The following is a 57,671-nucleotide window of genomic DNA, read 5'->3' on the forward strand; positions in this document are numbered from 1 at the left end:
TATCCAATTGAGACCAAATGAGTATATCATCAAAATTAAAGGCAATACCGTTGCCCGCGGCGAACTACTCCTTAATCACTATCTAGCTATGAGCCCAGGTATTGATGACGATTCCATTTCAGGAATCGAAACTACGGAACCTGCATTTGGTTTGCCGGCAATATGGATCGATGAAATGAACAAAGAACGAGCTGAGATGTCTGGGTATACAGTTGTTGATCCACCTTCTGTTGTTGCAACACATCTGACTGAAATTATTAAGAAACATATTCATGAGCTTCTGGGTCGTCAGGAAACGAAGGCACTTATCGAAAATGTAAGGGAATCTTACCCAGCACTTGTTGATGATCTAATTCCTTCGGTATTGTCGGTCGGGGATATACAGAAAGTACTGTCGAAACTGCTACGCGAGAAGATCTCTGTCCGAGATCTTGTCACAATACTAGAAACTCTCGCAGATTATGGAACGTATACGAAAGATCCGGAGATATTAACGGAGTATGTGAGACAGTCATTGTCCCGTCAAATCACTCAGCAGTTTACATCGCAGGGGGATTCTCTGAAAGTTATCACGGTTGGTCCATCTGTCGAGAAGAAAATTGCTGATTCCGTACAACAATCTGATCAAGGAAGTTATTTGGCTCTAGATCCTTCTTCGTCACAAATCATTTATCATCGTGTAACGGAACAGGTAACGAAATTAATCCAATCTGGGCAACAACCCGTCATTTTAACTTCTCCAACAATACGGATGTATGTTAGACAGCTTTTAGAGAGAACCCTACAAGATATTCCTGTCCTTTCTTACAGTGAATTAGAGCCTAGCGTTGAAATCCAAAGCATGGGGGTAGTCAATTTATGAGAGTAAAAAGATATGTTGTTGATTCCATGCCAGACGCTTTGCAAAAAATACGGACGGATTTAGGTAAGGATGCTGTTATCCTTAATACGAAGGAAATTCGCACTGGCGGTTTTCTAGGTATGTTTGGAAAGAAAAAGATCGAAGTCATTGCAGCCATCGATGGAGCAAATGCGAAGCCAACCGCACCTCCGCAAAGGGTAGCTCCTCAGCTTTCACAGCAGCCCAAAGTAAATAATCCGGTGCCTCCTCTTAAAACTAATTCATACCAATCAGACTTTCCAGATGTACCTGACGTATTTGCTGCAACCGCAGTGAAGAGTGAGCCAGTGACGATTAGTGCAGTATCAGAGAAGACGATGAATCCTGCGCAACATCAAGCCTATTCTCCAGCATCTGTTCAGACTTCAGCAAGAGCCTCGGTGAAAGATGAGCAATTGATGGATGAACTCAAACAAATGAAAGAAATGATGAAAAAGCTGACACAAGTTTCTGATGAAGGCAAGCTTCCAGAAGCCTTGCAAAAGCTCGAGCAACGACTGTATGACCAAGAGGTGAATCCAACCCTCGTTCGTCAAATCATGGACGAGGTCATGGCGGATTTTCAACTCGCGGATGAGCCAGTGACTGAAGAGTCAGCTCACCAGTTTGTTCGCTCAAAGCTTGGTCAGATTTTCCAATCAGATCAAAGCAAGCATATATCTGCACAGACACGTGTTGTTCATTTTGTGGGTCCAACAGGTGTTGGTAAAACCACAACGATAGCCAAACTAGCCGCGGAGCAAGTTTTGAAATATCATCGGAAAGTCGGATTTATTACTTCAGACACCTATCGAATTGCTGCGATTGAGCAGTTAAAAACATATGCGACAATATTAAATGTACCACTTGAAGTCGTGTTTTCTCCGCAAGATTTGACGAAAGCTTTTCAAAATTTAGCAGAATGTGACATCATTTTTATGGATACGGCCGGGCGTAATTTCCGAAACGAAATGTATGTATCGGAATTGAATTCATTGCTGAAAACGCAAGGAAATAGTGAAACCATTCTCGTTCTTAGCTTAACGACCAAATATCGTGATTTGCGTGCGATAACAAATAACTTCAGTAAGTTTAAGTTGGATAAAGTTCTATTTACCAAAATGGACGAAACAGATTCCTACGGAGCCATTTTGAATGTTGTTCATGAGTTTTCTCTTAAGCTTTCGTATGTGACAACTGGGCAAAGTGTACCCGATGATATTGCGGAAATGAATGAGTGGCAAATCATTGATTTGTTATTGGAGGAGCCTAGAACATGAAAGATCAAGCAGAAGGGTTGCGGAATCTGGTTCAGACGCAGAGTGATAAAGGCACAAGAACAACCAGGATTATTACCGTAACCAGTGGAAAAGGTGGCGTAGGTAAATCCAATTTTACGCTAAACTTTGCTTTATCATTACAATCTCTAGGTTATAAGGTTCTTGTCTTCGATGCCGATATTGGGTTAGCTAATATCGATGTATTGATGGGAGTATCCTCAACGTACAGTCTATATCACCTTTTAAAAAAGGACAAAACGATCTGGGAAATCATCCAAAAAGGCACCAATGATATAGAATTTATAGCGGGTGGTTCTGGCTTTAATGACTTGCTTCGACTAAGTGAAGAAGAGTTAGATTATTTTGCTGAGCAAGTCATGCAGCTAAACGGCTATGTGGATTTCATTATTTTTGACACAGGAGCTGGCTTATCTAAAGAAACGCTTAAATTTATTCTTGCTGCTGAAGAAGCGATTGTTGTTACTACGCCTGAACCAACATCGATTACCGATGCCTATGCCATTATCAAGATGGTGAATTCTATGGGTCACGATGTGTCCTTTAAGCTAGTCATTAATCGTGTTACGGATGAGCGTGAAGGTAGGCAGACTGCTGACAAAATTTCTTTAGTAGCCAAACAGTTTTTGAATATTCATATACCTACTTTAGGGTTTGTAGATGATGATCCTGTTGTTTCTAAAGCTGTGAAAAGGCAAATTCCTTTCTCGATTGCTTATCCATATTCCACGGCAACCAAAAGTATCAAGACACTCACGGATAACTATATAAAAGGATATCGGGTGATAGAAACACCTTCTACGGGTGTCAAGAGCTTTTTAAATAAAATGTTGAAACTTTTGAAATAGGATTTTTGAAAATCGTGTCGAATAAGCAGATAGAGGAGGGAAGCAGCATGGCAATATATAACATTCTTGTCGTAGATGACTCCGTCTTTATGCGAAAAATAGTAAGTGATTTGATTTCTGAAAATCCTCAATTCAAGATCATCGGTACTGCAAAAAATGGGCAAGAAGCGATTGAACAAGTTAAGCTGCTTCGACCGGATGCTGTGACGATGGATATCGAAATGCCTGTAATGAATGGATTGGATGCGCTTAAACACATCATGGAAGAGCAACCAACCCCAATCATCATGCTAAGCTCTTTAACGCAAGAGGGAGCCGCTGAGACGATTAAAGCTTTGGAGTTGGGAGCAGTTGACTTTATACGAAAGCCATCGGGATCCATCTCTCTGGATTTGTATAAAGTTAAACTATTGCTTCATGAGAAACTGCATATGGCAGTTCGTTCGAAAATGAATGTCACCCAGCCAGTTCATGCACAGTCACCATTAGCAAAGATCAATCCATTGACTCTGAGATCTAAAATAGACAAAGAGAATCTAAAACAGCAGGATTTCATTGTTCCGGTTCCGGTTAGCCAAGCTTCTACGCATTTTAACCATGTAGTTGCCATAGGCACTTCAACTGGTGGTCCACGTGCTTTACATCAGGTTATTTCCAATATTCCTGCAGGGTTCCCAGCTCCAATTTTAATTGTTCAGCATATGCCACCCAATTTTACCAAATCGCTAGCCCAACGTTTGAATGATATTTCTCAAATTAGGGTTGTCGAAGCGGCAGATGGTGAGGTCCTTCAAACAGCTACAGCTTATGTGGCTCCAGGAGGCTGGCATATGGTAATCTACAAAGATCCGAACCGGACGTACAAAATTCGATTAACGAAAGATGAACCTGTTTCTGGTCATCGACCATCGGTTGATGTGATGTTCGAATCCTTACTTGGTATGAGTGAATTAAAGCGACATGTTGTTTTAATGACTGGGATGGGAAGTGATGGGGCCAAAGGCATGCTATCACTGAAACAATCAGGTGCAACAACAACAATTGCCGAAGCCGAAGAAACTTGTGTCGTATATGGGATGCCTAGAGCGGCTGTTGAAAATCAAGCAGCGATGCATGTTTTACCTCAACAGGATATTGCAGTTCGTTTATCTAAATGCGTACTGAATGAAATGAACTGAAGTAAAAATAGGGTACTGGTTGATTCTATTGGAGGTGTGTGGTAGTGGAACTTAGTCAATATTTATCGATGTTTATCGATGAATCAAAAGAGCATTTGCAATCATTGAATGAAAATCTTTTAAATTTAGAAAGTAGTCCCAAAGACGTTAGTATTGTACATAATATTTTTCGTTCGGCTCATACGTTAAAAGGGATGTCTGCAACAATGGGATTCGAGGACATCGCGGCACTTACACATGAAATGGAAAATGTACTTGATCTCGTACGAAATAGTAAAATTGAAATGGATTCCTACATTTTTGATTGTATTTTTAAAAGTCTAGACTCCTTGGAATCCATGGTGGAAGATATTATTCAAGGTGGGACAGGAAAAGCGGATGTTTCTCCAATTGTTGTTGCTCTGAGATCCATCGTGACAGGTGATTACAAAAAAGCACAAACTACTACAACAGCTGTTGCTGTTAAAGAACCGTCCAAGGGCATTGAAGTGGATGAGTTTCAATATTCCATTCTTCAACAGTCTATTGATTCAGGCTTCCTAGTATTCTATGTAGAAGTCAGTGTCAACGAAAACTGTGTTTTGAAAGCAGCGCGTGCTTACATGGTATTCGATGCGATGGAAAGAATGGGCGAGATCATTAAATCAACACCATCTGTACAAGAAATTGAGCAAGAGAAGTTTGATCGCTCGTTCTCACTCTACTTTATTTCAAAGGTAGATCAAGCAACACTAGAGAAAGAGATTTTGAATGTTTCTGAGATTGCTTCTGCCGTTATTATAACTGTAGATATAGAATCACTTGCTGAATTGTCTCGTCCTTCTTCGGAGATAGAATCAGCTCGTCAAGAAATCGCAGCGGCTGTTGTTGCAACTGAAAATACGTCTGATGTAGCTGCACCAAAAACTACCGAGTCCGTTGTAACTGCTGCTAAACCTGCTGCAGGTGGAGCGCCTGTTGCTAGTCGCACAATTCGTGTAGATATTGAGCGTTTAGACACGCTTATGAATTTGTTCAGTGAGCTTCTTATTGACCGTGTTCGACTAGAGCAGCTTGCGAGTGAAGTAAAACGGAATGATTTGACGGAAACCGTTGAGCACATGTCACGCGTTAGCAGCGATTTGCAAAATATCGTTTTGAAGCTCCGTATGGTTCCAGTAGATTCGGTATTCAATAGATTCCCACGTATGATCAGAGATTTGGCGAAGTCGCTGGATAAGAAAGTGGATTTAGTGATTACTGGTGCTGAAACGGAATTAGACCGTACTGTCATTGATGAAATCGGCGATCCGCTTGTCCATTTATTACGTAATGCCGTAGATCACGGAATAGAGTCGATCAGTGAGCGGGTCGCTGTAGGCAAACCTGAGCAAGGTACTATTCAGCTTCGTGCATTCCATAGTGGAAACCACGTTTTCATTGAGATCGAAGAAGATGGTAAAGGTATTTACCGTGAGAAGGTTCTGAAGACTGCTTTGAAGAATGGTCTCGTTACAGCTGAGCAAGCTGCTAAACTAACTGACCATGAAGTTTACAACTTACTGTTCGCATCGGGCTTCAGTACAGCTGAGAAAATTTCTGATATATCAGGGCGCGGTGTAGGATTAGATGTGGTTAAAACCAAGATTCAAATGCTTGGTGGACACGTACAAGTTGATTCCAAACCTGGGTTCGGAAGTAAATTCTCTGTTCAATTACCGCTTACACTCTCAATTATTTCTGCGATGTTAGTGCGTCTGGGCAGTGAGAAATATGCCATTCCGTTGTCTTCCATTGTTGAAACTTCAGCTATTCAGAAGTCGCAGATCCGTAATATTCAAGGAACAAAAATGATTGATTATCGCAAAGCGGTTATTCCATTAGTGTCAGTTAGCTCCTTGTTCCAGGTTCCTGATTTCAATGAGGATTTGGAGGAAGAAACGGAAATTGTAGTTGTCCGTAAAGGTGACAAGCAAGTCGCATTAATGGTAGATGAATTTATTGGTCAGCAAGAAATCGTTTTAAAAACATTAGGCAAGTATTTGACTGGAATTTTCGCAATTTCTGGGGCAACCATTCTTGGGGATGGACAAGTTGCATTGATCATTGATCCTAATGCTTTGATTAAATAAACCATATTCGTTAAGGAGGATTTCATAATGGGAGAAGAAAAAAAGGTAATTGTCTTCGCACTTGGATCGGAAGAGTATGGTGTTGAGGTTGAGAAGGTTAGAACAATTGAAAGAATGCAGCCAATGACACGTGTGCCAAAAGCACCTGAATTTATTAAAGGTGTTATAAATTTACGTGGCGTTGTTATTCCTATTATTGATCTACGTGCTAGATTTGGACTTGAAGAGGTAACAAGCACGGATGCAACTCGTATCATTATCGTTTCTGCTGCTGACTTTGAAGTTGGACTGATTGTAGATTCAGCGAATGATGTTATTGATGTAGATACGGATAACATTAATACACCGCCAGAAGTTGTTGGCGGCATTAAAGCGAAATACTTGGATGGTATCGCGCGTGTTGGCGATAATCGTTTGTTGGTACTACTTAACTTAGAGCAAGTCTTGAATCGCAGTGAAATTCAGCAACTAGAAAGATTCGAGGAATAGCTTGTGGACGTTTTTAGCCGACTTGAGGATTTTCAATTAGATGTGCTTAAAGAAGTAGGAAACATTGGCGCAGGGCATGCAGCAACTGCGCTTTCGACCTTACTTGATAAGCCTATTGATATGCTAGTTCCTAAAGTAAGAATGCTGCCTTTCGAAGAAATTTGCGAGAGTGTTGGTGGTGCTGAGACCGCTGTCTTAGCCATCTTCTTACGAGTTGAAGGGGATGCACCAGGTAATATGTTCTTCATCCTTGACTTGGATGCTGCCAAAAATATGCTTCGGGATTTAGTTGGATTATCTCTTCCTGACCAAGAAGAATATTCAGAGCTTGAATTATCTGCCCTGAATGAAATTGGCAATATCCTTGCTGGGTCTTATTTATCTTCACTCGCTGATTTTACAAATCTAAATATGCAGCCGACGGTTCCAGCGCTGGCGATCGACATGGCTGGTGCAATTTTAAGCTATGGTTTATTGCAATTTGGTCAAATGGGGGATCAAGCTCTTCTCATTGATACTAAATTTTTGGAAGGGGAGAATGAAGTGCAAGGACACTTTTTCTTAATCCCTGATCCGGAATCGTTTGGTAAAATCTTTTCGGCATTAGGGGTAGTCTCTCCATGACGCAAGAAAACTTAATAAAAGTTGGTATGGCTGATTTGAATGTTGCTCATCAAACAGGTGTGTTGAAGACAACAGGATTGGGATCGTGTGTTGGTGTTACTCTTTATGACAGTCGAGCAAAAGTAGCTGGAATGGCACATGTTATGTTGCCTTCTTCTGAAATTGCACGCGAAGGATCTTTGAATATAGCGAAGTATGCAGATACGGCAATCCCTGAGCTTATTTCAAGAATGGAAAAGCTAGGTGCCAACCTTAGCAAACTAGAGGCTAAGCTTGCTGGCGGTGCTCAAATGTTTGCATTTGCAGGAAATAATGATACGATGAGAATCGGACCGAGGAATGTAGAATCTTGTAAAGAAATGTTGAATCGTTACAAGATTCCAATTCTTGCTGAAGATACGGGAGCTAACTATGGTCGTACGATTGAGTTTTTTAGTACGACTGGTATCTTATTGATCCGCAGTGTTCAATTGGGAGTAAAGGAAATTTGATGATGATTGGAACTATTCGAATAAATGTCATCGTAGCTTCGTTAGCTTGTATTTTTACATTTGCATTATCGATTGGCAATAATTTATTCCTATCTTCCTGCCTTAAAAGTGGGTACAGTTTTCTAATTTTATTCATCGTAGCATTTGGTTTTAGATGGGTGCTCGGGATATTAATTGGATCTGTTTCTCCACTTGAGGATTCTTCTCATGAGAACGCCTCATCCGCTGTAGGTCAGAACCTAGATTTGACTACACCTGATGAGGATGAGGTAACTCGAGAAATGCTAAAGTCGAACCACACAAACAATAATAAAGACACACTTTCAAATGAAATGCAATTTTCACCATTGAATCCACCTAAGCTAGTCACCAAGAATAATTTGGACCCTGAACAACTGGCGGGTGCCTTGAGGCGAATGTCTGAAGATTAAGGATGGTGAATCTTAAATCATGATCGATCAAAAGCAAGATCAATTAGCAAATATTGAATTGTGGAAACAGTGGAAGGAACAAGGCATAATGGCTGCGAGACAAGCCTTAATTGAGGGCTATTTGCCTTTAGTCGAGTATGTTTCAGGACGATTAGCTATTGGACTTCCCAAAAGTGTTTCGAAAGATGACTTATCCAGCTTTGGTGTGATGGGATTAATAGATGCCATTGAGAAGTTTGATTATGCGCGAGGTCTACAATTTGAAACGTATGCTTCTTGGAGAATCCGCGGCTCTATTATTGATGGTTTACGGCAAGGGGACTGGGTTCCAAGATCCGTAAGGGAAAAGGCCAAAAAAGTAGAAGAAGCTTATCAAAAGTTGGAGCAGCAGTATCTTCGATCCGTTACAGATGTGGAGATAAGCACTTATTTGCAAATAAGTGAACAAGATTTCCAGCAAATGCTTCAGGACATTTCCATTACTACAATTTGTTCTATTGATGATCCCATTCGTGAAGAAGATTCGGAAACACGTCTTTCCCTCATTGTTGATGAGAAAGCCAAAAATCCTGAATTTCAAGTGAATGAGTTTTATCTTAAAGAATCATTAGCGAAAGCGATTGATCGATTGACAGAAAAAGAGAGAACGGTTGTTTCCCTATTTTATTTCGAAGAATTATCCTTAAGTGAAATTGCTGAGGTTATGTGTTTATCCCCATCACGAATTTCACAGCTGCATTCTAAAGCAATATTAAGACTTAAAGGTGTACTTGGACGATTTAAAAATCAACTTTTTCAAGATAATTAAACTTATTTTGAAAGTATGGAAAGGTGGTATGTCCATGAGTGAAAGGAACATGCCTTTGGATTACTACATTACTATTACGGTGTCAGATGACAAATTATCTGCCCATTTACTAATCAGTAATACGGACGATTCGTTTCAAGTGTCAATGGCCCAATTAGCGGACATGGTTCAAAAAAACCGGATTATTCATGGAGTAAATCAAGTTGTGCTTGCAGAAATTGCTGCAAATCCTATTTCTTTTTATCTTAAAAAGACGTTAATTGCATCGGGAACTAAGCCGGTTGAAGGTCAAAACGGGTATATCAAATTATCATTTGACTTTGATGAAAACGAAAAAAAACCTTTAGAGCTGGAAGACGGCCGGGTCAATTATAAAGAAGTCGTTTCACTTCATAACGTTAGAAAAGGGCAATTAATCGGTCAACGCTTCTTAGCAACAGCAGGGACTCCTGGACGTGCCGTTACAGGGGAGACGCTTTTTACAAAAGCGGGAAAAGAAGCCAGATTTAAAATGGGTAAGAATGTGGTAACGGACGCTGAGCAGAATGGGCTATATGCTACAATTGATGGTATGGTTGTTCGCACGGATCGAGATAAAATTAATGTGTTTCCTGTCTACGAAGTGAATGGGAATCTAGATTATAATGTTGGGAATATTGATTTTATTGGTACAGTTGTCATCAGAGGTAATGTTCTTCCTGGATTCAAAATTCGAGCTGCTGGAGACATTCGTGTGACCGGTGGCGTGGAAGCCGCGGAGCTTGAAGCAGAAGGATCCATCGATATAACAGCGGGTATTGTAGGACAAAACAAAGCTTTCATTAAAGCAGGGAAAAATGTGAAAAGCTCATTTATCCAAGATGCAACAATTGAAGCTGCGGGTGATCTTACCGTTTCTCAAAGTATCATGCATTCAACGATTAGAGCAGGTAAAAGTGTGAATTGTGTAGGGGCAAAAGGCCTTATTGTTGGAGGAACCATACAAGCGGGAGAACGTGTTACGGCACGAACGATTGGTAATTCCATGTCAACGGCAACCGTCATTGAGGTTGGGGTATTGCCAGAACTTCGCAATGAAATGATCCACCTGCGTAACCAACTGAAGTCACTGATGGAAAATATGGAAAAATCCGATAAAGCGCTTTCTTTGTTGGATCAACTCGCAGCCGCGGGACAATTAAGCCCTGACAAGTTGGCTATGCGTATTAAACTCAATAATACCAAGAAGCAAACGGTAGATGAGCAAACCGCTATTAAGGAACGTATGTTAGAAATCGAGAAATCTCTTGAAGATTCTGAGAATGCCAAAGTTCAAGTGGTTTCTACCGTTTACGGTGGTACGAAAATTATGATTGGACGGTATACGAAATTCATTAAAGATGCAACGAACCGCATGACATTCCAGTTATGTGATGGCGATATTACAATGAGTGCAAACGTGTAAGTGAAGGAGGGAGTAAACGATGAGTTTTAAATCCATCGATTTACAGTTCGCTGTACACAAGAATGATGAAGCAGGTATTAAACAAAATCAATTGATGCAGAAACCGCGGCAAGATGGAAATATTTTAGAAAATCAAGCTACACAAACAACGGAACGAGATCGACAACGGACTAGCAGACTCGAAGAGAGTGGGCGTTCAGATATCATGGATCGTCGTGAACAGAAGAAGTCGCATATGACCCCAAAAAAGACAAGTGGGCTCGTGGAAAGTGCTTCAACGGAAATTGAACACCAACCTGGCCATCCTTATAAAGGTCATCATATTGACTTATCCCTCTAACTTGTTATAGAAAAAGGTGAACTCCATGGTTATGCAGCCGGTGTTATATGTCATTCTTCTTGGTCTTGTGTTGATTGTGTATGCAAGATTTATACCGAAGGATCAGGCTACGGCATCATCCCCTAAAGCGACAGTTGTGCAGGAAATCGAAGATACGATTGAGCACTTCGCTGCTGAAATGGATGAACAGAATCAAGCGATGCTTGATCTATTTACAAAAACAAAACAAGATTATGAAGTAGAGCTTGCAAAACTGGCAGGCCGTTTGGAAACGTTGGAAAGACAAAAGCACGAATTATCTCAAGAGTTAACTACGCTTCATGTCACGCAACAAATTTCAAGCTCATCAAATGCATCAACAGATGTACCAAATAAGAATATACAAGATGAGGTTCAAACAAACCTTCCTGAAATGATTAAGGTCGCTGAACCAATTATTGTAGAACCCGTTTATGAAGGCTTAAGTATGAAAAGCAGGTACTCAGAGTTATTTTCATTACATGATCAAGGGAAAAGTGTGGAGGCTATTGCCAAAAAGCTTAGTATGAATAAAGGCGAGGTTAGTTTGATCCTTCAGCTTTCGAGACAGGAGGAACGGACACGTGTTTAAAAATAGAGTTCTCGTTTCTGGTATTGGAATAGGTGTCATTGTCGGGGCCATACTCCTTCAAGTGATGCTTGCTCGCCCAAGCGCTCCTAGTCAATCAGGCATATCATTAGAAGAAATGGACCCACAGAAGTTAAAGGAAGAAACCTCCAAATATTATCAAGTCTTTGAAAAGAATGTGAAGTTATACACACAGGCTGAGTTTGATGCTGCACTCCAGAAAAAAGCTAAAGACGAAGCGGACAAGCAAGCAGCCTCCAAACCGCAAGAGCAACCTAAAGCAACACCGTCAGCGGCTTCTTCGAAGATCGTCATTTATGTACAGCCAAACCTTGATGCATCAACAGTTGCTGATTTGCTTTTTCGAGCAGGTGTCATTGCTGATCGGAAAGCATTCGTTACCGAACTTGATAAACAAGGTGGGAATACCAAAATTCAAGTAGGTTATCATGAGTTTGAGGGTGTTACTAATATCCAAACTGTAGTTACAAACCTTATTACAGTTCAATAGAATCGCTTACAAAAGGATCTTCTTGATAAGATCTTTTTTTTATTTATGTTACATAAACTAACCATTTCTTGGACAGAATGACATTCAGGATAAAAGGTTGCATCGGGTTTTCAGTTGTGGTATATTTATTCACGGTGTTAAAAACTCACGCCCGTCAATTTGCATAATGGTGCTTACTTCGGTAGGTTTTATGCAAAGATGCGAGGGGCGGCGGATACCAAATAAACCACTTAGAGGAGGGATTGGGGATGGCAGTTATCTCCATGAAACAGCTTTTAGAAGCTGGCGTACATTTCGGTCACCAAACACGTCGTTGGAACCCGAAAATGGACAAGTACATCTTTACTGAAAGAAATGGTATTTACATTATCGACCTTCAAAAAACGGTTAAAAAAGTTGAGGAAGCTTACAACTTTGTTAAATCCGTATCCGAAGATAATGGAACAATTCTTTTCGTAGGAACGAAGAAACAAGCACAAGATTCCGTTGCTGAAGAAGCAGAACGTTGTGGCATGTATTTCATCAACCAACGTTGGTTGGGTGGTACATTAACTAACTTCCAAACAATTCAAAAACGTATCGATCGCTTGAAAACTCTTGAAAGATGGGAAGAGGATGGCACTTTCGAAGTTCTTCCTAAGAAAGAAGTTATCATTCTTCGCAAAGAGAAAGAGCGTCTTGAGAAATTCCTAGGCGGAATCAAGAACATGAAAGGTCTGCCAAGTGCACTTTTCATTATCGATCCTCGTAAAGAGCGTATTGCTGTAGCAGAAGCTCGTAAATTGGGTATCCCAATCGTTGGTATCGTTGATACAAACTGCGATCCAGACGAAATTGATTACGTGATTCCAGGTAACGATGATGCGATTCGCGCAGTTAAATTGTTAACAGCGAAAATTGCTGATGCAGTTATCGAAGCACACCAAGGCGAGCAAACAACAGCTTAAATTATAGCAATGTGAAAAGGGTGGTTGGAAGGTGTAACAGCCTGTCACCACCCTTTTTTTAAAGAATAAACTGGTGTTACATATAGAAGACAATAACTATTTCACAGGAGGTTTCTTACATGGCAGTTACAGCAGCTCAAGTAAAAGAATTACGTGAAAAAACAGGTGCAGGGATGTTAGATTGCAAGAAAGCACTTGAAGAAGCAAACGGCGATATCACCAAAGCTGGTGAACTTCTTCGTGAGAAAGGTCTTTCTGCAGCAGCTAACAAAGCTGGACGTATTGCTACAGAAGGCGCTGTAGAATCTTACATCCACGCTGGCGGTAAAGTTGGCGTTCTTGTTGAGATCAACTGTGAAACTGACTTCGTTGGTAAAACAGAGCAATTCAGAACGTTCTGCAGAGACATTGCTATGCACATTGCAGCAGCAAACCCATCTTATGTACGTCGTGAAGAAGTACCAACAGAAGCTTTGGAAAAAGAAAAAGAAATTCTTCGTAACCAAGCTTTGAACGAAGGCAAACCAGAGAAAATCATCGATAAAATGGTTGAAGGCCGTATTGGTAAATACTACGAAGAGTTCTGCTTGATGGAGCAACAATTCGTTAAAGATCCAGATAAAACAATCGACCAATTGCTGAATGAGAAAATCGCTGCTATCGGCGAGAACATCTCCATTCGTCGTTTCGTTCGTTTTGGTCTTGGTGAAGGTCTTGAGAAAAAACAAGAAAACTTTGCGGAAGAAGTTATGTCCCAAGTTAAACTATAATAGGCATTTAAAAAAGTTGGAACACTTGGTGTTCCTTCTTTTTTAGCCCTTAAAGAGATTGGTTATGCATGGAAACGGAGGTCATACAAGTTGGGTCAACCATTTTATAAAAGAATAGTGCTTAAATTGAGCGGCGAAGCTTTAGCCGGACAGCAAGGATATGGCATTGATTCAGAAGTGATCACCTCCATTGCTCAACAAGTGAAAGACGTTGTAGAATTAAATGTTGAGGTTGCCATCGTTGTTGGCGGCGGGAATATTTGGCGCGGAATCGCAGGTAGTGAGAAGGGTATGGATCGTGCAACAGCGGATTACATGGGAATGCTGGCGACTGTCATGAATTCACTTGCTTTGCAAGATGCATTGGAAAACATAGAGGTACCTACAAGAGTTCAGTCTTCCATTACCATGCAACAAGTTGCTGAACCATACATACGTAGGAGAGCTATGCGCCATCTTGAAAAGGGTAGAGTTGTTATTTTCGCCGCGGGTACGGGTAACCCTTACTTCTCGACGGATACGACGGCTGCCTTAAGAGCTGCTGAAATTGAAGCTGAAGTTATTCTTATGGCCAAAAATAAAGTGGATGGCGTCTACTCGGCTGACCCATTCAAAGATCCAACAGCGAAGAAATTCGAAACGTTAACCTATATGGAAGTAATAAGCAACAATCTTGGTGTCATGGACTCCACTGCATCTTCCCTTTGTATGGATAACAACATTCCGTTGGTTGTGTTTAACATCACGGAAAAAGGGAACATCAAACGAGTGGTCCTTGGCGAGAAAATTGGGACTACAGTTAAAGGGAGTGTATAAACCATGCCGCAATCAGTGAAAAAGAACGCAGAAGATCGGATGGACAAGGCAATTGGAGCGTTAAGAAGAGATTTGACTTCCCTTCGTGCGGGACGTGCTACACCATCTCTGTTAGATCGCATTCAAGTGGAATACTACGGGGCTATGACGCCAGTCAATCAGCTTGCTAACTTAACTACACCAGATTCACGTACTTTGCTTATTCAACCATGGGATAAAAGCTCAATGTCTTCGATTGAGAAGGCGATTATGAAGTCTGACCTAGGTTTAACACCATCGAATGACGGGATCGTTATTCGTATTGTTATCCCTGCATTAACAGAAGAGCGTCGTAGCGACTTGGTGAAAATGACGAAGAAGTTTGGCGAAGAAGCCAAAATTGCAATTCGTAATATTCGTCGTGATGCGAATGATGAAATTAAGAAGCTTGAGAAAGCAGGTATTTCTGAAGATGAATCCCGTAAGCACCAAGAGGATATTCAGAAATTCACTGATAAATTCGTAGCTGAAGTTGAGAAAGTTTTAGCTGCTAAAGAAAAAGAAATCATGGAAGTATAAGATAGATATGCCCCCGGGTATTCATTCGCTGGGGGTTTTTCATCTTTCCCTAGTTGGGAGGAACAACTGTGCTCAAGCTATTTAAGATGTGGTTAAACAAGAAGAGTAAGCCTGTGACTGGGGCAACCCCTGAGATAGAGCTGGACAAAGTCCCGGCGCATGTTGCGATTATTATGGATGGAAATGGTCGATGGGCCAAACAAAGAGGTCTGCCGCGAGTAGCAGGACATCATTCAGGCATGAAGAATGTGAAGAAGATTACAATGGCAGCCAACGAGATTGGTGTCAAAGTTCTGACGATGTATGCATTCTCGACGGAAAATTGGAAACGACCGAAAGATGAAGTTGAATTTCTTATGAAGCTTCCACAGGAGTTTTTTCCTTTGGAAATTGAAGAGTTAATTCAGAACAATGTACGTATCCGGATGACCGGTTGGAAAGAGGGATTGCCTGACTATACGCTGAAAGCGATAGAAGGAGCTATCGAACGGACGAAGGATAACACAGGACTTATTCTGAATTTTGCTTTAAATTATGGCGGACGTAAAGAAATCATTGCAGGAGTGCAAGATATGATGCAGGATCTGCAGAACGGAAACTTGAAGCCGGATGAATTAGACGAAGCACTCTTTTCTTCCTACATGTTAACGTCAGACTTGCCAGACCCAGATTTGTTAATTCGAACAAGTGGGGAATTACGATTGAGTAATTTTTTACTATGGCAATTAGCTTATTCGGAATTGTGGTTCACAGAAGCCTATTGGCCAGAATTCACAGAGGACTTATTTATGCAAGCCATTGCTGAGTATCAACGCCGCGGGAGAAGATTCGGTGGTATTTAATACCTGACTGTAAATGGATGGCTAGAGTAAACGTTGTTCATCTAGGGGGATTTAACTTGAAACAAAGGATCATAACCGGCGTAATTGCCGGTCTCGCATTTATTACACTATTAGTGCTTGGCGATCTGTGGTATGCAGGGCTGATTGTACTCGTTTCTATAATTGGGTATCGCGAGTATTTACAAATGAATGGTTACATGCCATATAAACGAACAGCTGCTGTAGGCTTAATAGCACTATTATGTTTGACAATCCCTTGGGGGTTGTTACATATTACTTTTCCAATCTCGTTTACTGCCGTTATTTGGCTTGTCATGTTTCTCTTGCTCTTTATAACGGTAGCTTCAAAAAATAAAATTACGATCGATCAGGTTTCCGTTATTATGCTAGGTGTTGTTTATATTGGGCTTGGCTTTAATTATATGATTGAAGCTCGCTTAGCGGATAATGGATTATTTTGGACGATCATGGTGTTTATATGTATTTGGGCATCAGATGCCGGTGCATATTTTGTAGGATCAAAGCTAGGTAAGCATCCGTTATGGCCTCAAATTAGCCCGAATAAGTCTATTGAAGGCGCGCTAGGCGGTGTCGTCATTGCGATGATCTTTGCTGTTGGGTTTGCTTGGTACGCACCAGATCTCTTAAGTATAGGACGAGCACTTCTACTAGGACTCGTCATAGCTGTAGTTGGACAAGTTGGTGATTTAATTCAATCTGCCTATAAGCGCGTAAAAGGAATTAAAGACACAGGAACTCTGTTACCAGGACATGGCGGTGTGCTCGACCGGATGGATAGTTGGCTTATCGTTTTTCCTTTTATTTATCTGCTCGACTTAATTCCTAACTAATTCTCATCAACGGGGTGGAAAGCATGAAGAAAATTGCCATCTTGGGATCGACAGGATCCATTGGAACTCAAACGTTGGATATTGTACAACACTCACCTGAAAAGTTTCGAGTCGAAGCGATTTCAGCTGGATATAATCGTGATCTAGTTATTGAACAAGCTATTCAATTTCAACCCAAGTTTGTATCGGTGGCCACGAAGGAATTAGCGGACGAGGTTGCAAGTCAACTTCCTTCTCATATCAAAGTCCTTTATGGCGATGAGGGACTATTGGAAGTTGCTGCTTCAACGGATGCAGATTTGTTAGTAAGTGCACTTGTAGGGAGTCAAGGGTTAAGACCTACTTTGGCAGCGATTGAAGCTGGCAAGGATATTGGTCTAGCGAACAAAGAAACGCTTGTAAGTGCAGGTCATATCGTGACGGAAGCAGTCACCCGTAAAGGTGTTGGATTACTTCCTATCGATAGTGAGCATTCGGCTATTTTTCAGTGTTTAAATGGGGAAAAGCGTTCCCAAATCGCACAAATTACCTTAACGGCTTCTGGTGGTTCATTCCGCGATCGCACGCGGGAAGAGCTTGAGGGAGTTACGGTAGAGGATGCGCTTAAGCATCCGAATTGGTCCATGGGGGCTAAAATTACGATAGACTCCGCCACGATGGTAAACAAAGGTCTTGAAGTAATCGAAGCACATTGGCTTTTCGGATTGTCATATGATCATATCAAAGTATTATTACACCCAGAAAGTGTCATTCATTCCTATGTCGAATTTGTTGATCATAGTGTCATTGCACAATTAGGGAATCCGGATATGCGAGTTCCGATTCAGTATGCCTTAACATACCCAGAGCGATATCCAACGCCAACTACACGACTTGATCTTGCTGCGATCGGTAAGCTTCATTTCCGAGAGATGGATTACGTACGTTTCCCGTGCTTACGTATGGCGTTTGAAAGTGGTAAACAAGGTGGAACTACGCCGACAGTTTATAATGCAGCAAATGAGATTGCAGTTGCTCGGTTTCTTAAAGGGGAAATTTCGTTTTTACAAATTGAGGATATTATTAGTACTGTGCTGCAGAAGCATGAATCATTTTCAAATCCTCCAATTGAGCAGATTCACGAACAAGATCAGTGGGCAAGAGCTTTCGCAGCATCAATTCGTTTCTAAGATTATCAAGAGCAAAGGTCAGCTTGCATGGCTCAGCTCTTTTTTTCAATTTCCAACAGCTAGGCTAGGAGTTAAAGTCTATTTATTTCTCTGAGTTCGTATACTGTCCTGAGCGGGCATAGCTTGTATTCAGCAGTTCAATAGTGGTAATCTAAGAACTAGAACAGCTGGTCTTAAGTGGATGCTTAGAAGGTAGGTTTTTAACTGAAAGCGTCTTATCTTATCATTGCTACATTAAGATAGTTTTCTGAAGAAAACCCGAAGGAGGAAATACGACTTGTCGGCCATTGAAGTTGGATTAAAGGTTATTTTGTTGTTTTTCGTTCTTGTTACGATTCATGAATGGGGTCATTTTTACTTTGCAAAACGAGCTGGTATTTTAGTCCGTGAATTTGCAATTGGCTTCGGTCCCAAAATTTTCTCATATAAAAAAGGGGAGACTCGGTACACGTTACGGATTTTACCGATTGGTGGATTTGTTCGTATGGCGGGAGAAGACCCCGAAATTGTCCAAGTAAATCCTGGACAGACGGTTGCTGTTAAATTAAACAAACAAAATCAAGTTACTTTCTTATATCTGGATCAGTTAGATCGTCGTTCGAATGTGATCATTGGCGTCGTGGAACAAATTGATTTAGAAAGAACGCTACGCATTTCACTGGACGTAGACGGTGAGAAAGTTACATACCCGGTTGACCCGCAAGCAATGATGGTAACCAAAGGAACGGAAACACAAATCGCGCCGTACGATCGTCAATTTGGTTCAAAAACAGTAGGGAAACGTGCTATTGCCATCGTCATGGGCCCGGTGATGAATTTTATTTTAGCTATTGTTCTGTTTTTCATTGTTGTGATCATGTCGGGTGTATTCACGAACGTGAAGCTGGATTCAGTACTTGCTGGAAAAGCGGGTGAGAAAGCTGGATTGCAGAAGGGCGACATCATCATGTCCATTGATAAGCAACCCATTGGTGATGATCGTGATAAAATGGTTTCAGCGATTCAGTCATCAGCGGGGAAAACTATGACATGGGTCATCGATCGTGCTGGAAATCCGCTTACACTTCAAGTTACACCTGAAATGGAAGATGGTGCAGGCAAGCTTGGTGTTGTGATTAGCGGTGATCGTAGAAGCGCAACCCTTGGTGAAGTATTCACAGGGACCTATGATTCAGTAGTTGGAACGACAATTGGTATTGTTACAGGTTTGCAAAAGCTTGTTATGCTACAGTTTAAACTTGATGATCTGGGCGGTCCGGTTCGAACTGCACAGGTGTCTGCTCAATTTGCCAAAATGGGACTTAGCTCCTTGATCGCATGGGCAGCCACATTAAGTCTGTATCTCGGGATTTTCAATTTGCTGCCAATCCCCGCTTTAGACGGAAGCCGTCTTCTATTTATGGGATTAGAAGCACTGCGAGGTAAACCGATAGATCCGAACCGAGAAAGTATGGTTCACTTTGTTGGCTTTGCCCTGCTCATGCTGCTTATGGTAGCTGTTACGTACAATGATATTTTACGATTGATTAAGGGGTAGTCCTAAATTGTGGGAGGGTTTATGTCAAACGATAAGCAATTTGTAAAAGAAATTACACCACAAGGAGAAGATTTCTCCCGATGGTACATAGATGTCATCAAGAAGGCAGATTTGATGAGTTATTCACCAGTACGCGGATGTATCGTATTTAAACCAGATGGTTACGAAATCTGGGAAAATATTCAGCGTGAACTGGATAGCAAATTTAAAGAAACGGGACATCGAAACGCATATTTCCCTTTGTTTATCCCAGAAAGCTTTTTCCAAAAGGAAAAAGAGCACGTGGAAGGCTTTAATCCAGAGCTGCCTTGGGTAACTGAAGCTGGTGGAGAGAAGTTAGAAGAGCGTTTGGCTATTCGTCCAACTTCCGAAACGATGATTGGTCATATGTACGCGGAATGGATTAACTCCTATCGCGATCTTCCGCTGCTCATCAATCAATGGGCGAACGTGGTTCGTTGGGAGAAACGGACATTGCCGTTCCTTCGTACGACGGAGTTCCTGTGGCAGGAAGGGCATACTGCGCATGAAGATGAGCAGGATGCCCGCCGGGAAACGATGCAAATGCTCGATGTTTATCGTCAATTTGCTGAAGATTTTCTTGCCATCCCAGTTATCGTTGGTCAAAAGACACCATCTGAGAAATTTGCGGGTGCCATCGATACGTTCTCTATTGAAGCCATGATGAAAGATGGTAAAGCGGTTCAAGCAGGCACATCTCATTACCTTGGCACCAATTTCGCAGTTGCTTTCGATATCAAATTCTTAGACCGTGAGAATCAACACCAATTTGCGCACACGACATCATGGGGAGTCAGTACACGTTTAATCGGCGCTCTCATTATGGTTCACGGGGATGATCGCGGTTTAGTTCTACCACCGAAGGTTGCACCTACACAGGTCATCATGATTCCAATCGGACCTCCGAAAACACGCGAACAAGTGATTGGACGCGTAGACGAATTGTATGCCGAGCTGAAGAAAGCAGGCGTACGTGTTAAAGTGGATGATCGTGCTGATCAAAGTCCTGGTTGGAAATTCAATGAGTATGAGATGCGCGGCGTTCCGATTCGTGTAGAACTTGGACCTCGTGACATGGAAAATGGACAAGTTGTTCTTGTTTCACGCGTAAGCGGAGAGAAGAAAACCGTTCAACAAGCTGATTTTGTGCAAGAGGTTCAAAATTTACTTGCTGAGATTCATCAGCAGATGTATGATAAAGCGAAGCAATTCCGTGACGATCATTACATTGCGGTAGATACGATCGATGAATTTAAGACGTTTTTGGAAACGAAACGCGGATTTGCCTTGGCTGGCTGGTGCGGATCTAATGCTTGCGAATCGCAAGTGAAAGAAGAAACAGGAGCAACAAGTCGTAATATCCCGTTCACACCATCCGAAACCAAATCGACATGTCTTGTTTGCGGCGATGCTGCTAAGCATACGGTTGTCTTTGGTCGAAGCTATTAATTACAATCAAGGGCATATGGAGGTCTATCTCCATTGCCCTTGGTATGTTTATGGGGAGGCTGTTCATGAGTAATTTGGCTGATAAACGGAATCGCTTTGAGCTTTTGATGCAGCAAGCCGAGATTCCAGCCGATGTTGTACGGTCATATTTTGCAGATGGTTACATTGATCAAGTAGAAATTAGTCGAAAAAACCGCGACTGGACCTTCTATTTGGTGAAAAATGACCTTGTACCTCTAAACATTTACCGTTCATTTTGTAAAATGATTCAAGAGAAATTTGCACAAATCGCGAAAATTCGCTTTGTTTGGAAGTATGAACAGGCAGAGCCAGCCGCTCTAGTTGAGGAGTACTGGGGTTTATTTATGGAATGGTTGCAGCGGGAAGTCCCCTCAGTCAATGGCTGGATGTCGAAAGCTAAGTTTGAAATACAAGGGCATGCACTTTCGTTGATCATGTTGGATGCCATTGGTCTTGAGTTAGCGAAGAAAAAAAATATTGATATGTTTATTCGGAACTTTTTTCATAATTTTTTTCAAACGGAATTATCCATCAAGTATGCTATGAGTGATTCGACCGAAATCGTAGCGGAGTATGAGAAATTTGCGAAGCAGCGAGAGCAAGGCGAGAAAACATACACCCAAGAAATCTTGATGTCCATCGACATGGAGGAAGAAGAGTCCTCATTACCAGAGGGTGATCTGAAGCTTGTCATGGGTATTGATATAAAGGAAGTTCCAACTCCACTGAAGGATATCCAAGAAGAAGAGAAGAAAATTGCAGTTCAAGGAACTGTTTTTGGGCTGGATGTCAAAGAGCTTAGAAATGGTAACACTTTATTTACATTCAACATTACAGATTTCAGTGATTCATTAGCTATGAAAGTTTTTGCCAAAACGAAAGATGATGTAAAGATCATGAGTCTTCTTGCCAATGGGACTTGGATTCGAGCGAGAGGGAAAGTAGAGTATGACCGTTTCATGCAAATCCCCGAGCTTGTGATGATTCCGAATGACTTGTACGAAGTCATGGCGCCAAGGGATCGCATGGATGACGCAGCGGAGAAGCGTGTTGAGTTTCATTTGCACACCACGATGAGCACGATGGATGCACTGACCCCAATTGACCAATATGTGAAGATGGCGGCCAAATGGGGACATAAAGCGATCGCTGTTACGGATCATAGCAATATTCAATGTTTTCCTGACGCTGGTAAAGCGGCCAAAAAGCATGGGATTAAAGTGATCTATGGCGTTGAAGCAAACGTCGTCAATGATTCTGTACCTATTGTTATGAATGGGCGAGATCTGGATTTGAAACAAGCGACCTATGTCATTTTCGACGTGGAGACGACAGGGCTTTCTGTAACCAACAATCGTATTATCGAGCTAGCTGGTGTGAAAATGCAGGATGGCAAAGAAATTGATCGGTTCGCTACTTTCATTAATCCGCACGAGAAGATTCCTTATAACATTCAACAGTTAACGAATATCAATGATGATATGGTGAAAGATGCTCCAGATATCGAGGACGAGCTTCCTAAGTTTGTTGAATTTATTGGGGATAGTGTACTTGTTGCGCATAATGCGCGATTCGATATGGGTTTTCTTCAAACGAATTTAAAGCGAATGAACCTTCCAGAAGTGACCAATGCAGTGCTTGATACGCTGGAGCTTGCAAGATTTCTTTTCCCATCCATGAAAAATCATCGATTAAATACGTTGTCTGATAAATTTAAAGTAGGTCTCGATAATCATCACCGAGCGATTGATGACTCGATTGCGCTGGGGTATGTCCTTTATCATTTAATTAATGAGGCTAATGATCGTCAGATTACGAGCCTAGCGAAATTGAATGACTACGTCGGTAAAGATTTATCTAATCAACGTCCATTTCATTGCTGTATTTATGCGTTAAACCCTGTAGGAAAGAAAAATCTATTTAAGCTGATCTCGATGTCTCATACAACTTACCTGCAGCGAGCTGCGACGATTCCCAAAAGTGTGTTAGTTGAGCACAGAGAGGGACTTCTTATCACCTCTGGTTGTGAAAAAGGGGAGTTCTTCGAAGCCGTTCTTAACAAATCAATCGAAGAGGCTGAACAGGTTTCGGAGTTTTATGATATTCTCGAAATTCAACCCGTTAGCTATAACATGCATCTTGTTGAAAAAGGGCTTGTTGGCTCTGTTGAAGATCTCGAGAATGCCGTTCGTCGGATATGTGAAATCGGTTATAAAACGGGTAAACCAGTCATTGCCACGGGCAACGTACATTACCTCAATCCACGGGAAAAAGTATGTCGTGACATTACAATCAATGGGATTACTGGTTTTAGTCCGCTGAAAGCGATGAAGAAGCCGGATGCGCATTTCCGCACAACGAAAGAGATGCTTGAAGAGTTTAAGTTTTTGGGTGAAGAGAAGGCAATTGAGGTGGTAATTCGTAGTACGAATGATCTTGCAGATCGTTTTGAATCCATCGAACTCTTCCCAGACAAGCTATTCACGCCTATTATCGAGGGTGCTGACGAAGAAATCCGCTCGACTTGCTATAATACTGCGAAAAGTATGTATGGCGAAGAGCTCCCAGAAGTCATTATTGCTCGATTGGAGAAAGAGCTTGTTCCTATCATTAAATTCGGATTCTCTGCCAACTATTTGATTTCAGAACGTCTCGTGAAAAAATCGAATGCAGACGGCTATCTCGTAGGTTCTCGGGGATCTGTTGGTTCTTCTGTTGTTGCGATGATGTTGGGTATATCAGAAGTTAATCCATTGCCTCCGCATTATTTATGTCTCTCCTGCAGGCACAGCGAGTGGTTCCTAGACGGAAGCGTACCGAGTGGTTTCGATCTACCCAATAAAGTGTGCCCATCCTGCGGCGGGAATTTAAAAGGTGACGGCCATGACATTCCGTTCGAAACGTTCCTTGGCTTTAAAGGGGACAAGGTTCCCGATATCGATTTGAACTTCTCCGGTGTTTATCAGCCGATTGCTCATAATTTCACAAAGGAGATCTTTGGACCGAAGAATGTATTTCGTGCAGGGACCATCGGTACTGTCGCTGAGAAAACCGCTTTCGGATTCGTCAAGAAGTACGAAGAAGAGCAAGGCCAGAAATGGCGCGGTGCAGAAATTGCTCGGTTGGCGTCAGGCTGTACAGGGGTTAAAAGAAGTACGGGGCAGCATCCAGGCGGTATTGTCGTTGTTCCGGATTACATTGAGGTCGATGATATCACGCCGGTTCAATTTCCAGCCGATGATAAAAATTCGGAATGGATGACAACCCATTTTGACTATCATGCCTTCGATGCGAACTTGCTTAAACTAGATATTCTAGGTCACGACGATCCGACAATGATGAGAATGCTTCAAGATTTGACTGGCATTGATCCAACGACCATTCCAATGAATGATGCGAAAGCCATGAGTATTTTCAATTCGACCGACGCATTAGGGGTAAGACCTGATCAAATTCGTTCCCCGGTTGCAACGTATGGCGTACCCGAGATGGGTACCAAATTCGTTCGTCAAATGCTTCAAGAAACGCAGCCTTCCTCTTTCGCCGATTTATTACAAATTTCAGGCTTGTCCCATGGAACAGGCGTTTGGTTGGGGAATGCACAGGAACTCATCAAAAAAGGAATTTGTAACATTAAGACCGTTATTGGTTGTCGCGATGATATCATGCTCTATTTGATCTACAAAGCGGGTATGGATGCAGGTCTTGCTTTTAAAATTACGGAGAGCGTTCGTAAAGGTAAGGGTCTAACCGACGAATGGAAAGATGAGATGAAACGCTGTAATGTACCTGCTTGGTATATTGAATCCTGCGAACGGATTGAGTATATGTTTCCAAAAGCGCATGCTGCAGCTTACGTTATCTCCGCTGTTCGTACTGCTTACTTCAAGGTGTATCATCCGATTGCTTACTATGCTACTTACTTTAGTGTTCGAGCGGCAGACTTTGATCTTGAACTGTTATGTCAGGGATATGATGCAATTCTTAGACAATTAGTCGAGATTGAAGCGAAAGGGTTCCAGGCGCTGCCTAAAGAGAAAGCGATGGTTTCCATTCTTGAAATGTCATTGGAAATGACGTCTCGCGGTTTTAGTTTCAAGCCAATTGATATTTATCGTTCGGATGCGACGAAGTTTATCATCGATGGCACTTCCTTAATTCCACCTTTTGCTGCTATGTCGGGGATTGGTGAAAGTGCTGCTAAAAATATTGCGGCCGCTAAGGATGAAGGAGATTTCTTATCCATTGAGGATTTCCAGAATCGTTCCAAAGCCTCCAAAACAGTGATCGAATTGTTGAGCAATATGGGGTGCTTCCGAGGATTACCTGAATCCAATCAGCTTTCCTTGTTCTAATGAAAAGTATGGTTCCATAGCAAGTTTTCTAAAGAATACTTTTAAGTAGATGCTTACGAAGCCAGTTTTTCTTCGAAAAAACTTTTAGCTGTCAAGTGAAAATGATTAACAAGTTTACTATTGTAATGCAAAGAATGGTTATGGTATAATTTTTATTGGCAATAATGAGGATATCATCTTGTGATTAAAGAGTGGGGAAACCCACTCTTTACATTTTGATATAGGACTTTTCCAGTTACGACAAGGAAAAGTCAATTTAGGAGGTACACATATCTGTGGCTACACAAGAACAAATCAAATCCATCATTGAGGACATGCTGAAGGATTTTGTTGAACAAAATGGGTTTGAAATCGTTGATATTGAATATGTCAAAGAAGGCAGCAATTGGTTCCTTCGTGTCTATGCTGACAAAGAAGGCGGAATTGATATAGATGATTGCGGCCGCATCAGTGAATACTTAAGTGTTCAATTGGATGAGAAAGATCCGATTTCTGATGCTTATTTCTTGGAAGTTTCTTCACCTGGGGCAGAACGTCCGCTTAAGAAGACACAAGATTTTTATAAAGCCGTGAACAGTCACGTATTTGTTACCACGTATGAACCGATCGACGGTTCTAAGGAATTTGAAGGATTGTTGCAGTCTTATGACGAGGAAGTACTCGTTATTGAGATTGGTAAGAAGAAAATTAGCATACCGGTTGCTAAAGTAGCTAGCGCACGTCTTGCTATCGTATTTTAGTGATTGTTACTTATTGAAGGGGGGGACTCAGTTCAAATGAACACGGATTTTATTGAAGCGCTGTCGGAAATTGAACGAGAGAAGGGTATCTCCAAGGAGCTACTCATTGATGCTATTGAAGCGGCGATGATTTCAAGTTATAAACGTAATTTCAACACAGCACAGAACGTGCGTGTGGATATCAATCGACATACGGGGCTTATTAAGGTATATGCAAGGAAGACCGTTACAGAGGAAGTATTGGATCCAAGATTGGAAATTTCTGTTCATGCTTCGCGTGAAATTAATCCGAATTACCAATTGGAAGATATTGTTGAAATTGAAGTGACGCCTCGTGATTTTGGACGTATTGCAGCACAAACCGCTAAACAGGTTGTAACGCAACGAATCCGCGAAGCCGAGCGTGGCTTAATTTATAATGCTTTTATCGATAAAGAAGAAGATATTGTAACAGGTATCCTGCAGCGTCAAGATCAACGTAATATTTATGTTGATTTAGGCAAAGTAGAAGCTGTTCTTCCACTTACGGAGCTTATGCCAACGGATAAGTTCAAACAGGGAGATCGTATTAAAGCTTATATTACGAAAGTTGAGAACACGACCAAGGGGCCTCAAATCATTTTATCGAGAACACACCCAGGTTTGTTAAAGCGACTATTTGAGCTTGAAGTGCCTGAAATTTTCGATGGTGTTGTTGAGATTCGTTCAGTTGCTCGTGAAGCAGGCTTCCGTTCTAAGATCGCAGTTCATTCTCGTAACCCTGAAGTTGATCCTGTAGGTTCCTGTGTAGGTCCTAAAGGATTGCGTGTTCAAACGATTGTAACTGAGCTGCGCGGCGAGAAAATTGACATCGTTCGCTGGATGGATAGCGTGGAAGAGTACGTAGCGAATGCGCTTAGTCCTTCTAAAGTGCTTGAAGTGCAGATTCATGAAAATGAAAAAATGGCACGTGTCATAGTTCCTGATTATCAGCTTTCTCTGGCTATTGGTATTAAAGGGCAAAATGCACGATTAGCTGCCAAGCTGACAGGCTGGAAAATCGACATCAAGAGCGAAACACAAGCGGAACAAGAATATGGTAGAGTGAAAACTTACTCGGAAGAGATGCATCAGGATTCAATTAGCATCGATTAAGTTGTTGTGAGGAACAAGGGGTGATCGGAATGAAGCAGAGAAAAATCCCTCTGAGAAAATGCGTTGCCTGCCAGGAAATGATGCCGAAGAGGGACTTGATCCGCGTCGTCAAAACGCCTGAGGATGACATTCTCATTGATCTCAAGGGGAAGAAGTCTGGGCGCGGTGCCTACCTGTGCGGTAAAGTTTCTTGTTTTAAATTGGCAAAGAAAAGCAAAGCCCTGGATAGAGCTCTGAAGCATGCCGTAGGCGCAGATATTTATGACCAACTGGAACAAGATTTCATTCGTGTGGAAGATGAATTCCTTTCTTCGAAAGAGGAGGAATCGGAAGATGAATCCTAGATTTTTGTCACAATTGGGATTGGCGATGAGAGCTGGGAAACTCGTAACGGGTGACGAAGGTGTTTTCAAAGCAATTCGCGCGGGTGAGGCCAAGCTTGTTATCATGGCGGAAGACGCTTCAGCTAATACACGTAAGAAATTTCAAGATAAATGCTTATTTTATGGTGTGAAACTCATCGAAATAGGTACGAAGTATGAATTGGGCCGCAGCATTGGGAAAGAAATGCGTGTCACCATAGGTGTATTGGACGGAGGCTTCGCGCAGATGCTGCAGAAGAGTCAAGAAAATCCTGCGGAGGTGAAACATATTGACCAATAAACAAGATAATAAAGACAAGACCCGCGTGTATGAATACGCAAAACAGCTCAATATGAGCAGCAAAGAAATTATTACCATTCTCAAACGATTAAATATACCTGTTAACAACCATATGAGTGTAATGGAGAATGACGCGGTTAGCAGTGTGGAAAAGTTTTTTAGAGATATTAAAGCTAATGCGGCTGCCAAACGAGCAGCTACGGACGGAGGAAATGTGAGTTCATCTACGACGAATCAGAATCCTGCATCGCAGGCTCCAGCACAAGAGAATAAAGGTGCAGTAACACCAGCGGCTAAGCCGCCTGTTACTTCGGAACAATCAAGCAGCCAACCAACAACGGGTGCTGCGACACCAACACAGGGTCAATCTGTACAGAATACATCAAGTCGCCCGCCACAGTCACGTCCAAGTGGTCAAAGCAGCAACTACCAGGGCGGTAATCGCCCTAGCAGCCAAGGTGGACAACGTACGGGCTATCAAGGCTCCAATCCGAATGGCGGACGTCCAAGCGGTCAAGGATCCAGTCAAGGCGGACAACGTACGGGTTACCAAGGTTCCAATCCAGGTGGACAGCGTCCAGCTGGCCAAGGATCCAGCCAAGGCGGACAACGTACGGGTTACCAAGGCTCTAATCCGGGTGGACAACGTCCATCAGGTGGAAGTAGTGGTGGATACAACAGCGGGCGTCCAGCAAGCCAAGGCTACAGCCAAGGTCAAGGACAAGGTGGAGCACCGCGCACGAATAGTAATTATGCAGGTTCCCGTCCTACTCAAGGAGCAGGTGGTCCAGGAGCAGGTAGTGGTCAAAGCGCGAACAGCGGACGTCCTCAATCCAGTCCGAACCGTAGTACTGGCCCTAATCGTCAGTCTAAGCCATTTGAGAACCGCAACAACAACCAAAGCGGAAGACCGGTTGTTCAAGAAGCTAAACCGCAATTCCATGTCGGCGCAACAGCAGCTGAGTTGGATGATGCAGCAGCAAAAGCTGGTATCATCACAACAAAGAAATCCAAACCAACACCAAAACGTTTTGATGATAACAGATCCGGTGGTAATCGTGGTCCTGGTGGCAACAACAGAGGCAACCAACGCGGAAACAACAGAGGTCGTTACCAACAAGATATGGTTAAGAAAGAAAAAGTGGATAACACACCTAAGAAGATCATTGTTCGTGGCAATATGACCGTTGGTGAAACAGCGAAATTGCTTCACAAAGATGCTTCTGAAGTTATTAAGAAGCTTTTGTTCCTTGGGACAATGGCGACGATCAACCAAGAGCTAGATTTGGAAACCATTCAATTGATTGCGACTGAATTTGGCGTTGAAGTTGAAATTAAGATTAAGGTTGAAGAAGATAACTTCGAAACATTCGAAGAAATCGATGACGAGGCTGATTTGCTTGAGCGTCCACCTGTTGTTACCATCATGGGTCACGTCGATCATGGTAAAACAACTTTGCTTGATGCCATTCGTAAAACGAGTGTAACAGAAGGCGAAGCAGGCGGAATCACCCAACATATTGGTGCTTATCAAGTCGAAGTTAACCATAAGAAAATTACCTTCTTGGATACACCAGGTCACGAAGCGTTTACAACCATGCGTGCCCGCGGTGCTCAAGTTACGGATATTACGATTATCGTTGTTGCGGCAGATGACGGTGTTATGCCACAAACCGTAGAAGCGATTAGTCATGCTAAAGCGGCTGGCGTACCGATCATTGTAGCGGTAAACAAGATTGATAAAGAAGGCGCTAATCCAGATCAAATCAAACAAGCTCTTACGGCTTATGAGTTGGTTCCGGAAGAGTGGGGCGGCGATACGATTTTCTGCGAAATTTCCGCAAAACAACGTATTGGTCTCGAGAACCTGCTTGAAATGATCTTGCTTGTAGCAGAAGTACAAGAGTACAAAGCAAACCCTAACAAGCGTGCTAGAGCGACTGTCATTGAAGCTGAATTGGATAAAGGAAGAGGCCCAGTAGCGAGAATCCTTATCCAACATGGTACTTTGAAAGTAGGAGATAGCTTTGTTGCCGGTGTATGTTTCGGTCGTGTTCGTGCGATCGTCAATGACAAAGGTAAACGATTGAAAGAAGCGGGTCCTTCAACGCCAGTTGAGATCACGGGTCTGACAGAAGTTCCGCAAGCAGGGGATCCGTTCTTGGCTTATGAAGATGAGCGTAAAGCGAGAGACATTGCTGACCGTCGTGCGATTGCACTTCGTCAATCCGAGATGACAGCTAATTCCCGCGTTACACTGGAAGATCTCTTTAAGCATATTAAAGATGGTGAAGTGAAGGATCTGAATGTCATTATCAAAGGTGACGTTCAAGGCTCAGTTGAAGCACTGAAATCCTCTCTTGAGAAGATTGAAGTTGAGGGTGTTCGCGTTAAAATTCTTCATAATGGCGTTGGGGCAGTAACAGAATCGGATATTATTCTGGCTTCTGCATCAAATGCAATTATTATTGGATTTAACGTTCGTCCTGAACCTGCTGCGAAAGCAACAGCAGATCAAGAGAAAGTTGATATCCGTCTGCATAACATCATTTACAATGTCATTGAAGAAATCGAGCAAGCCATGAAAGGCATGTTGGATCCGATCTTCAAAGAAGTTGTTCTTGGTCAAGCAGAGGTTCGTAATGTATTCAAAATTACGGGCTCAGGGACAATTGCTGGTTGTTATGTAACTTCAGGTAAAATTGCCCGTAATGCACAAACTCGCTTAGTTCGTAGCGGTATTGTAGTCCACGAAGGCAAAATTGATTCCTTGAAACGATTTAAGGATGATCAAAAAGAAGTTGCACAAGGCTACGAATGTGGTATATCTCTTGAGCGTTATCATGATATTAAAGAGGGCGACATCATCGAAGCCTTTATCATGGAGTCCGTTGAGAGGTGATTATAAATGGCTAGAGTTCGTGTAGGTCGAGTTGGCGAACAGATTAAGAAAGAGTTAAGTCAAATCATACAAGCGGAGCTTAAAGATCCTCGTATCGGTTTCATGACCGTTACAGGTGTTGAAGTGACGAATGATTTATCCCTGGCTCGTGTATATCTAAGCGTAATGGGTACTGAAGAAGAGAAGGCGGCCACACTTAAGGCGCTTTCTGTTGCTTCGGGATACATTCGCTCTGAGTTAGGCAAACGAATTCGTTTGCGCAAGGTTCCAGAGCTGCAGTTTAAATTTGATGCTTCTATTGACTATGGTAGTCACATCGACCAATTGTTATATAAGCTCAATCAGGAAGGAAATACAAACGTATGAATAGCGGAATGATCCATGCCACCGAATACTGTCAGCAGCTGGCAGCAGCAGCTGCATTTATCGAGCAGCATGATGATTTCCTGGTCGTCTCTCACATCCAACCAGATGGAGATGCTGCCAGTTCAACGTATGCAACGGGTTGGATTCTAAGTCAACTTGGGAAGTCATTTACAATGATCAATGAGGGCGCCATGCCCTCTAAATTTTCCTATTTAGAAGGAAGTAAACAGACAATTGATTATAGTGAACAGGCGCCAAGTCGGCTTTACCAAACCATCATAAGTGTAGATTGTGCTGATTTCTCCAGAATGGGTAGGATCAGCACTCTTTTTGATGAGCAGCCCCAGTTACTCAATATTGACCATCATCCAACGAATGATCGTTTCGGTTCATGTCATTTAATCAAGCATGACGCGGCGGCAACCGTTCAAATCCTATTTGATTTGGCAATCCATATGAAGCTGCAGCCCGATGTTACGTTCGGTGAATGCATTTATACAGGCTTGCTGACAGATACAGGCGGCTTCCGATATTCCAATACCACATCTGAGGTTATGAGAATCGGAGCGTCGATGTTGGAGTTAGGTGTCAAGGGAGCAGAAATCGCGGAGCTTGTACTTGAACGAATGACTTACGCTCAAATTGTACTTCTCCAAAAAGCGCTATCAACACTTTCCTTTGCTTATGATCGTAAGCTAGCTTGGCTTGCAGTCTCGCTTACTGACTTAGAGTTAACGGGTGCGTCGAGTGATGATTTAGATGGATTGGTCAATTATCCGCGTAATGTTGAGGGCGTTGAAGTGGGTATGCTGATTAAAGAGAAGGCAGCTGGTGTTATTAAAGTAAGTCTTCGTTCCTCAGGACTTGTCGATGTTGCTGCTATCGCTCAATCACTTGGCGGTGGTGGGCATGTACGAGCATCAGGCTGTACAATCTATGGGACGCTAAACGAAGCTATAGCTAGAATGGTTCAGGAAGTAGGGGACAAGCTGAAATGACGCTAGAAGGCATTCTGCCTGTTTGGAAACCAGCGGGCTTTACATCACATGATGTTGTCGCCAAGGTTAGAAGGATTTTGAGTATTAAAAGAATTGGTCATACGGGAACGCTAGATCCGCAAGTGACAGGGGTTCTGCCACTTTGCATTGGTCGGGCGACACGAATGGTTGAATATATTCAAGAACTGCCCAAGGAATATGAGGCTGTATTACGGATTGGGTTATCGACAGATACGGAAGATATGACTGGAACCGTTCTTGAAGAAGTGTCAGCTGTTTCACTTAAGGAAGGTCAAGTACAAGAAGTACTTGGATCCTTTATCGGTGATATTGAGCAGATTCCACCCATGTTCTCTGCTGTCAAAATAGATGGTAAACGTCTTTATGAATTGGCGAGAGAAGGTAAGGAAGTAGAGCGAAAAGCAAGAACTGCAACGATCTATGAGCTAGAAATCCTCGAACTCAACCTGGATCAGAAGCATCCTGAAATTCGTTTCCGCGCCGTGTGCTCCAAAGGTACCTACATAAGAACGTTGTGTGTGGATATTGGTAAAGCACTTGGCTATCCTGCCGTCATGGTTAGTTTGATACGAACTTCGACGGGAAATATTCGCCAAGAACAATGTGTAACGTTTGAGCAAATTGTTCAAATGAAAGAAGATGGGTCCTTGCAAGAGCATATGATTCCAATGGACATAGCCATCTCGCATATTCCTTCAATTTCCCTTACTGAACAAGAAGCTGTTCATTCATTACAAGGTAAGAAAATACCTCTAGCTGCGAATCGGGTGGCTCATGCAGATGCTTCGCAAACCATATTTCGGGCCTATTCACCTGATGAACGATTTCTTGGTCTGTTCGAATGGAAAAGCACTAGCCACGTCTTGGTCCCGGCCAAAGTTTTCCTTTAATCATAACGTCGCGGGACGGGTTGAAATGGGTAGGTGAACGAACTTATATGCAAATAATACCAATATCATATCCGATGGATCTGGATCAACTTGCTCAGTTTGTAGGGAAACAAGTAGTAGCCATTGGTGACTTTGATGGTGTACATTTAGGTCATCAAGAGGTTATAGGACGAGCTTTACTGACAGCCAAGACACTTGGGCTTAAGTCGGCCATTATGACCTTTAATCCGCATCCTAGAGCTGTAATGGGTCAAGATAAATATATGGATCTATTGACTCCTATGAAGAAAAAGATGGAGATTTTTGAAAGCATGGGTGTAAATCATACGTACATTGTCACATTTGATGCCTCCCTGATGCGATTGTCTCCTGAGCAATTCGTCGATGAAGTCTTAGACAGACTTGGCGTTGACAGTGTCATTTGTGGTTTTGATTTTACCTTTGGATTCCAAGGTAAAGGTACTCCGGATTCACTCTGTGAGTTGAGTCACGGGAAATTCTCTGTTGAAGTGGTGAGACCTTTTCATATGAATGGTGAAAAAGTAAGCAGTACACGTATTCGTGAAGCATTGCAGCTGGGAGATTTGGAAACAGTAACAAGACTACTAGGACGTCCATACAGTGTAAGCGGCGTCGTCGTTGACGGTGCGAAAAGAGGAAGAACGCTTGGTTTTCCTACTGCTAATCTTCAATTGGACGAACCTTATGTTAGCCCTACCAATGGTGTTTATGCCATTAAGGCAACTGTTCGTGGGGAAGCATATCAAGGGGTTATGAATATTGGCGTGAAACCAACTTTTGAGACAGGTGAATTAAAACCATCGTTTGAAGCACATTTATTTGAATTTTCCGAGCAAATATATGGGGAGACCGTTAAGGTTGAGTTAATTTCTTTCCTTCGACCAGAACGTAAATTCTCCTCGTTAGACGATTTAGTTGCTCAAATTAAACGTGATGCAGACGAAGCTAAGCATAAATTGACAATAGAATCGTAATCATACATTTACTTCTACTAGTCAATTGTGATATACTGAGTAACGTTGTCAAATGGACGTGTTCGTTTGGCATGAACCTTAGCTTGGATCGACGTTTTCATCGGCGCTTTCTAGGCTAGCGGGGATACTAATAGAATTTAGGAGATGAATGATTATGGCAATTACGCAAGAGCGCAAAACACAACTGATTCAAACACACAAAGTACACGATACCGACACAGGTTCACCTGAGGTACAAGTAGCAATCCTTACAGAAAACATTGTTAACCTTACAGACCACCTACGTACACACAAGAAAGATCACCATTCCCGTCGTGGTTTGCTTAAAATGGTTGGACAACGTCGTAAGTTGCTAGCATATGTTAAAAACAAAGATGTAAGCCGCTACAGTGCTTTGATTGCAAAGCTTGGTTTGCGTCGTTAAAATCCGACAATGAGAAGCAACCTGTTGCTCCTTTGCTAGGCTTGATAAAGCTCTGGCAGAGAGCAGCAAAAGGTTGCTTTTTCTTGTATTTTTAAAACGGGAAAAGAAGGAAATACTAGTCATAACGCAGAAATAGAGGATAACTCCAAAGATAACCTTTTGTATACATACGGAGTAGATTCGGAATGGTCTCTGGATCTTATGATTTCTGGTTCTGTACATGTTAATCAAACACATATGAATTGAAATTCAACAATTCCTTAGGAGGATATTATGGAGACAAGGGTACAAATGGAACTTGGCGGTAAGCCGTTTATTCTTGAAACAGGCCGACTAGCCAAACAAGCCAATGCAGCAGTAACTGTTCGCTACGGCGACACGGTTGTGCTTAGCACAGTAACGGCTTCCAGCGGACCGAAAGATTTAGATTTCTTTCCGTTAACAGTGAATTACGAAGAAAGATTGTACGCGGTTGGTAAGATCCCAGGTGGGTTTATCAAGCGTGAAGGACGTCCAAGTGAGAAAGCGATTCTTGCGAGCCGTTTAACGGATCGTCCGATTCGTCCTCTTTTCCCAGAAGGCTTCCGTAATGATGTTCAAATTGTGTCTATCGTCATGAGCGTAGACCAGGAATGCCCGCCAGAAATGGCAGCCATGATCGGTACTTCCGCGGCACTTGCGATCTCTGATGTTCCTTTTAACGGGCCTGTCGGTGGCGTGATTGTTGGGCGCGTAGATGGACAATTCGTTATCAACCCAACGGGCGAAGTGGCAGAGAAAAGTGATCTTCACCTTACAGTTGCAGGAACTAAAGATGCGATTATGATGGTTGAAGCGGGTGCGAAAGAAGTTTCAGAGGAAGTTGTCCTTGAAGCAATCATGTTTGGACATGATGAAATTCGCAAAATCGTCGCAACCATTGAAGAATTGGTTGAGCAAGTCGGCAAGCCGAAAATGGAAGTTAAACTTCATACGGTCGATGCTGAAGTGAATAGCGCTGTGCGTGAATTTGCCCAAGCTAGACTAGTTGATGCCATTAAAATTCCTGAGAAACATGCAAGACAAGAAGCCATTGACCTTGTGAATGCAGATGCTGTTGGTCATTTCACTGCCTTGTATGTAGAAACACCAGGTCTTCTAGCTGATGTGAAAGAAACACTTTATGATATCGTGAAAGAAGAAGTACGTCGTTTGATCACGCATGATAAAGTAAGACCAGATGGACGTAAACCGGAAGAAATTCGCCCGATTGATTGCGATATCAACTTGTTGCCGCGCACACACGGTTCTGGCTTGTTTACACGTGGACAAACTCAAGCACTTAGTATTTGTACATTAGGCGCTTTAGGCGATGTTCAAATCTTGGATGGTTTAGATCTTACGGAAACAAAACGTTTTATGCATCACTACAATTTCCCGCCATTCAGTGTTGGGGAAGCAAGACCTTTACGTCCGCCAGGGCGTCGTGAGATTGGACATGGTGCGTTAGGTGAGAGAGCCCTAGAGCCGATCATCCCTAACGAAGTTGAGTTCCCATATACTATTCGCCTTGTTTCTGAAGTTTTGGAATCAAACGGTTCAACTTCTCAAGCAAGTATTTGTGCAAGTACGCTTGCCCTTATGGATGCAGGTGTTCCAATCAAAGCACCAGTTGCAGGTATTGCAATGGGGCTTATCAAAGACGGCGACCACTTCTCCATTCTGTCCGATATTCAAGGGATGGAAGATCACCTTGGTGATATGGATTTCAAAGTTGCCGGTACATCTGAAGGTATCACAGCTTTGCAAATGGATATCAAAATTGATGGCATCGACCGCAGCATTTTGCAAGAATCGTTGCAACAAGCCAAAGAAGGCCGATTGCACATTTTGGGCAAAATGGTATCACGTATTTCCGAGCCTAACAAAGCACTTTCTCAATATGCGCCTAAGATTCTGACAATGAACATCAATCCGGACAAAATCCGTGATGTTATTGGAGCAGGCGGTAAAATCATCAACAAAATTATTGAGGAAACAGGCGTGAAGATCGACATTGAGCAAGACGGCCGCGTATTCATTGCATCATCGAATCAAGAAATGAACGAGAAAGCTCGTTCCATTATTGAAGGTATTGTGCGTGAAGTTATTGTTGGAGAAACTTACCTAGGTACAGTGAAACGCGTTGAGAAGTTTGGCGCATTTGTTGAGATTTTACCTGGAAAAGAAGGTCTCGTTCATATTTCACAAATTTCTACAGAGCGCGTAGCGAAAGTAGAAGATGTAGTGAACGTTGGCGATCAAATTACAGTCAAAGTTACGGAAATCGATCAACAAGGAAGAGTTAATCTTTCACGCAAAGCAACGTTAACTTCACAAGTCTCTGCCCAAAGCTAGAGATTCCCAATTGAAATCTAATTCGTGAAGTCGTTTCATTCATAGTTTTAAGGATAAAGAGTCAGATCTATCTGTCTCTTTTTTGCTTTTTACTGCATGGTAGGACATGCACAGGTTCTACTCTTGTCCCAATCCTCATACAATCAGGAGACGAAGAAAGGGGACCTGTGTATGCTCCACAAAAAATGGATTCTGCTTGGGAGTTTTTTTGCTATGGTTCTAATTAGTGTCAATTCAATTCCAAGTGTAGGAACCTATATAGATAGTGTGAAAAATATCCAACCTCTCCTTGTGGGTGAGAAAGATTGGACTAAGGAAGAAGCACGTCCTGTTTCAGCTTCTGCCACACAGTCAACATTACTTGAAACGATCACGCAAGAAGCACAGAAACGTAGAGTCCCCCCCATTAATGCCAAAGTGGATTCAGTTTGGAAAGCTATCCCTGGTTACAATGGATTAGAAGTGGACATTGAGGAAACGCTGAAGTTAGCTGAGCACCACTTAACGCCAAATAATATTAATTATGTGATGAAGGAAGTAGAACCAACTATTCAATTGGAGGATTTGGGCCCCAATCCTGTATATAAAGGCAATCCGAAGAAGCCGATGGTAGCTTTTATGATTAATGTGGCTTGGGGTAATGAGTTTTTGCCAAGTATGTTAGAAACGTTACACAAAGAAAACGTCCACGCAACCTTCTTCTTCGATGGTTCTTGGTTAAAGAAAAATACAGAGATGGCCAAACGAATTCAAAGTGAAGGGCACGAAATCTCGAACCATGCATATTCACATAAAGACATGAGAAACATATCGCGCAGCAAAGCAGTAGAGGAAATTTCCAAAACGGAAGATTTACTTAAGCAGCTTGGTGTTAAGAATACATTGTTCGCGCCACCTTCCGGTTATTTTAATCAAGAGACCATTCAGGTCGCCTCTGAATTTAAGCTGCAAACGGTTCTGTGGACATTTGACACCATTGATTGGAGAAATCCTGGTGCAAGCCGTATTATAGAACGCTTATCTACCAATGTAGAGCCAGGTACTCTCATTCTGATGCATCCAACGATTTCATCTCGTGATGCACTGCCTGGTATGATCTCTCTGATTAAGAAAAAAGGGTTTGTACTTGGCACAGTTTCTGACATGCTTTCTTCGAAACGTATCGCAGGACAAGGTCAAATCACGAATTAGTAAGGAAATCCTATTGCTAATTTGAGTCCTAGGCACATTTTTGTTAGACTGAGGAAGTATAATGGGAGAATAGGACTTTTAAGTGTTACATTTCGAGGAGGAACCTTGGTGATCAAATATCGCTTACATAATGGCTTAAGAGTCGTCATGGAACAAATCCCTACATTTCGATCGGTCACATTCGGGATTTGGGTGAAAACAGGCTCGCGCAACGAGTCACAGACGAATAATGGTATTTCACATTTCATTGAGCATATGTTGTTCAAAGGAACGGAACGTCATTCGGCGAAAGATATCGCTGAGATTTTTGATGGCATCGGTGGAAATGTGAATGCATTCACGTCCAAAGAATATACGTGCTATTATGCTAAAGTGCTGGATGAGCATCTGCCTTTAGCGATGGATGTACTTTCGGATATGTTCTTCAATTCGAACTTTGATGAAGGTGAGCTAGAGAAAGAGAAGAACGTAATTTACGAAGAAATTTCTATGTATGAAGATACGCCGGATGATCTTGTTCATGACTTGTTAGCGAAAGCTTCTTACGGCTCACATGCTTTGGGTTATACGATTCTAGGAACGCAGGACAATTTGTCCAAAATGAAATCCGATGATCTGCGTTCATACTTAAAGCAAAATTATAATACAGAGAACACTGTGCTTAGTATTGCAGGTAATATTGATGATAGTGTAAAAGAACTAATTGAGAAGCATTTCGGTGATTTTTCTCAATCCGGTGTTGAAACAAGCTATGATGCGCCAGATTTCCTAAGCGAGCTGATTTTCCATGCCAAGAAAACAGAACAAAATCATATTTGTTTGTCGTTACCAGGCTTGTCCCTTCAGGAGGGAAATCTGTATCCGATGGTCTTGCTTAACAATGCGATTGGCGGCGGTATGAGCTCAAGACTGTTCCAAGAGATTCGCGAGAAGCGAGGATTAGCCTATTCGGTTTATTCCTATCATTCCTCTCATATTGATAGCGGGATGTTTACGATCTATACCGGAACAGCACCTAAACAAACAGAAGAAGTGCTGAAAGTAACGATGGAGCTGCTGCATGACATAGCTGTAAATGGGATGACAGATTCTGAGCTTAAGAAGGGGAAAGAGCAATTGAAAGGCAGCCTTATTCTTAGTTTAGAAAGCACGAGCAGCCGCATGAACCGTTTTGGGAAAAATGAATTGATGACAGGCAAGCATTATAGTTTGGACGAAATGATTGAACGCATTGAAAGTGTGAACATGGAGCATATTCGTCAGTTGACGAAATCGCTTTTCTCTACACCTTTTGCCTTATCTATGGTCGGGAATTCGGATGATGTGATAAAGGGCTTCAGGAGGGATCAGCTTGTCTCACTTTGATTTTGAAGTCCAAATTAAACGGATCGAAGGTCAAGAGGATGTTCTTCTGCCGCAGAAAATGTCCGACGCAGCAAGCGGCTATGATTTGCATGCTGCTGTTCGTGAACCCGTTGTGCTTGCTCCTGGTGAGCGTCAATTGATTCCAACTGGCATCGCACTAAGCATGCCATCTGAGCTTGAAGCGCAGATTCGCCCGAGAAGCGGGCTTGCTTATAAACATGGCATTACAACGCTCAATTCACCGGGGACGATCGATGCCGATTACCGCGGTGAAGTTAAAGTACTGCTTATCAATCATGGTCAGGAGCCATTTGTAATTAAACGAAATGAGCGTATCGCCCAGATGGTATTCCAACGTGTTCCGCAAATTCAATTGAATGTAGTTAGCGAGCTTACAGAAACTGTGCGTGGCGCTGGTGGTTTCGGTCATACAGGGCGTTAAGACTGCCTCTTACATAGCAATGAACAAGAAAGAACCTCTTCTTAGGAAGGGGTTCTTTCTTGTTTTGGAAGAAACAAAGTCGCAAGTCACCCATCCTTAGGCGAACGCATACTATAACGTATCGAAACGGACCGAGGAAGGGGTGTAAGCAAGAATGCTTACTGGGATTTCGGTTGCTATTATGGGGGGAGACGCCCGGCAACTTGAAGTAATTCAGAAATTTACTGAGCTAGACGCTACCGTTATATTACTCGGATTTGACAATCTCGGGAGGCAATTTCACGGTGGTACGAATGTGAAGTTAGATCCAGAATTGTTTCAACATGTGGATGCTCTTATTTTGCCAGTTGTAGGTACGGATGAGACAGGACAAGTGGAATCCATTTTCTCAAGTGAAGAAATGGTATTGACGGATGCGCATATTTCTGCGCTGCCAAAGCATGCCAAGGTGTATACCGGTATGGCTAAGAGCTATTTGAAAAAACTTGTGCTGGCACATAGCATTGAGCTTGTAGAACTTTTGGATCGAGATGATATCGCTATTTATAATTCCATTCCAACTGCAGAGGGTGCGCTGATGATGGCCATCCAGAACACCGATATTACGATTCATGGATCCGTTTGTATGGTTTTGGGATTTGGTCGAACAGGTTTTACCATGGCTAAAACTTTGCAAGGATTAGGGGCAACCGTCAAGGTTGGCGTCAGGAAGCCGGAGCATTTTGCAAGGGCGTGGGAGATGGGTTTTCAGCCTTTTTATACGAAGGATCTGTACCCGGAAGTGGGGAATATTGACTTGCTTTTTAACACAATTCCGACTATGATAGTCACAGCGCAAGTTATAACCAATATCCCACATCGCGCGCTAATTATCGATTTAGCGTCTAAACCCGGCGGAACGGACTTCCGATTTGCCGAGAAGAGAGGCATTAAAGCGATGCTAGCGCCCGGTTTACCTGGAATCGTCGCCCCCAAAACAGCTGGCCGAATCATGGCAAACACGTTAAGTCAGCTGATCGAGGAAGACTTCAAAGACAGGAGCGATGTGGAATGAATTGGCAAGGGAAAACAGTCGGTTATGCTTTAACCGGTTCTCACTGTACACTTGAAGAGGTCATGCCTCAAATTAAGAGATTTGTAGATGCAGGTGCTCGCGTTATACCGATAGTTTCAAATACGATTATGACGACCGACACACGTTTTGGTAAGTCTGCCGATTGGCAGCAGATGTTGAAGGATATTACGGGAAATGAGATTATCTCAACCATTGTCGATGCGGAGCCGCTAGGTCCATCCAAGCTATTGGATGTGATGGTTATTGCTCCTTGTACAGGGAATACGACTAGTAAACTAGCAAATGCAATGACAGAAAGTCCAGTTCTTATGGCAGCTAAAGCACAAATGAGAAACTTGAGACCGCTCGTTTTGGCGATTTCAACGAATGATGGTTTGGGTTTAAATGCAATGAATATTGCGAAGCTGTTGATTACCAAAAATATTTATTTCGTCCCCTATGGTCAAGATGCGCCAGGTGCCAAACCAAATTCGTTGGTGGCTCGAATGGACTTGATTATGGAAGCCTGTGAAGCTGCGCTTGAAGGTAAACAATTGCAACCGATGATTATTGAGAGATTTCAATACTAAATCATAGATACATTCTTGAAGGGGAGAGACCAGCTTATGTCGAACCAGAAGCTTTTTAACGTTGCAGTCGTCGGCGCTACAGGCGCAGTAGGAGAACAAATCATCCGTCTACTAGAAGAACGGAATTTCCCCATCAAGGAATTGAAGTTGCTTTCTTCCGCTCGTTCTGCGGGCGTTAAACTTTCTTTTAAAGGTCAAGATGTGGTTGTTCAAGAAGCAACACCTGAAAGCTTTCATGGTGTAGATATTGCTTTATTTAGTGCGGGTGGCGATGTTACCAAAGCACTAGCTCCACATGCAATAGAAGCAGGAACGATTTGTATCGATAATACAAGTGCCTATCGTATGGATCCAGAAACACCACTTGTTGTACCTGAAGTGAATGTTGAGAAAATCAATGAACATAAGGGCATTATCGCTAACCCGAACTGTTCTACGATCCAAATGGTTGCAGCATTAAAGCCACTTTATGACCGTTACGGGATTTCCCGTATTATCGTCTCGACGTACCAAGCAGTTTCTGGTGCTGGAGCTAAAGCGATCAATGAAATGCTAAGACAGTCCAAAGAAGTACTCGCAGGTAATGAGGCAAATCCGGATATATTACCAGTCGGTTCTTTACCCGTTAAGCATCAAATCGCTTTCAATGCGATTCCCCAAATCGATAAATTCCTCGATAACGGGTTTACCAATGAAGAAATGAAAATGATACTTGAAACGAAAAAAATCATGGGCGATGAGTCCATTGAAGTTACTGCGACATGTGTACGTATTCCTGTTGTTTATGGACACTCAGAATCCGTGTATGTAGAATTGAAAGAAGATTTTGATGTTGAAGAAGTGAAAAAGCTGCTTGCTAATGCGCCTGGTATTGTCCTTGTTGATAATCCGGCTGAACAACAGTACCCGCTTGCTACAGATGCTGCAGGAAAGCTCGAGACTTTCGTAGGACGTGTACGTCGCGATTTGAGCAACCCTAAAGCTCTTAATATGTGGATTGTTTCTGATAATTTGTTAAAAGGTGCTGCTTGGAATGCGGTACAAATTGCTGAATATATTGCTATAGAGCAATAGCCAGCATACTGCTTACTTGTAGCAGTGAAAATGGGGGACACTCATGCGAATTCTTGTCCAAAAATTCGGAGGTACTTCGCTTTCCACCGCACAGGCTAGAGATCATGTTATTGGACATATTCAAGATGCACTAATCCAACATTACAAATTAGTTGTTGTCGTATCTGCGATGGGAAGAAAAGGGGAACCCTATGCGACTGACACGCTCCTGGACCTCATTCGTAAGAACGGGGAGGGGCTGCCCTCGCGGGAACTCGATATGTTGATGGGCTGCGGAGAACTAATATCTGCGGTACTTTTGTGTAGTCTGTTACACAAAACAGGTATCCGTGCTACAGTTTTGACAGGTGGGCAAGCTGGTCTGATCACGAATGAAAATCATGGCAACGCGCAAATTATTGCGATGAAGCCCAATCGGATCCTTGAATTATTAGAACAAGACCAAGTTGTCATTGTCACGGGGTTTCAAGGTAAAACAAGCAGTGATGAGTTAACAACGCTAGGCCGCGGTGGCAGTGATACATCAGCAACTGCACTTGGTGCTGCACTCAAAGCAGAAATTGTGGATATTTTCACTGATGTTAATGGTATTTTGACAGCGGATCCAAGAATCGTAGAAGATGCAAAGCCATTACAACGCGTAAGCTTTACTGAGATTTGCAATATGGCACACAACGGTGCGAAGGTCATTCATCCTCGAGCTGTTGAAGTCGCTATGCAGGCAAATATCCCGATTCGTGTAAGGTCAACCTTCACCAAAGAAGAGGGTACGTTGGTCACAGCTTCTGACAACACAACATCAGAAATTAACCATGTTAAAGATCGCTTTGTTACGGGGATTGCTCATTTTACGAATATTACACAGATTCAGGTCGCTGCCGTTGAAGGTGAATTCGATCTTCAGCTTCGAGTATTCAAAACCATGGCGCAGCATCAGATTAGTGTTGATTTTATTAACGTGAACCCTTCAGGCGTTGTATATACTGTTTTCGATCATGAAGCTGAACGTGCTGTTCAATTGCTCAAAGCTCAGGGTTATGAGCCTAAGTTCACGAGCGGCTGTGCGAAGGTATCTGTGATTGGCGGAGGTATGAATGGCGTTCCTGGCATTATGGCACATATTGTTGAAGCGTTGACCGTGGAGGATATCCGAATTCTGCAATCTGCTGATTCGAACACCACAATTTGGGTGCTTGTGCAAGGTATGGATATGATTAAGTCCGTTCGAGCACTTCATCGAAAATTTAATTTATATAAATGAAAATGTGAAAGTCAGGAGGCGTACCAGTGAGTTTTGGGAGAGTAGTCACAGCGATGGTTACACCGTTTGACGAGCAGTTGCAAGTCAATTGGGAACAAGTAGAACCACTTATTAACTATTTAATTGAAGAACAACATTCGAATAGCCTAGTGATCTGTGGAACGACAGGGGAATCGCCAACTTTATCAGAGGATGAAAAGCTGAGACTTATTGAGCTTTCCGTTCGTGTTGCAGCTGGTCGTTGCAAAATCATTGCAGGTACTGGTAGTAACGACACCGCACATACAATCGCTTTTTCTCGTAAAGTTGAGAAACTTGGTGTTGATGCTTTACTTCTCGTTGCCCCTTATTACAATCGTCCGTCTCAGGAAGGGTTGTACCAACATTTTAAAGCGATTGCTGAGGCTGTTGGGGCTCCAGTTGTGCTTTATAATGTTCCTGGTCGAGCTGGTGTTAACTTGGATGCTGACACAACGATTCGTCTTTCCAAGATTCCGAATATCGTGGCAACCAAAGATTGCTCGAATACGGATCAAATGACGCGTATTCTTACGCATGCAGCTCCTAATTTCCTCGTTTATAGTGGAGATGATAGCAATACATTGCCAGCCCTAGCTATTGGCTGCGAAGGAATTATCAGTGTAGCGAGTCATGTGATTGGAAAAGAAATGCAAACTATGATAAAGTATTACTTAGAAGGCAACATTCAGCAAGCTGCAGCGCTTCATCGTAAGCTTCATCCTGTTTTTACTGGCATTTTTTGTGCACCGAGCCCTGCGCCAATTAAGCATGCTCTTGCACTCAAGGGCATTGAAACAGGTAGCGTTCGACTTCCGTTAGTTCCTGTATCCGAGCAAGAAGGTCAATTCATTCAATCACTTTTTGTATGATCATGCCTAATGAATCGGTGCTTCCGGCATCGGTTTTCTTTTTTTGGGAAATCTAAACGTATTCAGTATTAACTTGTATTTGCTGTTTTTTTTCATGTATAATGGTTGCAAGTGACTAGTTCGGTTTTTTCATTTAAAATTCGTCGTCCAATCTATGAAGGAGGTATATTCTTGTCCAAAAAAAATATTGATAAACTTTTGATCTTCGCTCTTGGCGGCGTGGGCGAAATCGGAAAAAATATGTATTGCGTTCAGTATGCGAACGATATTATCGTCATTGACAGTGGTTTGAAATTTCCAGAGGAGGACATGCTCGGAATTGACATTGTCATCCCTGATATCGGGTACTTAACAGAGAATCGGGATAAAGTACGCGGCATTATCATCACCCATGGCCATGAAGATCACATTGGTGGCTTACCTTACGTGCTTAAACACCTTAATGTTCCCCTCTATGCAACGAAATTAACGATGGGACTTATTGAAGCCAAGCTGAAGGAAGCTAATTTGCTCGGAACGACGAACCGAATTCTAATTAATTCGGAGTCCGTACTTCCTCTTGGCGCACTTACGGCAACTTTCTTCAAAACTAATCACAGTATCCCAGATTCAGTGGGTGTCGCACTTGATACACCAGAAGGTGTTGTTGTTCATACAGGAGACTTTAAGTTTGACCAAACTCCAGTGAATGAACAATACGCTGATTTGCATCGTATGGCTGAGATCGGAAAGAAAGGCGTACTTGCCTTACTTTCAGACAGTACGAATGCAGAACGTCCTGGCTACACGGGCTCTGAGCGCGGTGTAGGTATTGAGATTGAAGAAGTGTTCCGTAAAGCGAAGCAAAGAGTTGTCATTGCGACTTTTGCATCGAATATTCACCGTGTTCAACAGGTGTTTGATGCAGCAGCTGCAACGAATCGCAAAGTAACAGTAATTGGCCGCAGTATGGTGAACGTGGTTTCGATTGCTAGCGAATTAGGCTACTTGCACATTCCAGATGGCATGTTGATTGAACCTGAGGAAGTGAACAAGCTTGCAGCTGATCGTGTGGTTATCCTTTCCACGGGAAGTCAAGGCGAGCCAATGTCGGCTCTTACAAGAATGGCGCGTTCAACCCATCGTAAAATTGATATTTTACCTGGAGATACAGTCATTATTGCGGCAACTCCGATTCCAGGAAATGAGCGTTATGTAGGCAGAACGGTTGATGAACTTATGCGCATCGGTGCCCACGTGATTTACGGACCAGGTTCTGTGACTGGTGTTCACGTTTCTGGTCACGGTAGTCAGGAAGAATTGAAGCTTATGCTAAACCTGATGAAGCCGAAATACTTTATTCCTATTCATGGCGAATATCGCATGCTGCGTCAACATGCCATTCTTGCCGAGTCTGTCGGCATTCCTAAAGAAGATATTTTTATGTGCGATATTGGTGACACGGTCGAAATCCAAAATGGTGCTGCTCGCAAAGGATCGAAAGTTCAAAGCGGTAACATCCTAATTGATGGACTAGGTGTTGGGGATGTAGGCAATATTGTATTGCGTGACCGTAAATTACTGTCGCAAGACGGAATTCTAGTTGTCGTGGTTACACTAAGTAAACAAGATGGCAAAATTTTGTCAGGCCCAGATATTATTTCACGCGGATTTGTTTATGTTCGTGAATCCGAAGGACTCCTTGAAGAAGCCAATCGTATCGTAACAAATACGTTAACTAAACTTATGAATGAAAATGTAAATGAATGGGCATCTTTAAAAACGAATGTGAAAGATGTTCTCGGACGCTTTTTATATGAACAAACCAGAAGAAGACCAATGATTCTTCCTATTATTATGGAAGTTTAGGTACTCGAACAAGTCACTTGAGCCTATGCAAATAGTAAAGCTCTCTCCACATGGAGGGAGCTTTTTCTTGTTCTCGAAAAGTAAGTATGCATGAAAGTATACAAGTTTATTCATACTATGGGAGATATTGAACGACTTGTCTTTGAAGCATAATTTGAAAGGGGATTTTTAAGTGGCATCAGCACCAGGCGCGAAAGAGCAAGAACAGGGATCAGAGGAAGCCAAGAAAAATGCCGTTCTCGAAAATATTCAGCAATTAGGTCAAACCAACACTGTCTCTGGCGAATCGAATATTTTTTGTCTAACCATTATCGGTCAGGTAGAGGGTCATATTGTGCTACCACCTCAGAATAAAACAACCAAATATGAACATCTAATTCCTCAATTAGTTGCTGCGGAGCAGAATCCCAAAATTGAAGGTGTTATGATCATTTTGAACACGGTTGGTGGGGATGTTGAGGCGGGTCTTGCTATTGCTGAAATGATTGCGACGTTGTCCAAACCGACAATTGCATTAGTTTTAGGGGGCGGACATAGCATCGGTGTTCCCATTGCGGTCTCTGCTGACTATTCGATCATCGCCGAAACCGCAACGATGACGATCCACCCCATTCGTTTGAACGGTTTGGTCATTGGTGTACCGCAAACCTTTGAATATTTGGATAAAATGCAAGAGCGGGTGGTCAGATTCGTAACTAAACATTCTAACGTAACAGAAGAGAAGTTTAAAGAGCTTATGTTTAAGACAGGTGAACTTACCAGAGATATCGGCACAACGGTGATTGGGATCGACGCAGTTAAATATGGATTAATCAATCAAGTGGGGGGTATCGGTGACGCTATTAAGGAGTTGAACAGTCGTATTGAAGCGAAGAAAGCTGCAAATACGGGGGGGCTTGTTCAATGATTCATTATTCCGTGGTTCCCATGGAAGTCATATTTGATGGATTCGATTCTTTTGCTCCCCAATATGTAGATATAGAGCAGGATGGATTCATGATGCAAATTGAGCCTTTAAGTGGCTATCAAGCACGTATTGTAAGGCTATATAGTTGTAATCCTCAGGACTATTTGAATGAACAATATGCCCCAGGAAACATCATTACCTACCGTCCTCAGATTGAGACAATTTCAACTCGGTAAGTCGTGTTCCCGTATCTTCCCTCAAGTCAATTATGGTATAATGTGGACTTGGGGGTGACAATCTTGGCGAAACGCAGGAAAAAGACAAAGGCTGTAAAAACGAGCTTGTTATTCGAACTATACGGAATCCTCATCTTGATTTTCTCTGTCATCGCTCTTGCACATCAAGGGCATGTGGGAAATTCATTGATTTATTTGTTTCGTTTTTTTGTGGGAACTTGGTATTCACTCATACCTCTCATATTCATTTATGTGGCTTTATATGCCATGATCAAAAGGGCATGGCCGCAAATGGTAACCCCCAAAAAAGCAGGGATCTTGTTATTCATTCTTGGATTATTGATTAAGAATCATATTGATTTATTCGCTCAGCTATATCCAGGAAACGATTTTACTTCAGGCAAAGTGATCTCTTCGACATGGTCAGCAATGTTAGAGGGCTTACATCCAACGGAAGCTGGAAGAGTATCTCTTGAACACGGTATCGGTGGTGGAATGGTAGGCGCATTCTTATATAGCATTCTCTATTTCCTATTTGATTACCTAGGTGCAAGATTAATCCAATATATGCTTTTTGTTATGGGTTTTATTCTAGCTACGGGTGTGTCCTATGTGGATCTAGGGAATATTGTGAAGGGTCGATTTAGCAATGTAGGGCAAAATTTTAAAGACAGAATGAAAGAATGGCTGCAAGACAGAGAAGGACGACAACCAGAAGCAGCTACAGCAGGGAACATCCCAACGAGAGCGAAAAAGACGACGTATGTACCGGTAGATGATGAATTTGATGAAGAGGTTTTCCAACCTGTGAAACGGACGAAGAAAACACCTTTGTTTATGGAACTACTACGACCAATTAAGGAAAACCGCAAGAAGTCAGCAGCTAGAGATCGAGATGAGATGGACGATAACGATAACTCGTCAGACTCTGAAGCTGATGCAGTACGAGAGGAAGTTGTCTATACGAACACGACCCATCCTTCTGATGAAACCATACATACGCCAATTGAACAGCCAGGTGCGCCTATTATACGAGATTTTCAAGAGCAGGTTATTCAAGAAGCACAGCAGACAGTTAGACCCTCAACTCCTGTAGCATCCAATGTTACAACTACAACATCAATCGCTTCGACAGGAGCTGAACCCGATTCGAATGAACCTGTAACGCTTGAGTTTCAAGAAGATGCCCCTGTCATCGCATCGCGTCCATACGAAATACCTTCCCTTGATTTATTGGCTAGACCGGCATTAGGTAAGGGAAGTGAGATGGCGGACTATAAGGCTAATGCAAGGAAGCTCGAAGCCACGTTAGAAAGCTTTGGAGTCCGTGCTAAGGTCCTTGAAGTAGTAAGAGGTCCTGCTGTAACTCGTTATGAAATTCAACCCGATGTAGGGGTGAAGGTAAGTAGAATCGTTTCGTTGACTGATGATATCGCACTGGCACTAGCGGCGAAAGACATCCGGATGGAGGCTCCAATTCCAGGGAAATCTGCGATAGGTATCGAAGTACCTAACTTGGAAGTATCCATTGTTACCATGCGTGAGGTCATGGAAACGTCTGCTTTTCAAGAGTCTAGCTCGCGCTTATCGGTAGTACTGGGTCGAGATATTTCCGGTCAACCGATTGTTGGCAATCTGGCCAGAATGCCGCATTTACTTGTTGCGGGTGCAACAGGATCAGGTAAATCGGTATGTATCAACGGGATTATTACGAGTATTTTGTATAAAGCCAAACCCAATGAAGTGAAGTTCTTGATGATCGATCCGAAGATGGTTGAGTTGAACGTGTATAATGGGATTCCACATCTATTAGCACCGGTTGTAACGGATCCACGGCGAGCATCCTTGGCTCTTAAGAAAATCGTTGTCGAGATGGAGAAGCGCTATGAGTTATTCTCCAAGAGCGGTACGCGGAATATTGAAGGCTATAACGCTTTGTTGGTAGAGAGTGGCACATCGGCACCGCTGCCATACTATGTGATTATCGTAGATGAGTTAGCAGACTTAATGATGGTTGCAGCCAATGATGTCGAAGATTCAATCTGCCGTCTTGCTCAGATGGCTCGGGCAGCTGGCATTCACTTAATTATTGCAACGCAACGTCCGTCTGTTGATGTTATTACAGGCGTTATCAAGGCCAACATTCCTTCCCGTATTGCTTTTGGCGTATCGTCGCAAGTAGATTCACGGACGATTTTGGATATGGTTGGCGCTGAGAAGCTCTTAGGCCGAGGTGATATGCTTTATTTGCCAGTGGGTGCATCTAAGCCAGTTCGTGTTCAAGGCGCATTCCTTTCCGATGGAGAGGTTGAACAGGTTGTAGGCTTCGTTCGTACACAAGAACAAGCCAACTATCGCGAGGAACTAGTGCCACAGGTTGAGGAAATGCCGGAGCAGCAGAATGAATTTGAGGACGAGCTATACGATCAAGCTGTTCAAATTGTGTTAGAAGCGAAGCAAGCTTCCGTTTCACTGCTTCAACGGCGTATGAGAGTCGGCTATACACGTGCGGCCAGACTTGTCGATGCCATGGAAGCCAAAGGGGTTGTAGGCCCCTACGAAGGCAGTAAACCGCGTGAAGTACTTCTTTCCCTTGAACAGTATCATCATAATCGGATTAGCTCCTAATCCAATTAGACAAACACTCTCCGATGGAGAGTGTTTTTATTTGCATAATCATTGACTCGCTTTCTCATAATAAGCAAGAAAAGGCTGTAATTTGAAAAGTGAGGTTGAGAAGGGGAATGAATAAACGACTAATTGTCATTACATTTTGTATCGTCTTTGTCTTGGTAGTTTCTTTTCAATTGAAGGGAAGGTTTAATCCGCCTGTTGAAGAAACGTTTAGTAAGAATGAAGTGCGCTATGGTGCCACTGGTTCAGATGTGAATGAACTTCAAGGCAGATTGAAATTCATCGGCTTTTATAACGGCAGTATAGATGGCGACTATGGCTATAAGACCTTAACAGCCGTGAAACGATTCCAAGGTGAATTTGGGATGAAGGTGGATGGCATTGTTGGCCCTAAAACCAAGCTGAAACTTTGGGAAGCAACGAAGAACTGGAGACCTACAGCACCTGAGACAGCTTCAAATAATCAAGGTGGGAATAATCAAGCAACTGAAGGTGCAGATCAGAAGCCCGCTAATCTAACTCCCTCTAATAATCTTGGATATTCCGATCAAGATATTAATCTAATGGCCAATGCGGTAAATGGAGAAGCACGTGGTGAGCCTTATGTTGGACAAGTCGCTGTAGCAGCTGTGATTTTAAATCGCGTAAAATCGGCCAGTTTTCCGAATACAATCTCTGGTGTTATCTTTCAGCCTGGTGCTTTCACAGCCGTAGCCGATGGCCAGATTTGGTTAACACCAAATGAATCATCGAAAAAAGCGGTTAAGGACGCTTTAAATGGATGGGACCCGACTGGAGGATGTATTTACTACTTCAATCCAGCAACGGCTACGTCCAAATGGATTTGGACTAGAAAGCAAGTTAAAAATATCGGTAAACATATTTTCTGTGTTTAATTTAGGATTGGACAAGGAGAAGGAACCAGCATTGGTTGCTTCTCCTCTTCGTATAGGAATATAATGGATTTATTACACGGACATAGAAGGGAGACTGACCTTTGAAGCCTAATCAATTTGAGCGCAGCACTTGGAAGCATATCCGAATGCATGTTTTGCCGACAGACCGTTTCAAAACATTTGCTATTTCCGTATACATAGGCCGTCAATTAGATGAGGAGACGGTCACGAGTACCGCACTTACACCATTTATCCTTCGGAGGGGTACTGAACTGCGTCCTGAGACGAAGCAATTTCGAGAGTATTTGGATGATTTGTACGGTGCTGGTTTCGGGTTTGATATTTATAAGCGCGGTGATTACCAAATCGTTCAGTTACGAATGGACATCATTAATGATCGCTTCGTGAAATCAGCTGACTCCTTACTGAAGCAGGGGCTTAATTTTGTTGGTGAGACGTTAACGCGTCCAGCATTAGAAGATCAGCATTTTCGCACCAAATATGTAGATGCAGAAAAGCAAACCCTTCGTAAACGAATTGAATCCGTCATCAACGATAAAATCCGCTATGCTGCTGAGCGTTGTATGGAAGAGATGTGTAGTGGTGAGCCTTATCGACTTCATCCTTTAGGTAAAATTGAAGACCTTGACGGAATGAATCCGCAGCAACTTTACGAACAATATAAAGAGTGGCTTCAAACATCACCAATGGACATTTATGTCGTGGGGAACACAACGCTTAGTGAAGTAGAAGAAATTGTGAAGCAATCCTTCACGATCGAGCGAAGTGCTGATGTGAGTTATGTCACATCGGCGCCGCGCGGCCTTATTGGCGATGTGAAAACAATCGTTGAACGTTTAGATGTTAATCAAGGCAAGTTGAATATGGGACTACGCACGAACATTTCTTACAGCGATGATCAATACCCAGTTGCACTCATGTATAACGGGGTTCTGGGTGGATATCCGCATTCCAAACTATTTACGAATGTTCGTGAGAAAGCGAGTCTCGCGTATTATGCTTCTTCTCGTTTTGATGGACATAAAGGTATTCTAACGATTCAATCGGGTATCGAGATGGCCAACTATGAGAAAGCCGTTGACATCATACGTAAACAACTGAAAGCGATGGAACAAGGGGAAATAACCGATATTGAATGGAGTCAAACCAGAGCCATGATCTCCAATCAATTACGTGAGATACAAGACTCCGCGTTTGAGTTGATCTCGTTTGATTTTAATGCCATATTGTCTGGCAAAGAACGAACCGTTTCAGGCTTGATTTCAGCTGTCGAGCAAGTTGACATTCCTGCCATTGCAGAAGCGGCCAAACGAGTTCAATTGGACACGATATACTTTTTACGGGATCAGAAGGGGGAGTAGACCATGCAGAGTATTCCATATCCACATCTCGGTGAAACCATTTATCATGAAAAGCTTGGTAATGGGCTGCATGTGTTTGTGTTACCCAAAGAAGGTTTCCAGAAAACGTATGCAACCTTTACAACCCAATATGGCTCTATCGACAACCATTTTCAAGTGCAAGGCAAAGAAGCCGTCCGTGTGCCTGATGGCATTGCGCATTTCTTAGAGCACAAAATGTTTGAAGAACCAGAAGGTGACATTTTTGCAACGTTCGCTACGAATGGTGCATCGGCCAATGCCTTTACAAGCTTTGATCGGACGGCCTATTTATTCTCATCGACAGATCGCTATTTAGAAAACTTAACGACATTAATTAATTTCGTGCAAAACCCATATTTTACAGATGAGAATGTGGAAAAGGAAAAAGGGATTATCGGGCAAGAAATAAAAATGTACGAGGATAACGCCGACTGGAGAAGTTATTACGGCTTAATTGAATCCTTGTATGCCAAGCATCCTATCCATATTGATATTGCGGGAACTGTTGCGTCTATTGCCGAAATTACCAAGGAAACCTTATATGAATGTTATTACACGTTCTATCATCCAAGCAATATGAGTTTGTTCGTTGTCGGGGGAGTAGATCCGCAAGAGGTTATTTCCTTAGTAAAAGAAAATCAAGCAGCCAAAACCTTTCCGCCGCAAGGTGATATCCAAAGGTTTTTCCCTGAAGAGCCCGTTGATGTCAAGGAAGCGCGCAGGCTTATGTTACTTCCGGTTTCTTTACCGAAATGCTTAATGGGGTTTAAGGAAGCCGCCCCATCGGTCACGGGTAAGCCCTTACTAGTAAGAGAGTTGACGACGAAATTAATGTTAGATATCCTATTTAGTTCCAGTTCGGATATTTATCAATTGCTTTATGATGATCAGCTTATCTCTGATAATTTTGGTCATGAGTATAACTGCAGTGACGGCTATGCCTTTTCCATTGTTGGGGGAGATACCAAGGACCCTGATCAGCTGATCGCTAGAATTCGTGAAGAAGTTGAAAAAAGAAAAGGAGCTGGACTCGATGAGGTTACGTTTGAACGTAGCCGGAAGAAAAAAATTGGTAGTTTCCTACGCATGATGAATTCACCTGAATCGATTGCTAATGAATACACGAAATATCGATTTAAAGGGATTGACCTCTTTGATATTTTGCCGGTATATGAGCAGCTAACCCTAGAAGATGTGAATCGTCGATTCCGGGAGCATTTTGATTGGAGTAAGCTGGCTGTTTCCATCGTACAGAGTCGTGAACCATCGTGAATGCTGTAAAGCCCTTTAGTGAACAAACTGTGCTTATTACGGGAGCTAGCAGAGGTATCGGAGCTGCAATTGCGCAGCGTTTCGCCGCGGTAGGCATGCAGATTGTCATTCATTATCGCGATTCACATGAAGCAGCCAATGAAATTGCCCGATCTTGCATGAAGCAAGGGGCAAAAGTATTAACAGTATCTGCGGATATTCAATCGCATGAGCAGATTCTCAAAATGAGAGATAAGCTGGAGCAAATGAATATGATACCAGACATTGTCGTGAATAATGCAGGTATATCCCATTATGGGATGCTTTCTGATGTAAGTGAAGATGACTGGGATCGTGTGATGAATGTCAATTTGAAGGGCTCCTTTCTTTGTACACAAGCGTTCATGGCAGCTATGGTTAGGCAAAAATACGGACGCATTATCAATGTCTCTTCGATTTGGGGGATATCAGGCGCTTCATGCGAGGTTTTATATTCAACAGCCAAGGGTGGGTTAAATGCCTTCACGAAGGCTCTGGCAAAAGAACTTGCTCCATCAGGTGTTACGGTGAATGCCGTAGCGCCTGGAGCAGTTCAGACGGATATGATGGCTGGCTTTCAGACAGAAGAAATCGATGCCATTACCAATGAAATTCCCGTTGGTCGGCTTGCTTCTCCGCATGAAGTGGCGTCACTTGTTTATTTTCTGGCCTTGCCTGAATCTGGCTATATTACCGGTCAAATCATCTCTCCAAATGGAGGCTGGCTTACTTAATGACAAGTCGTTAGTGGTAAAGAAGTCCACGCATAATTCCTTTTTGAGAAGCGCATATTACGTATGTAATGACCATTTCTCATAACTCAAAGGAGGCTTCTTACAATGGCTACTGTACTTAAGGTGTTCGACAAATGGAAAGAATTTTTGGCTGAACGCGTGAGTCAGGCTGGACATGCGGGGATGAGTGATGAAACCATCTCAAAGCTCGCTTTTCAAATTGGGGAGTTTTTGGCAGACAAGGTTGACCCTCAAAATGAGCAAGAACGAGTTCTCAAAGAGTTGTGGGATGCAGGGGATGAGCAGGAAAAGCATGCGCTTGCCCGTCTCATGGTAAAATTAGTAGACAAAGGTTAATAACCGTTTTACAATTCAATAGGGTATGTTGTGAAAGCCTCCTCTTTCGGAGGCTTTTGCATGCTTTATAAGCTGGAAAGGAATTATCACTGTATGCATAAGAAAAGTTTCTTACTCATTTTAATTCTATTATCTTCTTTAGTTGCTGGGTGCGGTAATCGTGGGATTCCCGTCATTAAACAAGAGCTGCTTGATCAGAAATTGTCCGTATTAATGCTATCGAGTGTGAGTTTAACGGATTCAGCGAAGACTGCTTTAGGACAAACACTTAAGAGTTGGCAAGATGCAAACTCTATCGCATATGATTGGGTGAAAGATTTGAATGCACTGGATGATGGTGTGGTTTCAAAACTGAAAACGAAATCATATGACTACATATATGTTGTTGGAAACGAACTGTTCCCTTCCGCAAATGAAACCATGATGTTAGGGCTTTCTTCGAGTAAATGGACCTTTGTACAAAGTCAGCCATTTGTGGAGGGCAAAGCAAATGCAGTGAATGAGCAGGCTTCCGTACTCCAAGTGGATACGCAACAGATGGAAACAATGAAAAACAAAGGTATTCAGGATCTCCTATATCAAAACGTAGCAATTGAATGGGTGACACGAAGTGACCGTCCAATTCCATCTGCGTGGGCTCCGTCAGAAGAAGCAGATCACATTGTATTATTGGATAACCCTCAGTGGTTTCAGCAATTAACATTTCAAATGAATCAACATCGTGCATCGTGGGTTATTTTTTACAGCCCCGTGGATGAAGCGCAACTGCAGAAAACGAAATCCCTAGGGGTGTCAGTTATGGACTTTTCGGGTGCATTAACAGCTGATCTCAATTGGACACAAATATTTGATAACCGACTTGTTATAATGAAATCGCACGCTTGGCAGAAAGGTATTCAAAATTACAATATACAAGAGCTAAAAGAACTAAAAATGAAATAATGTCGTTGTTCTTAGTTTTAGAGAAGGATTTTGACGGAATTTGTAGAAATTAATTAAAGGAACATCAAAAGTAAGTTCATGTACAGATATGTGTGACAGAGATGATGATGAGGTGGAAGAATTGGACGTTAAAGAATGGTATATGGAATACAAAATTCACAAGAACCGTCCCGGTTTATTAGGTGATATAGCTTCATTGATGGGGATGCTGGATATTAACATTGTGACGATTAATGGGGTTGAAGATCGCACTCGCGGCATGCTGCTTCAAACAAATGATGAAGAAAAAATTGATTTAATGGGTAAAATGTTGAGAAAAGTAGATAATATTACTATTACTGCATTGAGACCGCCTAAATTAGTTGATATTTTGGCTGTTCGTCACGGCAGATATATTGAACGCGATTCCGACGATCGCAAAACATTTCGCTTTACGCGAGACGAGCTAGGCTTGTTAGTTGACTTTCTTGGAGAAATTTTCAAGCGTGAAGGTAATCAAGTCGTTGGACTTCGCGGCATGCCACGAGTTGGTAAAACAGAGTCGATTATCGCTGGCAGCGTTTGTGCGAACAAACGTTGGACTTTCGTTTCCTCAACATTATTAAGACAAACCGTTCGCAGCCAACTTTCCGAGGATGAAATGGCTCCAAACAATGTATATATCATTGATGGAATTGTCTCTACTATTCGTTCAAATGAGAAGCACTACAGCCTCTTACAAGATATTATGGGTCTGCCTTCAACGAAGGTTATTGAGCATCCAGACATTTTTATTCGTGAATCGGAATACACCTATAATCACTTTGATTATATCATTGAGCTTCGGAATAGCCCGGATGAAGAAATTAACTATGATTCATTTACGTATACTTCCGAACCTTTTTGATCGTTCAAACGTCAATAACAGGATTCATAATTCCTTCGGGGAGGTGACCATATGTCTGACTTAGGTTATATTTTGCGCAAAACACGACAGGAAAAAAAGATCTCACTGGATGATCTTCAGGAAGTAACGAAGATCCGCAAACGCTATCTAGAAGCCATTGAAGAAGGAAACTACAAGGTGTTGCCTGGAAGTTTCTATGTCAGGGCTTTTATTAAAAGCTATGCGGAAGCTTTGGGGCTTGATCCGAATGAAGTTCTGAACATGTACCAGTCAACTCTTCCTGCCCCTACGATTGAGAAGCCTGTTGTCGAAGCCATTCGCAAAAATAGATCAAGCGTTCGTAATACAGAGAAGATGAGCCGCTGGGCTTCCAGTCTTATGTTTGTCTGTTTTATTCTTCTAATATTTGGGATCGTGTATTATTATACATATAAGAATTATAAGGGAACGCCTGCAGATGAGCAGCCAACGCAATCACAAGCGCCTCGGATCACAGACTCGACGAATCCTTCGCCGAGCTCATCCGTCAATGCTACGGGGGATGGTAAAGCGGCAGTTCTTGCTACACCAACACCGACACCAACTCCGACGCCTACGCCGCCAGCGGTGCAGGTTAAATTCAGCTCTAATGAAAAAGGTGTAGATAATTACATCATTACCGGAAGTCCGAATCTAAATATTCAATTTAAGATTACGGGTTCATGTTGGATAGCTGTTAATGCACTGACGCCTGAGGGCGAAAAGGGAGCATTGCTAAGACAGAAGC

General features: G+C 42.5%; 55 protein-coding genes (2 of these 55 cut by a window edge). All 55 read left to right on the forward strand.

Annotated elements, in window-relative coordinates; genetic code table 11:
* On the forward strand, positions 1 to 862 hold the 3' portion of the coding sequence (gene flhA, locus AC58P7_RS13440) for a flagellar biosynthesis protein FlhA (protein ID WP_497343532.1). The gene continues 1,172 nt to the left of window position 1, outside the view; the window shows 862 of its 2,034 coding nt (coding positions 1,173-2,034); its start codon lies off the left edge, out of view; it ends in the stop codon at positions 860 to 862.
* A complete protein-coding gene (gene flhF, locus AC58P7_RS13445; protein WP_497343534.1) occupies positions 859 to 2,160 on the forward strand; it encodes a flagellar biosynthesis GTPase FlhF in 1,302 nt (433 codons plus the stop codon). Before flhA ends, flhF begins: the two co-directional genes overlap by 4 nt.
* The gene (locus tag AC58P7_RS13450) at positions 2,157 to 3,026 is read left to right on the forward strand and encodes a MinD/ParA family protein (protein WP_497343536.1); all 870 of its coding nucleotides are present in this window, start codon (positions 2,157 to 2,159) and stop codon (positions 3,024 to 3,026) included. Before flhF ends, AC58P7_RS13450 begins: the two co-directional genes overlap by 4 nt.
* Before the next feature lie 47 nt (positions 3,027 to 3,073).
* Entirely contained in the window at positions 3,074 to 4,204 is a 1,131-nt protein-coding gene (locus AC58P7_RS13455) for a protein-glutamate methylesterase/protein-glutamine glutaminase (RefSeq protein WP_497343538.1), read from the forward strand.
* A gap of 44 nt (positions 4,205 to 4,248) precedes the next feature.
* Positions 4,249 to 6,315, forward strand: a complete 2,067-nt coding sequence (locus tag AC58P7_RS13460) for a chemotaxis protein CheW (protein WP_497343540.1) — start codon at positions 4,249 to 4,251, stop codon at positions 6,313 to 6,315.
* A 27-nt stretch (positions 6,316 to 6,342) separates the two neighbouring features.
* On the forward strand, positions 6,343 to 6,804 hold the full coding sequence (locus AC58P7_RS13465; RefSeq protein WP_497264153.1) for a chemotaxis protein CheW: 462 nt from the start codon (positions 6,343 to 6,345) through the stop codon (positions 6,802 to 6,804).
* A gap of 3 nt (positions 6,805 to 6,807) precedes the next feature.
* Complete coding sequence (locus AC58P7_RS13470; protein WP_497343542.1) at positions 6,808 to 7,428, forward strand: chemotaxis protein CheC; 621 nt, start codon at positions 6,808 to 6,810, stop codon at positions 7,426 to 7,428.
* A complete protein-coding gene (locus tag AC58P7_RS13475; RefSeq protein ID WP_497343544.1) occupies positions 7,425 to 7,919 on the forward strand; it encodes a chemotaxis protein CheD in 495 nt (164 codons plus the stop codon). Before AC58P7_RS13470 ends, AC58P7_RS13475 begins: the two co-directional genes overlap by 4 nt.
* Positions 7,919 to 8,350, forward strand: a complete 432-nt coding sequence (locus AC58P7_RS13480; RefSeq protein ID WP_497343545.1) for a hypothetical protein — start codon at positions 7,919 to 7,921, stop codon at positions 8,348 to 8,350. Before AC58P7_RS13475 ends, AC58P7_RS13480 begins: the two co-directional genes overlap by 1 nt.
* 19 nt (positions 8,351 to 8,369) lie before the next feature.
* Positions 8,370 to 9,158, forward strand: coding sequence for a FliA/WhiG family RNA polymerase sigma factor (locus AC58P7_RS13485; RefSeq protein WP_497343547.1), 789 nt, complete (start codon positions 8,370 to 8,372; stop codon positions 9,156 to 9,158).
* A 34-nt stretch (positions 9,159 to 9,192) separates the two neighbouring features.
* Positions 9,193 to 10,602 (forward strand): flagellar assembly protein A, encoded by a 1,410-nt coding sequence (locus AC58P7_RS13490; protein WP_497343549.1) that lies wholly within the window; start codon positions 9,193 to 9,195, stop codon positions 10,600 to 10,602.
* Between the two features lie 19 nt (positions 10,603 to 10,621).
* Positions 10,622 to 10,942 carry a hypothetical protein gene (locus tag AC58P7_RS13495; RefSeq protein ID WP_497343551.1) on the forward strand — a complete coding sequence of 107 codons (321 nt, stop codon included), beginning with the start codon at positions 10,622 to 10,624 and terminating at the stop codon, positions 10,940 to 10,942.
* A 31-nt stretch (positions 10,943 to 10,973) separates the two neighbouring features.
* Complete coding sequence (locus AC58P7_RS13500; protein WP_497343553.1) at positions 10,974 to 11,552, forward strand: hypothetical protein; 579 nt, start codon at positions 10,974 to 10,976, stop codon at positions 11,550 to 11,552.
* The gene (locus AC58P7_RS13505) at positions 11,545 to 12,060 is read left to right on the forward strand and encodes a hypothetical protein (RefSeq protein ID WP_497343555.1); all 516 of its coding nucleotides are present in this window, start codon (positions 11,545 to 11,547) and stop codon (positions 12,058 to 12,060) included. The genes AC58P7_RS13500 and AC58P7_RS13505 overlap by 8 nt, the downstream gene beginning before the upstream one ends.
* A 248-nt stretch (positions 12,061 to 12,308) precedes the next feature.
* Complete coding sequence (gene rpsB / locus AC58P7_RS13510) at positions 12,309 to 13,007, forward strand: 30S ribosomal protein S2 (RefSeq protein ID WP_056625008.1); 699 nt, start codon at positions 12,309 to 12,311, stop codon at positions 13,005 to 13,007.
* Positions 13,008 to 13,126: 119 nt separating this feature from the next.
* Complete coding sequence (gene tsf / locus AC58P7_RS13515; protein ID WP_477502185.1) at positions 13,127 to 13,777, forward strand: translation elongation factor Ts; 651 nt, start codon at positions 13,127 to 13,129, stop codon at positions 13,775 to 13,777.
* Positions 13,778 to 13,867: 90 nt separating this feature from the next.
* Positions 13,868 to 14,593 carry a UMP kinase gene (gene pyrH, locus AC58P7_RS13520; RefSeq protein WP_065853842.1) on the forward strand — a complete coding sequence of 242 codons (726 nt, stop codon included), beginning with the start codon at positions 13,868 to 13,870 and terminating at the stop codon, positions 14,591 to 14,593.
* A gap of 3 nt (positions 14,594 to 14,596) precedes the next feature.
* The gene (gene frr / locus AC58P7_RS13525) at positions 14,597 to 15,151 is read left to right on the forward strand and encodes a ribosome recycling factor (RefSeq protein WP_056625017.1); all 555 of its coding nucleotides are present in this window, start codon (positions 14,597 to 14,599) and stop codon (positions 15,149 to 15,151) included.
* 68 nt (positions 15,152 to 15,219) lie between these two features.
* Entirely contained in the window at positions 15,220 to 15,993 is a 774-nt protein-coding gene (uppS, locus tag AC58P7_RS13530) for an undecaprenyl pyrophosphate synthase (protein ID WP_497343557.1), read from the forward strand.
* A gap of 56 nt (positions 15,994 to 16,049) precedes the next feature.
* Entirely contained in the window at positions 16,050 to 16,844 is a 795-nt protein-coding gene (locus AC58P7_RS13535; protein WP_497343559.1) for a phosphatidate cytidylyltransferase, read from the forward strand.
* Between the two features lie 23 nt (positions 16,845 to 16,867).
* Positions 16,868 to 18,013 carry a 1-deoxy-D-xylulose-5-phosphate reductoisomerase gene (locus tag AC58P7_RS13540; RefSeq protein ID WP_497343561.1) on the forward strand — a complete coding sequence of 382 codons (1,146 nt, stop codon included), beginning with the start codon at positions 16,868 to 16,870 and terminating at the stop codon, positions 18,011 to 18,013.
* 277 nt (positions 18,014 to 18,290) lie between these two features.
* Entirely contained in the window at positions 18,291 to 19,550 is a 1,260-nt protein-coding gene (gene rseP, locus AC58P7_RS13545) for an RIP metalloprotease RseP (RefSeq protein ID WP_497343563.1), read from the forward strand.
* Positions 19,551 to 19,571: 21 nt separating this feature from the next.
* The gene (gene proS, locus AC58P7_RS13550) at positions 19,572 to 21,020 is read left to right on the forward strand and encodes a proline--tRNA ligase (RefSeq protein ID WP_497343564.1); all 1,449 of its coding nucleotides are present in this window, start codon (positions 19,572 to 19,574) and stop codon (positions 21,018 to 21,020) included.
* Positions 21,021 to 21,085: 65 nt separating this feature from the next.
* Positions 21,086 to 25,396 (forward strand): PolC-type DNA polymerase III, encoded by a 4,311-nt coding sequence (locus AC58P7_RS13555; protein WP_497343566.1) that lies wholly within the window; start codon positions 21,086 to 21,088, stop codon positions 25,394 to 25,396.
* A 275-nt stretch (positions 25,397 to 25,671) separates the two neighbouring features.
* The gene (gene rimP, locus AC58P7_RS13560) at positions 25,672 to 26,136 is read left to right on the forward strand and encodes a ribosome maturation factor RimP (RefSeq protein WP_497343568.1); all 465 of its coding nucleotides are present in this window, start codon (positions 25,672 to 25,674) and stop codon (positions 26,134 to 26,136) included.
* Between the two features lie 36 nt (positions 26,137 to 26,172).
* Positions 26,173 to 27,270, forward strand: a complete 1,098-nt coding sequence (nusA, locus tag AC58P7_RS13565; protein WP_497343569.1) for a transcription termination factor NusA — start codon at positions 26,173 to 26,175, stop codon at positions 27,268 to 27,270.
* Between the two features lie 29 nt (positions 27,271 to 27,299).
* Positions 27,300 to 27,614, forward strand: coding sequence for an RNase P modulator RnpM (rnpM, locus tag AC58P7_RS13570; RefSeq protein WP_065853834.1), 315 nt, complete (start codon positions 27,300 to 27,302; stop codon positions 27,612 to 27,614).
* Positions 27,604 to 27,933 carry a L7Ae/L30e/S12e/Gadd45 family ribosomal protein gene (locus AC58P7_RS13575; RefSeq protein ID WP_497343571.1) on the forward strand — a complete coding sequence of 110 codons (330 nt, stop codon included), beginning with the start codon at positions 27,604 to 27,606 and terminating at the stop codon, positions 27,931 to 27,933. Before rnpM ends, AC58P7_RS13575 begins: the two co-directional genes overlap by 11 nt.
* Positions 27,923 to 30,835: a translation initiation factor IF-2 gene (gene infB, locus AC58P7_RS13580; protein WP_497343573.1), complete on the forward strand. Its 2,913-nt coding sequence runs from the start codon at positions 27,923 to 27,925 to the stop codon at positions 30,833 to 30,835. The genes AC58P7_RS13575 and infB overlap by 11 nt, the downstream gene beginning before the upstream one ends.
* Positions 30,836 to 30,841: 6 nt before the next feature.
* On the forward strand, positions 30,842 to 31,201 hold the full coding sequence (rbfA, locus tag AC58P7_RS13585) for a 30S ribosome-binding factor RbfA (protein ID WP_310500281.1): 360 nt from the start codon (positions 30,842 to 30,844) through the stop codon (positions 31,199 to 31,201).
* Positions 31,198 to 32,199, forward strand: a complete 1,002-nt coding sequence (locus AC58P7_RS13590; protein ID WP_497343575.1) for a DHH family phosphoesterase — start codon at positions 31,198 to 31,200, stop codon at positions 32,197 to 32,199. The genes rbfA and AC58P7_RS13590 overlap by 4 nt, the downstream gene beginning before the upstream one ends.
* The gene (gene truB, locus AC58P7_RS13595; protein ID WP_497343577.1) at positions 32,196 to 33,110 is read left to right on the forward strand and encodes a tRNA pseudouridine(55) synthase TruB; all 915 of its coding nucleotides are present in this window, start codon (positions 32,196 to 32,198) and stop codon (positions 33,108 to 33,110) included. The genes AC58P7_RS13590 and truB overlap by 4 nt, the downstream gene beginning before the upstream one ends.
* 74 nt (positions 33,111 to 33,184) lie before the next feature.
* Complete coding sequence (locus tag AC58P7_RS13600) at positions 33,185 to 34,105, forward strand: bifunctional riboflavin kinase/FAD synthetase (RefSeq protein ID WP_497343579.1); 921 nt, start codon at positions 33,185 to 33,187, stop codon at positions 34,103 to 34,105.
* Positions 34,106 to 34,259: 154 nt separating this feature from the next.
* Positions 34,260 to 34,529, forward strand: a complete 270-nt coding sequence (gene rpsO / locus AC58P7_RS13605) for a 30S ribosomal protein S15 (RefSeq protein ID WP_028558319.1) — start codon at positions 34,260 to 34,262, stop codon at positions 34,527 to 34,529.
* A gap of 273 nt (positions 34,530 to 34,802) precedes the next feature.
* Positions 34,803 to 36,905 carry a polyribonucleotide nucleotidyltransferase gene (locus AC58P7_RS13610; protein WP_497343581.1) on the forward strand — a complete coding sequence of 701 codons (2,103 nt, stop codon included), beginning with the start codon at positions 34,803 to 34,805 and terminating at the stop codon, positions 36,903 to 36,905.
* A gap of 213 nt (positions 36,906 to 37,118) precedes the next feature.
* Entirely contained in the window at positions 37,119 to 38,096 is a 978-nt protein-coding gene (locus AC58P7_RS13615; protein WP_497343583.1) for a polysaccharide deacetylase family protein, read from the forward strand.
* Positions 38,097 to 38,204: 108 nt separating this feature from the next.
* Complete coding sequence (locus AC58P7_RS13620) at positions 38,205 to 39,461, forward strand: M16 family metallopeptidase (protein ID WP_497343584.1); 1,257 nt, start codon at positions 38,205 to 38,207, stop codon at positions 39,459 to 39,461.
* A complete protein-coding gene (gene dut, locus AC58P7_RS13625; protein WP_497343586.1) occupies positions 39,448 to 39,903 on the forward strand; it encodes a dUTP diphosphatase in 456 nt (151 codons plus the stop codon). Before AC58P7_RS13620 ends, dut begins: the two co-directional genes overlap by 14 nt.
* Before the next feature lie 154 nt (positions 39,904 to 40,057).
* Positions 40,058 to 40,957 (forward strand): dipicolinate synthase subunit DpsA, encoded by a 900-nt coding sequence (gene dpsA, locus AC58P7_RS13630; RefSeq protein WP_497343588.1) that lies wholly within the window; start codon positions 40,058 to 40,060, stop codon positions 40,955 to 40,957.
* On the forward strand, positions 40,954 to 41,547 hold the full coding sequence (locus AC58P7_RS13635) for a dipicolinate synthase subunit B (RefSeq protein WP_056625070.1): 594 nt from the start codon (positions 40,954 to 40,956) through the stop codon (positions 41,545 to 41,547). Before dpsA ends, AC58P7_RS13635 begins: the two co-directional genes overlap by 4 nt.
* A gap of 36 nt (positions 41,548 to 41,583) precedes the next feature.
* On the forward strand, positions 41,584 to 42,621 hold the full coding sequence (locus AC58P7_RS13640; RefSeq protein ID WP_497343590.1) for an aspartate-semialdehyde dehydrogenase: 1,038 nt from the start codon (positions 41,584 to 41,586) through the stop codon (positions 42,619 to 42,621).
* Between the two features lie 43 nt (positions 42,622 to 42,664).
* Positions 42,665 to 43,882, forward strand: coding sequence for an aspartate kinase (dapG, locus tag AC58P7_RS13645; RefSeq protein ID WP_497343592.1), 1,218 nt, complete (start codon positions 42,665 to 42,667; stop codon positions 43,880 to 43,882).
* A 26-nt stretch (positions 43,883 to 43,908) separates the two neighbouring features.
* The gene (dapA, locus tag AC58P7_RS13650; RefSeq protein ID WP_497343594.1) at positions 43,909 to 44,772 is read left to right on the forward strand and encodes a 4-hydroxy-tetrahydrodipicolinate synthase; all 864 of its coding nucleotides are present in this window, start codon (positions 43,909 to 43,911) and stop codon (positions 44,770 to 44,772) included.
* Between the two features lie 171 nt (positions 44,773 to 44,943).
* Positions 44,944 to 46,620, forward strand: coding sequence for a ribonuclease J (locus tag AC58P7_RS13655; protein ID WP_497343596.1), 1,677 nt, complete (start codon positions 44,944 to 44,946; stop codon positions 46,618 to 46,620).
* 172 nt (positions 46,621 to 46,792) lie between these two features.
* On the forward strand, positions 46,793 to 47,527 hold the full coding sequence (locus tag AC58P7_RS13660; protein ID WP_497343598.1) for a ClpP family protease: 735 nt from the start codon (positions 46,793 to 46,795) through the stop codon (positions 47,525 to 47,527).
* Entirely contained in the window at positions 47,524 to 47,763 is a 240-nt protein-coding gene (locus tag AC58P7_RS13665) for a YlzJ-like family protein (RefSeq protein WP_497343600.1), read from the forward strand. Before AC58P7_RS13660 ends, AC58P7_RS13665 begins: the two co-directional genes overlap by 4 nt.
* A gap of 63 nt (positions 47,764 to 47,826) precedes the next feature.
* Positions 47,827 to 50,391 carry a DNA translocase FtsK gene (locus AC58P7_RS13670; protein ID WP_497343602.1) on the forward strand — a complete coding sequence of 855 codons (2,565 nt, stop codon included), beginning with the start codon at positions 47,827 to 47,829 and terminating at the stop codon, positions 50,389 to 50,391.
* 116 nt (positions 50,392 to 50,507) lie between these two features.
* A complete protein-coding gene (gene sleB / locus AC58P7_RS13675) occupies positions 50,508 to 51,293 on the forward strand; it encodes a spore cortex-lytic enzyme (RefSeq protein ID WP_497343604.1) in 786 nt (261 codons plus the stop codon).
* A gap of 101 nt (positions 51,294 to 51,394) precedes the next feature.
* Positions 51,395 to 52,675, forward strand: coding sequence for an EF-P 5-aminopentanol modification-associated protein YfmF (gene yfmF, locus AC58P7_RS13680; RefSeq protein WP_497343606.1), 1,281 nt, complete (start codon positions 51,395 to 51,397; stop codon positions 52,673 to 52,675).
* 3 nt (positions 52,676 to 52,678) lie between these two features.
* Positions 52,679 to 53,968: an EF-P 5-aminopentanol modification-associated protein YfmH gene (yfmH, locus tag AC58P7_RS13685; RefSeq protein WP_497343608.1), complete on the forward strand. Its 1,290-nt coding sequence runs from the start codon at positions 52,679 to 52,681 to the stop codon at positions 53,966 to 53,968.
* Positions 53,965 to 54,720: an elongation factor P 5-aminopentanone reductase gene (gene ymfI, locus AC58P7_RS13690; protein ID WP_497343610.1), complete on the forward strand. Its 756-nt coding sequence runs from the start codon at positions 53,965 to 53,967 to the stop codon at positions 54,718 to 54,720. Before yfmH ends, ymfI begins: the two co-directional genes overlap by 4 nt.
* A gap of 105 nt (positions 54,721 to 54,825) precedes the next feature.
* Positions 54,826 to 55,077, forward strand: a complete 252-nt coding sequence (locus tag AC58P7_RS13695; protein ID WP_497343612.1) for a DUF3243 domain-containing protein — start codon at positions 54,826 to 54,828, stop codon at positions 55,075 to 55,077.
* A 60-nt stretch (positions 55,078 to 55,137) separates the two neighbouring features.
* A complete protein-coding gene (locus AC58P7_RS13700) occupies positions 55,138 to 56,019 on the forward strand; it encodes a hypothetical protein (protein WP_497343614.1) in 882 nt (293 codons plus the stop codon).
* Positions 56,020 to 56,107: 88 nt separating this feature from the next.
* Positions 56,108 to 56,905, forward strand: coding sequence for a DUF3388 domain-containing protein (locus AC58P7_RS13705; RefSeq protein ID WP_436236112.1), 798 nt, complete (start codon positions 56,108 to 56,110; stop codon positions 56,903 to 56,905).
* Between the two features lie 51 nt (positions 56,906 to 56,956).
* Positions 56,957 to 57,671 carry the 5' portion of a helix-turn-helix domain-containing protein gene (locus AC58P7_RS13710; RefSeq protein ID WP_497343616.1) on the forward strand. It continues 161 nt past the right edge of the window, so 715 of the gene's 876 nt are visible here — the first part of the coding sequence; it begins with the start codon at positions 56,957 to 56,959; the stop codon falls past the right edge of the window.

The organism is Paenibacillus sp. J22FR5 (assembly GCF_059691975.1).

Bases quoted from the DNA above. Each gene is read 5' to 3' on its own strand.
- rnpM (WP_065853834.1), top strand. From the start codon at position 27,300: ATGAAGCAGAGAAAAATCCCTCTGAGAAAATGCGTTGCCTGCCAGGAA.
- sleB (WP_497343604.1), top strand. From the start codon at position 50,508: ATGAATAAACGACTAATTGTCATTACATTTTGTATCGTCTTTGTCTTG.
- proS (WP_497343564.1), top strand. From the start codon at position 19,572: ATGTCAAACGATAAGCAATTTGTAAAAGAAATTACACCACAAGGAGAA.
- AC58P7_RS13480 (WP_497343545.1), top strand. From the start codon at position 7,919: ATGATGATTGGAACTATTCGAATAAATGTCATCGTAGCTTCGTTAGCT.
- AC58P7_RS13485 (WP_497343547.1), top strand. From the start codon at position 8,370: ATGATCGATCAAAAGCAAGATCAATTAGCAAATATTGAATTGTGGAAA.
- AC58P7_RS13635 (WP_056625070.1), top strand. From the start codon at position 40,954: ATGAATTGGCAAGGGAAAACAGTCGGTTATGCTTTAACCGGTTCTCAC.
- AC58P7_RS13705 (WP_436236112.1), top strand. From the start codon at position 56,108: ATGTGTGACAGAGATGATGATGAGGTGGAAGAATTGGACGTTAAAGAA.
- truB (WP_497343577.1), top strand. From the start codon at position 32,196: ATGACGCTAGAAGGCATTCTGCCTGTTTGGAAACCAGCGGGCTTTACA.
- nusA (WP_497343569.1), top strand. From the start codon at position 26,173: ATGAACACGGATTTTATTGAAGCGCTGTCGGAAATTGAACGAGAGAAG.
- AC58P7_RS13540 (WP_497343561.1), top strand. From the start codon at position 16,868: ATGAAGAAAATTGCCATCTTGGGATCGACAGGATCCATTGGAACTCAA.
- rpsO (WP_028558319.1), top strand. From the start codon at position 34,260: ATGGCAATTACGCAAGAGCGCAAAACACAACTGATTCAAACACACAAA.
- AC58P7_RS13495 (WP_497343551.1), top strand. From the start codon at position 10,622: ATGAGTTTTAAATCCATCGATTTACAGTTCGCTGTACACAAGAATGAT.
- AC58P7_RS13665 (WP_497343600.1), top strand. From the start codon at position 47,524: ATGATTCATTATTCCGTGGTTCCCATGGAAGTCATATTTGATGGATTC.
- AC58P7_RS13465 (WP_497264153.1), top strand. From the start codon at position 6,343: ATGGGAGAAGAAAAAAAGGTAATTGTCTTCGCACTTGGATCGGAAGAG.
- AC58P7_RS13455 (WP_497343538.1), top strand. From the start codon at position 3,074: ATGGCAATATATAACATTCTTGTCGTAGATGACTCCGTCTTTATGCGA.
- AC58P7_RS13640 (WP_497343590.1), top strand. From the start codon at position 41,584: ATGTCGAACCAGAAGCTTTTTAACGTTGCAGTCGTCGGCGCTACAGGC.
- rpsB (WP_056625008.1), top strand. From the start codon at position 12,309: ATGGCAGTTATCTCCATGAAACAGCTTTTAGAAGCTGGCGTACATTTC.
- AC58P7_RS13575 (WP_497343571.1), top strand. From the start codon at position 27,604: ATGAATCCTAGATTTTTGTCACAATTGGGATTGGCGATGAGAGCTGGG.
- AC58P7_RS13610 (WP_497343581.1), top strand. From the start codon at position 34,803: ATGGAGACAAGGGTACAAATGGAACTTGGCGGTAAGCCGTTTATTCTT.
- AC58P7_RS13490 (WP_497343549.1), top strand. From the start codon at position 9,193: ATGAGTGAAAGGAACATGCCTTTGGATTACTACATTACTATTACGGTG.
- dapG (WP_497343592.1), top strand. From the start codon at position 42,665: ATGCGAATTCTTGTCCAAAAATTCGGAGGTACTTCGCTTTCCACCGCA.
- AC58P7_RS13450 (WP_497343536.1), top strand. From the start codon at position 2,157: ATGAAAGATCAAGCAGAAGGGTTGCGGAATCTGGTTCAGACGCAGAGT.
- tsf (WP_477502185.1), top strand. From the start codon at position 13,127: ATGGCAGTTACAGCAGCTCAAGTAAAAGAATTACGTGAAAAAACAGGT.
- frr (WP_056625017.1), top strand. From the start codon at position 14,597: ATGCCGCAATCAGTGAAAAAGAACGCAGAAGATCGGATGGACAAGGCA.
- AC58P7_RS13555 (WP_497343566.1), top strand. From the start codon at position 21,086: ATGAGTAATTTGGCTGATAAACGGAATCGCTTTGAGCTTTTGATGCAG.
- AC58P7_RS13695 (WP_497343612.1), top strand. From the start codon at position 54,826: ATGGCTACTGTACTTAAGGTGTTCGACAAATGGAAAGAATTTTTGGCT.
- AC58P7_RS13600 (WP_497343579.1), top strand. From the start codon at position 33,185: ATGGATCTGGATCAACTTGCTCAGTTTGTAGGGAAACAAGTAGTAGCC.
- AC58P7_RS13615 (WP_497343583.1), top strand. From the start codon at position 37,119: ATGGTTCTAATTAGTGTCAATTCAATTCCAAGTGTAGGAACCTATATA.
- AC58P7_RS13500 (WP_497343553.1), top strand. From the start codon at position 10,974: ATGCAGCCGGTGTTATATGTCATTCTTCTTGGTCTTGTGTTGATTGTG.
- flhF (WP_497343534.1), top strand. From the start codon at position 859: ATGAGAGTAAAAAGATATGTTGTTGATTCCATGCCAGACGCTTTGCAA.
- AC58P7_RS13700 (WP_497343614.1), top strand. From the start codon at position 55,138: ATGCTTTATAAGCTGGAAAGGAATTATCACTGTATGCATAAGAAAAGT.
- AC58P7_RS13475 (WP_497343544.1), top strand. From the start codon at position 7,425: ATGACGCAAGAAAACTTAATAAAAGTTGGTATGGCTGATTTGAATGTT.
- rbfA (WP_310500281.1), top strand. From the start codon at position 30,842: ATGGCTAGAGTTCGTGTAGGTCGAGTTGGCGAACAGATTAAGAAAGAG.
- AC58P7_RS13590 (WP_497343575.1), top strand. From the start codon at position 31,198: ATGAATAGCGGAATGATCCATGCCACCGAATACTGTCAGCAGCTGGCA.
- dpsA (WP_497343588.1), top strand. From the start codon at position 40,058: ATGCTTACTGGGATTTCGGTTGCTATTATGGGGGGAGACGCCCGGCAA.
- yfmH (WP_497343608.1), top strand. From the start codon at position 52,679: ATGCAGAGTATTCCATATCCACATCTCGGTGAAACCATTTATCATGAA.